Source organism: Croceibacterium sp. TMG7-5b_MA50, from assembly GCF_039830145.1.
Classification (GTDB): Bacteria; Pseudomonadota; Alphaproteobacteria; order Sphingomonadales; family Sphingomonadaceae; genus Croceibacterium.
The window spans coordinates 2,179,588-2,237,258 of the sequence record NZ_CP156082.1; the positions used below are offsets into that span (position 1 = coordinate 2,179,588).

The 57,671-nt window shown below is 68.6% G+C and carries 47 protein-coding genes, 1 tRNA gene and 1 pseudogene (2 of these 49 only partly in view); 14 read left to right on the forward strand and 35 right to left on the reverse strand.

All coding sequences use genetic code 11. The annotated features are described in order from the left end of the window. The 7 genes from V5740_RS10340 to pepN all read right to left on the reverse strand — a co-directional run. Window positions 1-853, reverse strand: partial view of a sodium:proton antiporter gene (locus tag V5740_RS10340; RefSeq protein WP_347302400.1) — the 5' portion only. It extends 1,007 nt beyond the left edge of the window; the window shows 853 of its 1,860 coding nt (coding positions 1-853); the start codon lies at window positions 851-853; its stop codon lies beyond the left edge, outside the window. 61 nt (window positions 854-914) lie between these two features. Beyond that, complete coding sequence (locus tag V5740_RS10345) at window positions 915-1,451, reverse strand: adenine phosphoribosyltransferase (protein ID WP_347302401.1); 537 nt, start codon at window positions 1,449-1,451, stop codon at window positions 915-917. A 7-nt stretch (window positions 1,452-1,458) separates the two neighbouring features. Next, window positions 1,459-2,328, reverse strand: a complete 870-nt coding sequence (locus V5740_RS10350) for a cytochrome c1 (RefSeq protein WP_347302402.1) — start codon at window positions 2,326-2,328, stop codon at window positions 1,459-1,461. 25 nt (window positions 2,329-2,353) lie between these two features. Next, the gene (locus V5740_RS10355; RefSeq protein WP_347302403.1) at window positions 2,354-3,667 is read right to left on the reverse strand and encodes a cytochrome b/b6; all 1,314 of its coding nucleotides are present in this window, start codon (window positions 3,665-3,667) and stop codon (window positions 2,354-2,356) included. Between the two features lie 16 nt (window positions 3,668-3,683). After that, complete coding sequence (gene petA, locus V5740_RS10360; RefSeq protein WP_347304501.1) at window positions 3,684-4,244, reverse strand: ubiquinol-cytochrome c reductase iron-sulfur subunit; 561 nt, start codon at window positions 4,242-4,244, stop codon at window positions 3,684-3,686. A gap of 214 nt (window positions 4,245-4,458) precedes the next feature. Beyond that, window positions 4,459-5,205, reverse strand: coding sequence for a peptidoglycan editing factor PgeF (gene pgeF, locus V5740_RS10365; protein WP_347302404.1), 747 nt, complete (start codon window positions 5,203-5,205; stop codon window positions 4,459-4,461). Further along, window positions 5,198-7,843: an aminopeptidase N gene (pepN, locus tag V5740_RS10370; protein WP_347302405.1), complete on the reverse strand. Its 2,646-nt coding sequence runs from the start codon at window positions 7,841-7,843 to the stop codon at window positions 5,198-5,200. The genes pgeF and pepN overlap by 8 nt, the downstream gene beginning before the upstream one ends. Before the next feature lie 53 nt (window positions 7,844-7,896). Here pepN and V5740_RS10375 point away from each other — a divergent pair, with 53 nt between their 5' ends. Continuing rightward, entirely contained in the window at window positions 7,897-8,769 is an 873-nt protein-coding gene (locus tag V5740_RS10375; RefSeq protein WP_347302406.1) for an SDR family NAD(P)-dependent oxidoreductase, read from the forward strand. On the opposite strand, the pseudogene V5740_RS10380 reads toward V5740_RS10375, so the two are convergent. Together V5740_RS10380 and V5740_RS10385 are read right to left on the reverse strand one after the other, a co-directional pair. Beyond that, window positions 8,763-9,671 (reverse strand): annotated as a pseudogene (locus V5740_RS10380) (EamA family transporter); the annotation flags it as partial. The gene V5740_RS10375 and the pseudogene V5740_RS10380 overlap by 7 nt on opposite strands. Next, window positions 9,614-10,609 carry a beta-eliminating lyase-related protein gene (locus V5740_RS10385; RefSeq protein WP_347302407.1) on the reverse strand — a complete coding sequence of 332 codons (996 nt, stop codon included), beginning with the start codon at window positions 10,607-10,609 and terminating at the stop codon, window positions 9,614-9,616. The gene V5740_RS10385 and the pseudogene V5740_RS10380, both read right to left, overlap by 58 nt. A gap of 49 nt (window positions 10,610-10,658) precedes the next feature. Here V5740_RS10385 and V5740_RS10390 point away from each other — a divergent pair, with 49 nt between their 5' ends. Then, entirely contained in the window at window positions 10,659-10,958 is a 300-nt protein-coding gene (locus V5740_RS10390; protein ID WP_347302408.1) for a GNAT family N-acetyltransferase, read from the forward strand. On the opposite strand, the gene V5740_RS10395 is transcribed toward V5740_RS10390, so the two are convergent. The 8 genes from V5740_RS10395 to V5740_RS10430 all read right to left on the reverse strand — a co-directional run bounded on the left by V5740_RS10395 (window position 10,955) and on the right by V5740_RS10430 (window position 20,469). Then, window positions 10,955-12,511 carry a PH domain-containing protein gene (locus V5740_RS10395; RefSeq protein ID WP_347302409.1) on the reverse strand — a complete coding sequence of 519 codons (1,557 nt, stop codon included), beginning with the start codon at window positions 12,509-12,511 and terminating at the stop codon, window positions 10,955-10,957. The two genes, V5740_RS10390 and V5740_RS10395, sit on opposite strands and share 4 nt — an antisense overlap. Continuing rightward, on the reverse strand, window positions 12,508-13,005 hold the full coding sequence (locus tag V5740_RS10400; RefSeq protein WP_347302410.1) for a PH domain-containing protein: 498 nt from the start codon (window positions 13,003-13,005) through the stop codon (window positions 12,508-12,510). The genes V5740_RS10395 and V5740_RS10400 overlap by 4 nt, the downstream gene beginning before the upstream one ends. Before the next feature lies 1 nt (window position 13,006). Next, the gene (locus tag V5740_RS10405; protein WP_347302411.1) at window positions 13,007-13,516 is read right to left on the reverse strand and encodes a GNAT family N-acetyltransferase; all 510 of its coding nucleotides are present in this window, start codon (window positions 13,514-13,516) and stop codon (window positions 13,007-13,009) included. Further along, window positions 13,513-14,721 carry a DUF445 domain-containing protein gene (locus tag V5740_RS10410; RefSeq protein WP_347304502.1) on the reverse strand — a complete coding sequence of 403 codons (1,209 nt, stop codon included), beginning with the start codon at window positions 14,719-14,721 and terminating at the stop codon, window positions 13,513-13,515. Before V5740_RS10410 ends, V5740_RS10405 begins: the two co-directional genes overlap by 4 nt. A gap of 25 nt (window positions 14,722-14,746) precedes the next feature. Then, entirely contained in the window at window positions 14,747-18,241 is a 3,495-nt protein-coding gene (locus tag V5740_RS10415) for an efflux RND transporter permease subunit (RefSeq protein WP_347302412.1), read from the reverse strand. Between the two features lie 17 nt (window positions 18,242-18,258). Then, a complete protein-coding gene (locus tag V5740_RS10420; RefSeq protein ID WP_347302413.1) occupies window positions 18,259-19,509 on the reverse strand; it encodes an efflux RND transporter periplasmic adaptor subunit in 1,251 nt (416 codons plus the stop codon). Window positions 19,510-19,762: 253 nt separating this feature from the next. Continuing rightward, the gene (locus tag V5740_RS10425; RefSeq protein ID WP_347302414.1) at window positions 19,763-20,029 is read right to left on the reverse strand and encodes a GlsB/YeaQ/YmgE family stress response membrane protein; all 267 of its coding nucleotides are present in this window, start codon (window positions 20,027-20,029) and stop codon (window positions 19,763-19,765) included. Between the two features lie 116 nt (window positions 20,030-20,145). Further along, window positions 20,146-20,469: a DUF1153 domain-containing protein gene (locus V5740_RS10430; protein WP_347304503.1), complete on the reverse strand. Its 324-nt coding sequence runs from the start codon at window positions 20,467-20,469 to the stop codon at window positions 20,146-20,148. 254 nt (window positions 20,470-20,723) lie between these two features. Between V5740_RS10430 and mnmA the strand changes: the two genes are divergently transcribed. Next, window positions 20,724-21,875 (forward strand): tRNA 2-thiouridine(34) synthase MnmA, encoded by a 1,152-nt coding sequence (gene mnmA / locus V5740_RS10435; protein WP_347302415.1) that lies wholly within the window; start codon window positions 20,724-20,726, stop codon window positions 21,873-21,875. Here the strand turns inward: mnmA and V5740_RS10440 are convergent. Continuing rightward, a complete protein-coding gene (locus tag V5740_RS10440) occupies window positions 21,872-22,219 on the reverse strand; it encodes a hypothetical protein (RefSeq protein ID WP_347302416.1) in 348 nt (115 codons plus the stop codon). The two genes, mnmA and V5740_RS10440, sit on opposite strands and share 4 nt — an antisense overlap. Window positions 22,220-22,236: 17 nt before the next feature. Here V5740_RS10440 and V5740_RS10445 point away from each other — a divergent pair, with 17 nt between their 5' ends. After that, on the forward strand, window positions 22,237-23,367 hold the full coding sequence (locus tag V5740_RS10445) for a serine hydrolase (RefSeq protein WP_347302417.1): 1,131 nt from the start codon (window positions 22,237-22,239) through the stop codon (window positions 23,365-23,367). 6 nt (window positions 23,368-23,373) lie between these two features. Here V5740_RS10445 and V5740_RS10450 read toward each other — a convergent pair whose 3' ends face one another. After that, window positions 23,374-25,347, reverse strand: a complete 1,974-nt coding sequence (locus V5740_RS10450; RefSeq protein WP_347302418.1) for a S9 family peptidase — start codon at window positions 25,345-25,347, stop codon at window positions 23,374-23,376. Window positions 25,348-25,604: 257 nt separating this feature from the next. Between V5740_RS10450 and V5740_RS10455 the strand changes: the two genes are divergently transcribed. Next, window positions 25,605-25,678, forward strand: a tRNA-Gly gene (locus V5740_RS10455). After that, a complete protein-coding gene (locus tag V5740_RS10460) occupies window positions 25,678-27,360 on the forward strand; it encodes a hypothetical protein (protein WP_347302419.1) in 1,683 nt (560 codons plus the stop codon). The genes V5740_RS10455 and V5740_RS10460 overlap by 1 nt, the downstream gene beginning before the upstream one ends. A 13-nt stretch (window positions 27,361-27,373) precedes the next feature. Here the strand turns inward: V5740_RS10460 and V5740_RS10465 are convergent, their stop codons facing one another. From V5740_RS10465 to V5740_RS10490, 6 genes are all read right to left on the reverse strand, one after another. Beyond that, a complete protein-coding gene (locus V5740_RS10465; RefSeq protein WP_347302420.1) occupies window positions 27,374-28,309 on the reverse strand; it encodes an FAD-binding protein in 936 nt (311 codons plus the stop codon). Beyond that, window positions 28,306-29,055 (reverse strand): electron transfer flavoprotein subunit beta/FixA family protein, encoded by a 750-nt coding sequence (locus V5740_RS10470; protein ID WP_347302421.1) that lies wholly within the window; start codon window positions 29,053-29,055, stop codon window positions 28,306-28,308. The genes V5740_RS10465 and V5740_RS10470 overlap by 4 nt, the downstream gene beginning before the upstream one ends. A gap of 165 nt (window positions 29,056-29,220) precedes the next feature. Next, entirely contained in the window at window positions 29,221-29,736 is a 516-nt protein-coding gene (locus V5740_RS10475; protein ID WP_347302422.1) for a DUF3035 domain-containing protein, read from the reverse strand. Beyond that, window positions 29,736-30,284 (reverse strand): signal peptidase II, encoded by a 549-nt coding sequence (lspA, locus tag V5740_RS10480; protein ID WP_347302423.1) that lies wholly within the window; start codon window positions 30,282-30,284, stop codon window positions 29,736-29,738. Before lspA ends, V5740_RS10475 begins: the two co-directional genes overlap by 1 nt. After that, window positions 30,281-33,208 (reverse strand): isoleucine--tRNA ligase, encoded by a 2,928-nt coding sequence (gene ileS / locus V5740_RS10485; protein ID WP_347302424.1) that lies wholly within the window; start codon window positions 33,206-33,208, stop codon window positions 30,281-30,283. Before ileS ends, lspA begins: the two co-directional genes overlap by 4 nt. A 12-nt stretch (window positions 33,209-33,220) precedes the next feature. After that, window positions 33,221-34,021, reverse strand: a complete 801-nt coding sequence (locus tag V5740_RS10490; RefSeq protein WP_347302425.1) for a 3'(2'),5'-bisphosphate nucleotidase CysQ — start codon at window positions 34,019-34,021, stop codon at window positions 33,221-33,223. A 103-nt stretch (window positions 34,022-34,124) separates the two neighbouring features. On the opposite strand from V5740_RS10490, the gene sucC reads away from it, so the two are divergent. The 3 genes from sucC (at window position 34,125) to V5740_RS10505 (ending at window position 38,278) form a co-directional block, all read left to right on the forward strand. Next, window positions 34,125-35,324 carry an ADP-forming succinate--CoA ligase subunit beta gene (gene sucC, locus V5740_RS10495; protein ID WP_347302426.1) on the forward strand — a complete coding sequence of 400 codons (1,200 nt, stop codon included), beginning with the start codon at window positions 34,125-34,127 and terminating at the stop codon, window positions 35,322-35,324. A 240-nt stretch (window positions 35,325-35,564) separates the two neighbouring features. Next, window positions 35,565-35,951 (forward strand): PAS domain-containing protein, encoded by a 387-nt coding sequence (locus V5740_RS10500; protein ID WP_347302427.1) that lies wholly within the window; start codon window positions 35,565-35,567, stop codon window positions 35,949-35,951. Next, window positions 35,909-38,278, forward strand: coding sequence for a PAS domain S-box protein (locus V5740_RS10505; protein WP_347302428.1), 2,370 nt, complete (start codon window positions 35,909-35,911; stop codon window positions 38,276-38,278). Before V5740_RS10500 ends, V5740_RS10505 begins: the two co-directional genes overlap by 43 nt. Before the next feature lie 204 nt (window positions 38,279-38,482). On the opposite strand, the gene V5740_RS10510 is transcribed toward V5740_RS10505, so the two are convergent. Continuing rightward, the gene (locus tag V5740_RS10510; protein ID WP_347302429.1) at window positions 38,483-39,781 is read right to left on the reverse strand and encodes a hemolysin family protein; all 1,299 of its coding nucleotides are present in this window, start codon (window positions 39,779-39,781) and stop codon (window positions 38,483-38,485) included. A gap of 168 nt (window positions 39,782-39,949) precedes the next feature. Between V5740_RS10510 and V5740_RS10515 the strand changes: the two genes are divergently transcribed. Continuing rightward, the gene (locus V5740_RS10515) at window positions 39,950-40,672 is read left to right on the forward strand and encodes an OmpA family protein (protein ID WP_347302430.1); all 723 of its coding nucleotides are present in this window, start codon (window positions 39,950-39,952) and stop codon (window positions 40,670-40,672) included. A 64-nt stretch (window positions 40,673-40,736) separates the two neighbouring features. On the opposite strand, the gene purH is transcribed toward V5740_RS10515, so the two are convergent. The 3 genes from purH to rpe form a co-directional block, all read right to left on the reverse strand. Continuing rightward, a complete protein-coding gene (gene purH / locus V5740_RS10520; RefSeq protein ID WP_347302431.1) occupies window positions 40,737-42,326 on the reverse strand; it encodes a bifunctional phosphoribosylaminoimidazolecarboxamide formyltransferase/IMP cyclohydrolase in 1,590 nt (529 codons plus the stop codon). Further along, a complete protein-coding gene (locus V5740_RS10525; RefSeq protein ID WP_347302432.1) occupies window positions 42,327-44,066 on the reverse strand; it encodes a heparinase II/III family protein in 1,740 nt (579 codons plus the stop codon). Between the two features lie 322 nt (window positions 44,067-44,388). Further along, complete coding sequence (gene rpe / locus V5740_RS10530; protein WP_347304504.1) at window positions 44,389-45,057, reverse strand: ribulose-phosphate 3-epimerase; 669 nt, start codon at window positions 45,055-45,057, stop codon at window positions 44,389-44,391. An 86-nt stretch (window positions 45,058-45,143) separates the two neighbouring features. Here rpe and V5740_RS10535 point away from each other — a divergent pair, with 86 nt between their 5' ends. The 4 genes from V5740_RS10535 to V5740_RS10550 all read left to right on the forward strand — a co-directional run bounded on the left by V5740_RS10535 (window position 45,144) and on the right by V5740_RS10550 (window position 51,110). Next, window positions 45,144-46,019, forward strand: coding sequence for a glycosyltransferase (locus V5740_RS10535; RefSeq protein WP_347302433.1), 876 nt, complete (start codon window positions 45,144-45,146; stop codon window positions 46,017-46,019). Continuing rightward, a complete protein-coding gene (locus V5740_RS10540; RefSeq protein WP_347302434.1) occupies window positions 46,016-47,596 on the forward strand; it encodes a glycosyltransferase in 1,581 nt (526 codons plus the stop codon). Before V5740_RS10535 ends, V5740_RS10540 begins: the two co-directional genes overlap by 4 nt. A 44-nt stretch (window positions 47,597-47,640) precedes the next feature. Then, window positions 47,641-48,648: an NAD(P)-dependent alcohol dehydrogenase gene (locus V5740_RS10545; protein ID WP_347302435.1), complete on the forward strand. Its 1,008-nt coding sequence runs from the start codon at window positions 47,641-47,643 to the stop codon at window positions 48,646-48,648. Between the two features lie 101 nt (window positions 48,649-48,749). After that, window positions 48,750-51,110: a glycoside hydrolase family 127 protein gene (locus tag V5740_RS10550; protein WP_347302436.1), complete on the forward strand. Its 2,361-nt coding sequence runs from the start codon at window positions 48,750-48,752 to the stop codon at window positions 51,108-51,110. Window positions 51,111-51,227: 117 nt separating this feature from the next. Here V5740_RS10550 and V5740_RS10555 read toward each other — a convergent pair whose 3' ends face one another. The 6 genes from V5740_RS10555 to pheT form a co-directional block, all read right to left on the reverse strand. Then, window positions 51,228-52,346: an OmpA family protein gene (locus tag V5740_RS10555; protein WP_347302437.1), complete on the reverse strand. Its 1,119-nt coding sequence runs from the start codon at window positions 52,344-52,346 to the stop codon at window positions 51,228-51,230. A gap of 339 nt (window positions 52,347-52,685) precedes the next feature. Beyond that, window positions 52,686-54,053 carry an ammonium transporter gene (locus V5740_RS10560; protein ID WP_347302438.1) on the reverse strand — a complete coding sequence of 456 codons (1,368 nt, stop codon included), beginning with the start codon at window positions 54,051-54,053 and terminating at the stop codon, window positions 52,686-52,688. A gap of 29 nt (window positions 54,054-54,082) precedes the next feature. After that, entirely contained in the window at window positions 54,083-54,421 is a 339-nt protein-coding gene (locus V5740_RS10565) for a P-II family nitrogen regulator (protein WP_347302439.1), read from the reverse strand. A gap of 171 nt (window positions 54,422-54,592) precedes the next feature. After that, window positions 54,593-55,288 (reverse strand): endonuclease/exonuclease/phosphatase family protein, encoded by a 696-nt coding sequence (locus tag V5740_RS10570; protein ID WP_347302440.1) that lies wholly within the window; start codon window positions 55,286-55,288, stop codon window positions 54,593-54,595. 16 nt (window positions 55,289-55,304) lie between these two features. Next, a complete protein-coding gene (locus V5740_RS10575) occupies window positions 55,305-56,822 on the reverse strand; it encodes a peptide chain release factor 3 (protein WP_347302441.1) in 1,518 nt (505 codons plus the stop codon). A gap of 86 nt (window positions 56,823-56,908) precedes the next feature. Then, window positions 56,909-57,671: the final stretch of a phenylalanine--tRNA ligase subunit beta gene (gene pheT, locus V5740_RS10580; RefSeq protein ID WP_347302442.1), read on the reverse strand. The gene runs 1,628 nt beyond the window's last position; the window shows 763 of its 2,391 coding nt (coding positions 1,629-2,391); its start codon lies off the right edge, out of view; the stop codon is at window positions 56,909-56,911.

Consider the following 57,671-nt stretch of genomic DNA (forward strand, 5'->3'; position numbering starts at 1 on the left):
ACAGCAGGATGAACAGGCCCGACACCAGCAGCACGGCGACATTCTGCTTGAATGGGTGGATCGACCGCAAACTGGCCACATCCATGTTGGCGAGCGCGATGCCCATCACCGTCACCGCCACCAGCCCCGCCTCGTGCGCGATCAGGTTGCAGCCGACGAACACGCCGATCACCGTGACCAGCAGCACCGGCACCTTCAGGTATTCGGGCACATGGCCGCGTGGGAAGGCCCAGGCGATCGCCCAGGCCGCGGCATAACCGATAATGCCGGCCAGCACCGCCGCTACCAGCAGCGGGCCAACCACACCCAGCAGCGTGGCGCCGTCCTGCGACAGGCGGAAATATTCGTAGGCGATCACGGCGCACAGCGCGCCGACCGGATCGTTGACGATCGCTTCCCACTTCAGCACGCCCGCCGGACGCTGCTGCACACTCGCCTGCCGCAGCAGGGGGATCACCACGGTCGGCCCGGTCACCACCAGGATGCCGGCGAACAGGATCGCCACCGGCCAGACCAGACCCGCGATGTAATACAGCGCCAGGCTGCCGAACAGCCAGCCCAGCGGCACGCCGAAGATGACCAGCCGCCACAGCGCCTCGCCCACCTTGCGCAATTCCCGATATTCCAGGCTGAGGCCGCCTTCGAACAGGATCAGCGCCACGCCCACGCTGACCAGCGGTTCCAGCAGCGGGCCAAACGCCGCGTGGGGGTCGATCAGGTGCAGGCCAGGGCCGGCGATGAAGCCCGCCGCCAGCATCAGCACGATGGCCGGCCAGCCGGTGCGCCAGGCGATCCACTGAGCGCCGATGCCCAGCACGCCGACCAGCGCGATTACCAGTGCCTGATGTTCCATGACCCCCGGAGTGCAGCAAAAGTCCCTGCACTGCCAATGCCCGCAGGCCGTAAAGGTGCCCTCAACAATCCAGCAAGGCGGTGCTGGCGAGCCCTTCCGCCGCCAGCGCGGCCCGCCCACCGAGCTGCTCCAGAGCGATCACGAACAGCGCCTGCTCCACCTCCGCACCCGCTTCGCGCAGCAGCCGGGCACCGGCAATGGCGGTGCCGCCGGTCGCCAGCAGATCGTCCACCAGCAGCACGCGGGCGCCGGTCGGCACGGTCCCGCAGGCAAGTTCCAGCCGCGCCGTGCCATATTCCAGCTGGTAATCGACGGCATGAACCGGCGGCGGCAGCTTGCCCGCCTTGCGTAAGGGGACAAAGCCGGTGCCAAGCCGTTCCGCCAGCGCGACGCCGAACAGGAAACCGCGCGCCTCCAGCCCGGCGATCAGGTCGGGCGGCGGACCGGCCAACGCTGCGGCGGCCAACATTTCGATAGCCAGTGACAGCCCCGCCGGATCGGCCAGCATGGGCGTCAGGTCACGGAACAGGATGCCCGGTTCCGGGAAGTCCGGCACATTGCGGACCAGCGCCAGCAGCCGGTCCGCCGCCTTCGTCATACCGGCATCAATCCTTGCGCTTCCCCGGCTTCACCGGCGCCCAGACCTGCTTCTTGGCGAACCAGGCCAGCACGGTGGCGAACAGCAGGAAGCCCAGCACCGGCCAGCCCGTCTGCTTGCGCCGGACCAGCGTGGGTTCCGCGGTCCAGGTCAGGAAGGCGGACACATCGGTCGCCATCTGCTCGATCGTGGGATCGGTCCCGTCGGCGAAGGTCACCTGGCCCGCCGCCGTCAGCGGCGGCGCCATGGCGAGGTTGAGGTTAGGGAAGTACGGATTGAAGTGCAGCCCGGCCGGCGTCTCGAAATCCGGGAACTCCTCCTTCAGCCGCGTTCCGTCCACGGAGAAGGTTTCCGGGTTGCGGTAACCGGTCAGCAGCGAACGGACATATTCGGTGCCGTGGTGGCGCGCCTTGGTGATCAGCGACAGGTCGGGCGGGACGGCATTGTTGTTCGCCGCCGCCGCCGCCACGTCGTTGGGATATGGCGAGGGGAAGTAGTCGGTCGCGGTGCCGGGGCGCGTGCTCGCCTCGCCCGTCACCGGGTCGATGCCGGGCACCTGCCAGCTCGCCGCCTCCGCCTTCACCTCGGCCTCGGAATAGCCGAGCTCCGCCAGGTTGCGGAACGCCACCAGCTTCATGGAATGGCAGGCGGAGCAGACCTCCTTGTACACCTGGTACCCGCGCTGCAGCTGCTGGTAGTCCCAGGTGCCGAACGCCCCGTCGAACTGGTAGCTGGCATGGCGCGGGGCCAGGTGGAACTCGTGCTCCGCGGTGGGGGCGACCTCTTCGGTGGCGAAGGTCCAGGCACCGAAGACGAAGGCCAGCAGCACCACGAAGGTGAAGCCCAGGCCAACCAGGATGCCGATCAGGCGCGTCATGTGCGTATTTCCTCTTCGCGCCAGATCAGACGGCCGGCCGGGCGTTTTCGCCCTGGATCATGTGGCCCTTCACAGTGTTGTCGTCCGCCGGCGTGCCCAGCACCGCCTCCGTGATGGAGAAGGGCAGCGGCTCGGGCGTCTCCACCAGGCTGACGATCGGCAGGATCACCAGGAAATGGAGGAAGTAGTACGCCGTCGCGATCTGGCTCAGCATCACATACGGCTCCTCCGCCGGGGCGCCGCCGCAATAGAACAGCACCGCCATACAGGGGATCAGGCCGAACCAGAAGAACTTGCGGAACAGCGGCCGGTAATGGCCGGAGCGGACCGGCGAGCGGTCGAGCCACGGCAGGAAGAACCAGCACAGGATCGCGCTGAACATGGCCAGTACGCCCCACAGCTTCGCGGGCAGCAGGAAGTCCGACGTGAAGGCGCGCAGGATCGCATAGAACGGCCAGAAATACCATTCGGGCACGATATGTGCCGGGGTCGAAAGCGGGTTGGCCGGAATGTAATTGTCCGGGTGCCCCAGTTGGTTGGGCAGGAAGAACACGAACGCGGTGTATACCAGCAGGAACACGCCCAGGCCGAACCCGTCCTTCGCCGTGTAGTACGGGTGGAACGGCACGGTGTCGCTCTCGCTCTTCACCTCCACGCCGGTGGGATTGCTCGATCCGGGGATGTGCAGCGCCCAGATATGCAGGATCACCACGCCCGCGATCACGAAGGGCAGCAGGAAGTGCAGCGAATAGAACCGGTTCAACGCGGCATTGTCAGGCGCATATCCGCCCAGCAGCCAGATCTGCAGCGGCTCGCCCACCAGTGGGATCGCACCGAACAGGCCGGTGATGACCTTCGCACCCCAGAAACTCATCTGCCCCCAGGGCAGGACGTAGCCCATGAAGGCAGTCGCCATCATCAGAAGGAAGATGACCACGCCCAGCAGCCAGATCATCTCCCGCGGGGCCTTGTACGATGAGTAAAACAGGCCGCGGAAGATGTGGATGTAGACCACCACGAAGAAGAACGACGCGCCGTTCGCGTGGGCGTAGCGCAGCATCCAGCCCCAATTGACGTCGCGCATGATGTGCTCGACGGAATTGAACGCGACCAGCGCATTGGCGCTGTAATGCATCGCCAAAATGATGCCGGTGACGATCTGCAGCACCAGGCAGAACCCCGCCAGGATGCCGAAATTCCAGAAGTAGGACAGATTGCGCGGCACGGGGTAGCCCGCGCCCACCGCATTGTAGACGAAGCGGGGCAGCGGCAGCCGCTCGTCCAGGAAGCGCATCAGCGGCGCCTTGGGTTCGTAGGCCTTGGCCCAGGGGAAGCTCATCGTCCGTGTCCTCCCCTCAACCGATCACGACGGTGGTGTCGGTGGTGAATTCGTAGTCGGGCACCAGCAGGTTGCTGGGCGCCGGCCCCTTCCGGATGCGGCCGGCGGTATCGTAGTGAGAGCCGTGGCACGGACAGAAGTAGCCGCCGAACTCGCCCTTGTTCTCGCCCTCGCCCGCGCCCAGCGGCACGCAGCCCAGATGGGTGCAGACGCCCATGGTGATCAGCCAGTTGGTGCGGCCTTCCTTGGTCCGCTCCTCCAGCGTCTGGGGATCGCGCAGCGAACCGACATCCACCGCATCGGCCTGCCCGATTTCCGCCGGAGTCAGGTTGCGCACGAACACAGGCTGTTTGCGGAACACCGCCTTGATCGCCTGCCCCGGCTGGATCGCCGAAAGGTCCAGTTCGGTGGTGGATTCGGCCAGCACGTCCTTCGACGGGGCCATCTGGCTGATCAGCGGGTACAGCACCGCCAAACCGCCAACGCCCGCGGCGGAGACGGCGGCGATGTTGATGAAGTCGCGCCGGCGCACCGGCCCCGTACCGGTCATGCTGCCGGCAGGCCCATCGGGAGTCATCGCGTCATCGGGGGCGGTGCCCGTGGTGCTTGCCATCACTCTACCTTGTTGGTCGCCAACGATGGAGCCCGATCCGCTCGCGACCTGTCCTTGTCCTCCCGCCGCGCCAGCATCGAACTCCACCCGGCTACGGCAATTTTCAATGCGTAGCGTAGGGGTGGGTGAGTGCCAACAGTGATTTTGCCGACACACGTTCTCCTTGCGAACTATCCTGTCACGCCCGAGCGGGTAGGCCGATCAATGACATCTGACGTCCATAATCCGCCTCGCCCCGATGTGTCGCCCGGCGGAAGGAGAAGAACCGCGCCTCTTCCGCATAGGTGTCGTAGGGCAGCACCTCCACCTGCGTCACCCCGCCCTCCGCCAGCGCCCGCGCCACGAAGCCCGGCAGGTCGAACTGCCAGTGCCCCGCTTGCGTACCGGGCCCGAAGAACCGCGCATCGCCAGCGCCGAACCGTTCGCGAAACGGGGCATCCACCTCGTAGCTTGGCTGGCCGATCGTCGGCCCGATCGCGGCGGCGATGCGACCCCGCCGGGCGCCAAGCCGCTCCATGCTGGCCAGCACCGCCTCGACAACCCCGCCGACGGCGCCCTTCCACCCGGCATGGGCCGCGCCGACCACGCCGGCGGCGCAATCCGCCAGCAGCACCGGCGCACAATCGGCCGTCAGGATCGACAGCAGCACGCCCGGCCGGTCCGTCACCAGCGCATCCGCCTGCGGACGGGCATCGTCGCCCCAGTCGCCCGCTTCCACACAGGCAGCGCCATGCACCTGCCACACGCCCGTAAGCCGGGCGCCGGGCAGCACCGTACCTGCCATTCGCGTACGGGCCACCAGCACCGGCGCCAGCGCCGCGTCGTCCGCCGCCATCCCGCGCAGGCCCATGTCGCCCGCCGCAGCGGTGGAGAAGCCGTGCGGGACGCCGGCCAGCACGTCCGCCTGCAACACCTGCTCAGCCAAGCGAGCGGCTCACCTGCTCGAACGTATCGCGCGACAGGCTTGGCGCGGTGGCGATCCGCTCCAGTTCGGCCCGCATCAGGCCAGCGCGCACCGGCTCGATCCGGCGCCAGCGGCCGAGCGGCGGTACGAAGCGGGCGGCGGTCTGCGGATTGATCGGGTCCAGCGCCAGGATGGTGTCGGCCACCATGCGGTATCCTTCGCCTCCCGACGCGTGGAAGGCATGCGGATTGCCGGCAAAGGCCATGAACAGCGATCGGGCGCGGTTGGGATTGCGCAGCGTGAAGTCGGGGTGCTGCGCCAGTGCCTGCACGTGACTCAGGGTGTTGGGATGCAGCGATTGCGCCTGCAGCGCGAACCACTTGTCGATCACCAGCGCATTGTCCCGGTGCCGCTGGTAGAAGTCGAGCAGCTTGCCGGTCCGTTCGGGCGTGTCGAGCCCGGCCAGCACCATCAGCGCGCCCTGCCGGTCGGTCATGGTCACGGCCGCATCATATTGCGCCGCCGCCATGCGCGCGGCCAGCGCCGGGTTGCCTGCGGCCAGGAACACCAGCGCCTGCGTCTTCACCTTGCGCGCGCCCTTCGCGGCCGCCGTGAAGCCGGCATCAGCCCCGCTCGCGCGTGCGTGCAGCGCCACGAACTCCGCCTCCAGCTCGCGCGCCAGCCAACCCTTCAGCGCCTCGCGCGCCTCGTGGATGCGGCCGGGATCGGCCACCGCCAGCTGTTCCGCCAGGTAAGTTTCGCCCGGCAGGATCAGCAACTCGCCGCGCATCAGGTCGTCGATACCCTCATCGGCGAGCACCGCGGCCAGCACCTGCCGGATCGCGGCCCGCCCGCTTTGCTCGCCCGTGTCCCCCTGCACCGCGGCCAGCAGATGCGTGACGACCAAGTCCTGCATCGCCTCGTACCGGGCGAAGGGATCATCGTCCTGCGCGGCCAGAAACACCAGATCCTCCGCCGACAGGGCGCGGCGGATGACGACGGGCGCGGAAAAGCCGCGATTGATCGACAGGACCGGCGCGATGCCCGCATGCGGCAGGGTGAAGCGCTGCTCGCCCTCGGTCAGCAGCAGCAGCGTCTCCGAACCCAGCTCGCCGCTTGCCCGATCGTGCAGCGCCACGCGCAGCGGGATCGGCACCGGTTCCTTCGCGTCCTGCCCCGGCGTCGTGGGGGTCGCCTGTGCCAGCTCCACCTCCACCCCGTTCGCTTGCGCCTTCACCGCTACGCGCACTTCGGGCGTGCCGGCCTGACCGTACCAGCGGCGGAATTGCGTGAGATCGAGGCCGGCACCATCCTCCATCGCCACCACGAAATCCTCACAGGTGGCCGCCTCGCCATCGTGCCGGTCGAAATACAGGTCGCATCCGGCGCGGAACGCGGCGGGGCCGGCCAGCGTGCGCATCATACGGATCACCTCCGCGCCCTTGTTGTACACGGTGGCCGTGTAGAAATTGCTGATCTCGCGGAAGGAATCGGGGCGGATTGGATGCGCCAGCGGTCCGCTGTCCTCCGGGAACTGAACCGATCGCAGCACCCGCACATCCTCGATCCGCTTGACCGCCGCGCTGCCCATGTCCTGGCTGAACAGCTGGTCGCGCAAAACGGTGAAGCCTTCCTTCAGGCTGAGCTGAAACCAGTCGCGGCAGGTGACGCGGTTGCCCGACCAGTTGTGGAAATATTCATGCGCGATCACCCCTTCGACCGCGTCATAATCACCGTCGGTGGCGGTGTCGGGCTCCGCCAGCACGTACTTCGTGTTGAAGACGTTCAGGCCCTTGTTCTCCATCGCGCCCATGTTGAAATCGCTGACGGCGACGATGTTGAAGATGCCGAGGTCGTATTCGCGGCCGAACACCTCCTCGTCCCACTTCATCGACCGCTTGAGCGATTGCATGGCGTGATCCGTGCGCCCTTCGTCCCCCGGACGCACGTAGATCGCCAGCTGCACCTCGCGCCCATTCATCGTGATGAAGCTGTCGCGCTGCGCCACCAGGTCGCCCGCGACCAGCGCGAACAGGTAGGACGGCTTGGGCCAGGGATCGTGCCATTCGGCCCAATGGGTGCCATCCTCGCCCGTTCCCTCGCCCACAAGGTCACCGTTGGACAGCAGCACCGGGAAGTCCGCCTGCGGCCCGCGCATGCGGACGCGATAGATGGACAGCACGTCCGGACGGTCGGGGAAGAAGGTGATCCGGCGGAAGCCTTCTGCCTCGCACTGGGTGCACAGCATGCCGCCGCTGGCATACAGGCCCATCAACTGGCTGTTGGCGCTGGGATCGATGCTGGTGACGATGCTGATTGTGTGCGCATCGCCGGGCAAGGTCACTAGCAGGTCGGGCCCTTCCATGACCCAGCTGTTGAGCGGCTCGCCATCGACCAGCACCTCCAGCGGAGTCAGGCCGTCGCCGTTCAGCCGCAGGACCGGCGTACCCTCCGCCTGTGGGTTGCGCGCGACGTCCAGTTCCGTCCGGACCACCGTTTCCGCCAAGCCGAGCCTGAAATCCATCCGCACCTGCGGCACGGTCCAGGGGAATGGCCGGTAATCCTCCCGCCGGATCACAGGCGGTTGCGTCGGCGGCGGGGGTGCATCCGCCAGATGCGGGTTGCCGTCGGGCGTGGCGGGGGTGCGGGCAATATCCATCGGTAACGCGACTCGCTTGCAGATCGGGGGCCTTATGACGCTACAATGCATCTATGTCGCATCTGTTCATCTGGGGCCTCGGCTATTCGGCCAGCCATGTCCGCACCATCGCCCGTATCGCCGGCTGGCAGGTCACCGCCACGGGCAGCGCCGGGGATCTCCCGTTCGACGATGAGGCCGCGGTGGCGCGGGCGCTGCATGACGCCACCCATGTCCTGTCCAGCGTGCCGCCGGTCGGCGACAGCGACCCGGTGCTGGACCGCTACGCCCCGCTGATGGCGGGCAAGGTGCTGGCCTATCTCTCCTCCGCCGGGGTCTATGGCGATGCGGGCGGCGCCTGGGTGGACGAAAGCGCACCGGTGGGCACCGGCCGCCGCACCGCGCGCAGCGTGGCCGATGCCCGCTGGCTGGCGCTTGGCGCGCGGGTGCTGCGCCTGCCGGGCATCTACGGCCCCGGTCGCAGCGCGCTGGAGCGGGTGGCGGACGAGCGCGCGCACCGCATCGATCTGGCCGATCAGGTGTTCAGCCGGGTGCACGTCCACGACATCGCCAGCGGCGTCATGGCCGCGCTGGGTGGGCCGCCCGGCGCCTACAATCTGGCCGACGACCTGCCCGCCAGCCAGAACGCGGTGATCGAGGAGGCTTGCCGCCTGCTTGGTCGCGCGCCGCCGCCGCTGCAATCGATGGAACAGGCGCAATTGTCGCCGATGGCGCGCGGCTTCTATGCGGAAAACCGCCGGGTGGCGAACGGCCGGGCGAAACGGGTGCTCGGCTGGCTGCCGCGCTACCCCGATTATCGCAGCGGGCTGACCGCCTGCCTTTCCACCGGCGGCTCCTGCATCGGTGCCGCGCGGCCGCGCAGCGCGACCACCAGCCCGACCATCGCCAGCACCGCCCCGGTGCCCGCGACGGTGGACCAGCGATAGCCTTCGAACAGGGTCGACAGCGCCATTGCCACCACCGGCACCATGACCCCGTTATAGGCCGCCCGGCCCGGTCCCAGATCGCGGATCAGCCGGAAATAGAGCGGAAAGGTCACCACCGATCCGACCAGCGCCAGGTAGACTACGCCGCCCCAGTATCGCGGGCTGTCGGGCAGCACGGGCGGCCCGTTCAGCACCCAGGCTAGCGCCACATTGGCGACCGTCCCCCACAGCATCGCCCAGCCCAGCAGCAGGTGCAGCGGCCGTCGCTTCGCCGTATCCGTCGCCTGCAGCACATTGGCGGCGCTCGCCGACAGGATCGCCGCCACGCAGAACGCGACACCCAGCCCCACCTGGCCTGTGGGCGGCGCGCTCGCCGCCTCGTGCACGAGCAACAGCACGATGCCGCAGATGCCGATCAGCGATCCCACCACGAAGCGACGGGTGATCGGCTGCCCCAGCAGCAGCCGTCCGCCAATCGCATTGGGCACCATCAGCAGACCGAACAGCACCGCCACGATGCCGGACGTCAGGTGCACCTCGGCCCGATAGACGAAGTTGAAATTGCCGAAGAACTGGAACAGCCCCAGGAACAGCGCCAGCACATGCCCGCCCCATGTCATGGAGAAGCCGCGCCGGCCGATCCGCCGGTTGCTGATCGCCGCCAGCACGAACATCCCCAATGTGGCAATGGCGAAGCGGTAGGCGACCGACCAGCTCGGCGGCGCCAGCGCCAGCCCATCCTTGATGACGAACCAGGTCGATCCCCAGATCAGGGCGACGGCCAGGAACGGCAGTGCAATCTCCGGCCGCAGCAGCGCGTGGCCGGGGCGGGTGCCCAACGCGCTCACAACGCGGCCAGTGCGCGGGCCAGTGCCGTCGCATCTTCCTGGCGCGTATCCCATGCGGTCACGAAACGGGCGGCATCCGCGCCCCAGTCGTAGAAGCCGAAACCCCGCGACCGCAGCGACTCCCGCTCGCCCGCGTCCAGCCGCATGAACAGTTCGTTTGCCTCCACGGGGTGCAGCAGCCGGTCGCCCGCGCTGCCGGCGATCTCCGCCGCGGCGGCGTTGGCCGCGCGGCCATTGGCGAGCCACAGGTCACCTTCCACCATGGCCAGCAATTGCGCCGCCATGAATCGGCCCTTGCTGGCCAATTGGCCCGCCTGCTTGCGCCGCCGCCGGGCGACCTCCGCCAGGCTGGTGTCGAAGAACACGATCGCCTCCGCCCCCATGCCGCCATTCTTGATGCAGCCGAAGCTCAGCGCATCGACATCGCCGCACGCCGTCGCCGCATCCGCGCCCAGGAACGCCGCGGCATTGGCGAAGCGGGCGCCATCCATGTGCAGGTACAGCCCGCGTGCCCGCGCCAGTGCCGACAACGCCGCCAGTTCCGCGGGCCGGTAGACGCAGCCCAGTTCGCTCGCCTGCGTGATCGTGATCGCATGCGGCTGCACCCAGTGGACGCCGGGCGCGATGACATCCAGCCGCGCCGCCAGCGCCTCGACCGTCAGCTTGGCATCGGCGGCGTCCACCAGCATCAGCTTCGCACCATGCAGGAAGAAGCCGGGCGCACCGCCTTCGTCATTCTCCACATGCGCTTGCGCGTGGCACAACACTGCGCCATGCGGCGGCACCATGGGGCCGAGCGCCAGGCAATTGGCCGCAGTGCCGGTCGCCGTCCACAGCACCGCCACCTCCCGCCCGAACAAGGCGCCGAACGCCTCGTCCAGCCGCCGGCTCAGCGCATCGCCGTCATAGGGTGCATCCGGTGCATCGGCGGCGCGCAGCGCCTCCCACACACGCGGATGCACGGCGGCGGTGTTGTCGGACAGGAACTGCATGGCGCCGCCATGGCTTTGTGACGCAGCAGGCGCAAGCAGGAGGCACCAGATGGCCATTGAAATCACCCATACCGACGAGACCACGCATGGCGCCTACCGCGCAGAGGTCCCCGGTGCCGCCCGCCCGGCCGAACTGACCTGGCGCGCGCGCGGCACCACCCGCATCGCCGACCACACCTTCGTCCCGGCAGAGGCGCGCGGCGGCGGCATCGCCATGCAACTGGTGGAGGCGCTGGTCGCCGATGCGAAGGAGCAGGGCTTCACCATCGAACCCGCCTGCTCCTATGTCGAGGCCGCCTTCCGCCGCCATCCTGAGTGGTCGGACCTGCGGGCGCCGATCCCCAGCTAAGCCGGCAGGTTGGCGGCGCTGAAATCGACCGCCGCCATCTGGGACACGATGATGTCGCGCATGTCGCGGGCGTCCGCCACGGGCAGACCGTGCAGCGCCAGGGTGCCGCCGGCAAGGCCCAGATGCAGATCGGCATAGCCGCCCATCCGCGCCAGCGGCCCTTGCCGCAGCTCCGCCGATTGCAGCTTGATCGGGGTGGCTATAGCCAGCCGAGGCGACAGCCAGCCTTCGCGCGACCACAGCAGCGCCTGCTGCAACGCGTGGTGATTGTGCCGCCACAGATACCATTGGCGGAACACCAGCACGCCCGCCAGCAGCCACAATGCCGCCGCCGGCAACAGCATCGTCAGCCATGTCGCCGGGTCGCGCGCCAGCAGCGGTGCCAGCCCGACCAGCGCCATCCCGGTCGCGGCCGGTAGCGCCGCGGCCAGCACGGCGCGGTGATCGCGCCAGCGAGTGGATGCACGCCGCCACTCCGCCGTCTCGCCCGGCAGCGGCAATCCGATCAGCTCCGCGATCGGCGCGATCTCCGGCGTTTGTGCGAAGGGCACCAGCGTGTGGCTCTTCTCCTCCTTGCTGTCCTGCGCCAGACTGATCGCCTGCAGCTTGTGCCAGCCCCAGCGGTGCCGCACTATACCGGTCGCCGTGACCAGCGCCTGCACCCGTTCCAACGGCATCACCACATCGCTGCGCGTCAGCAAGCCGCGCTGACGGCGCAGCCCGCGTGGCGTCTGCTCCAGCCGGAAATCCCATTCACGCAGCGCCGTTCGCACGATACCGGTGGCAAGGCCCAGCGGTACCAGCAGCAGCAGGCCGAGCAGCGCGGCCACCACCTGCACGGCCAGTCCCAACCCTAGCAGCCAGCGCAGCGGCTCCCCGCCGATCGACACCCAGCTACGCCAATCATACAGGTCAAACAGGAAGTCGAATTGCTGCGCGGCGCCGGCGAGCACCGCGAACACCACCAGCGAGAACTCGAACACGCCCAGCAGCAGCAATCGTGCAGGGGTCAGGCGATAAAGCAGCCGGCTCCCGGTCCCGGCAATCACCGCCTCGGCAGGCGGCGCCGACGCCTCGACCGCCGGCATGCCGCCACGCCGGGCGCGCACCGTATCGCGCAGCCGGGCACCTTCGGCCGCCGTGACAAAGACCAGCCGACCCTCCTCATCCTCGCCCGTGCCCGTGTCGAAGCCGACTTCCACCAGCCCGAACAGACGCGCGGCCAGCGGCTCCCGCAAGGCGACGTCATGGATCCGGTCATAGGGGATCGCGCGCACCTGGCGCGAAAGCAGCCCCTTCTCGATCCTGAGGTCGTCCGGGCCGACCAGGTAACGGTGATGCCGCCAGGCCAGCACCGTGCAGATGCCCGTGACGAGGAGTGCCACGGCCAGCAGCCCCGCCACCACCCAGGGGTTGCCGATCGAGCGGACGCCGACCAGCGCCGCCACGATCGACAGCGCCGCACTGGGCAGGCTGTGCAGCACCCGCGCGATCATGCCGATGGGGGCGGTGCGCCGCCACTCCTGCGCCGCAGGCGCGGCGACGTCGCTCACCGTGCGGCCGCCGCCAGATGCGCGCGAATCGCGTCACGCATGGCCAGCGCCTGCGGCTGCGCCAGTCCGGGCAGCGCCACGCTGCTGTTGTGGTTGCCCGCAGTGTGCAGCACCAGCGTGCCGAGGCCGAACAACCGCTCTGCCGGGCCCTGCGCCACATCGATGTGCTGGACGCGGCTGAACGGCACGATGATGTCCCGCCGCCACCACGCCCCGCGCACCACGCGCAGGCGGTCTGCCGCCATGTCGTATCCGCTCGCCCGATAACGCCGCCGCGGCAGCCGCAGCAGCAGCAGTGCCGCGATGAGCAGCACCGGACCGATCGCCATTCCCGGCAGCGGCAGCCCGGCAAGCTCCACGCCCGCCGCGGCCAGCAACGGCACGACCAGCGTCAGCGCGGTCAGGCAGCGCACCATGGTCAGGTACCGCCGGTCCAGCGGTGTGAGCGGTTCCTCCTCGGAAACGGCGGAAAGCGGCGGAGAATGGTCGGCCATATTATCCCCGCAGCAGCAGCCTGACCGGCGCCGTACCCAATTGCGCATCGCGCAGCGGGACGAAGCCGAAGTGGGCGGCGAGTGCGAGCGACGGCGCATTGTCGGGATCGATCATGCAGAAGATCGGCCGACCGCGATGCACCTCGTCGAACCAGCCAAGCGCGGCGGTCACCGCCTCCCGCGCCAGCCCCTGCCCGACGAACTGACGCCCCAGGATCCAGCCGGCTTCGGGCATGTCGTCCACGTCGGCGCCCAGGCCGCGCCAGGAATGGAACACGCCGACATTGCCGACCGTCGCCCCGCTGGTCCGCAACGTCACGGCGAACCCACCATAGCCGTAGAGCTGCCAGCTGCCGGCATTGCGCGCCATCCGGGTAAAATGGTCCGCCGCGCTCTGCGGACCGCCCAGATAGCGGTGGGTGTCAGGATCATCGGTGATCGCGCGCATTTCAGCAATGTGGCGCGCATCGGGCGGCTCCAGCACCAGGCGTTCTGTCAGCAGGCAGATCATAGCGTTTGCGTCACCGCATGGAGCAGCAGGCCGACCAGCCCGCCCACCAGCGTGCCGTTGATGCGGATGAACTGCAGGTCGCGGCCCACCGCCCCCTCGATCCGGGCGGTCACGGTGTTGGCGTCCCACCGCTTCACGGTATCGGACACCAGCGCCACGATGCCGCCACCATACCGGCTGGCGACACCCACCAGCGTGCGCCGGGCGAAGCGGTTCACCTGCAATTGCAGCCGCGGCTCCGCCGCGAGAGCGCGGCCCAGTTCCGCCAGGCTGTCATCCAGCGATGCGGCGGTGCCACCGTCCCGCAGACTGGCGATCAGGCCCGTCCGCAACCGTTCCCATACCCCCATCCACCATTCGCCGGCGGCGGGATTGGCCAGTACCCGCGCCTTCGCCGCCTCCACCTTCGCGCGCATTTCGGGGTCGTGCACCAGATCGTGCGCCAGCCGCGCCAGGCTCTCGTCCACCTTCCGGCGCAGCGGGTGATCGGGATCGACCAGCAGTTCGGCCAACATGCGGTAAAGGCCGTCCACCACGGTATTGCCCAGCCGTTCGTCCAGCCCTGTCCAGCGCAGCACCGATCCGGCGCGGTCGCTGACCATCCGTCGTACCAGCGCCTCGTTCCCCTCCAGCACCGTACCGAGCCAGCGGATCATCGCGTCCATCAATGGCCGGTGGCGTCCGCCAGCGATGATCGCGGACAGCGTGTGGCCCATCAATGGCGCCAATTCCAACCGCCCCGCCTGACGCGCCAGCAGATGTCGCACCTGTTCGCCCAGCGCGCGGGGATCGAGCGATTCCAGCGCGTCCGCCGCCAAACCCGCAACCCCTGCGCGCAGGCGCGTGCCACGCTCCGCCTGAGGGCGCTGCAGGAACTCGCCCAGCAGGCGCGCGGGATTGGTGGCGTGCAGCCGACGGGCGATCACCGCAGGGGTCAGGAAATTCGCCCGCAGGAATCCCGCCATCGTGTCGGCGATACGGTCCTTGTTGCGTGGAATGATCGCGGTGTGCGGGATCGGCACGCCCAGCGGATGGCGGAACAGCGCGGTCACGGCGAACCAGTCCGCCAGGCCGCCTACCATCGCCGCCTCCGCGAAGGCCGCCAGCCACCCCCATGCCGGATGGCCGCCGCCACGTTCCAGCGCATGGGCCAGCGCCCACAGCAGCGCCATGCCCACCAGCAACGCGGTGGCGACCCGGCGCATCTGCCGGGCGCGATCGACCGTCACGTCATTCGGCAGGGTGCGGCGCACCTGCTCCTGCAGGCACCTCGTCACCTGGGCGGTAGGTCAGGAACCGGCCGCGCATCCACGGGCCCAGCCGCTTCTCCAGCCCGTCGGCCAGGCTGAAGCCGGCGGGTACGATCAGCAGGGTCAGCAGGGTGGACAGGATCAGGCCGCCGATCACAACCGTGCCCATCGGTGCGCGCCAGGCGCCGTCGCCGCCCAGCGACAGGGCGGTGGGGATCATGCCCGCGGTCATCGCGACCGTGGTCATGATGATCGGCTGCGCGCGCTTGTGCCCTGCTTCCATGATCGCAGCACGCTTCTCCGCGCCGGTCGCCATCTCCTCGATCGCGAAGTCGATCAGCAGGATGGAGTTCTTGCCGACGATGCCGAACAGCATCAGCATGCCGATGAACACCGGCAGGCTCATCGGCTGGCCGATCGCGGTCAGCAGCAGCAGCCCGCCCAGCGGCGCCAGCGCCAGCGATGCCATGTTGACCAGCGGCGACACCAGCCGGCGGTACAGCAGCACCAGCACCGCGAACACCAGCAGGATGCCGCTGACCAGCGCCACGGCGAAGTCGCGCACCATGTCCTGCTGCCATTCGTCCTGCCCGACCGGGGCGTTGGACACGCCCGTCGGCAGGTCCAGCATGATCGGCAACTGGTTGATCGCGCTCTTCACGTCGCCGCTGGCGAAGCCGGGCGCGACATCGGCGGTGACGAAGACGCGACGGTTCTGGTTGTAGCGCTCGATCGTGGTGGGGCCCGCACCGAACGAGATGTCGGCGACCCGTTCCAGCGGGACGGAGCCGCCGTTGGCGGTCGGCACCGGCAGGTTGCGGATATTGCTGATGTCGCGGCGGTCACGCTCGTCCAGGCGCACACGGATCGGCACCTGCCGGTCCGACAGGCTGAAACGGGCGGCGTTCTGGTCGATGTCACCCAGCGTGGCGATGCGGATCGCCTGGCTCAGCGCGCTGGTGGTGACGCCCAGGCTGGCGGCCAGATCCTCCCGCGGCAGGATGATGAGCTCGGGCCGTTGCAGGTCCGCCTCCACACGCGGGGCGACCACGCCCGGCACGCCGCGCATCTGTTCGGCCAGCACCGCCGCCGCCTGCTGCAACTGCTCGTTGTCGGAACCCGCCAACATGGAGGTGATCGCCCGGCCACCGCCCGGCCCACCGCCGTTCGGGTCCTGGAAGTTGACGCGCGCGTCCGGGAACTGCTGCAGCACCGGCGCCAGCTCGCGCTCGAACTCCAGGCTGGTGCGCCTGCGATCCTCGCGGAACACCAGCCGGACCGTGCCCTCGCCCTCGCGCACGACGCCCAGCGCCAGCTGCACCTCCTGCTCTTCCCGCATGCGTTCGGCGATGGCGTCGATCACCGCCTCCGTCTGGCGCAAGGTGGTGCCGGGCACCATGGTCACGCTGATGCGCGAGAAATCGCTGTCCGCATTGGGGAAGAACTGCGTGGGCAGATTGTATCCCAGCAGGCCCGTCATCACCAGAGCGGCGGCGCCCGTGCCGATCATCCATACGCGATGATCCTGCATCCGCGCGCCGAAGCGGGCCCGGCGATGGCCGTACCATTCGCGGAAACCGTGGCCGAAGAGGCGCGACAGACCGTTGGTGGCCAGCAGCATCGCGCGCGCCAGCAGCCAGCTAGCCATCCCTGCCGCCGCCAGCAGCAGCAGCAGGCTGGCCAGCAACGCGATGAAGCCCAGCACCCGCGCCAGCAGGTCCGGCAGGAAGCTGAACACGCCCGCCCACGCGCCCATGCTGGCGAGCGCCGGCAGCATGACGTTGACGCCGCCGATCACCGCCAGCGCACCTGCCAGCCAGGCCAGCCCGACCAGGCCGAACAGCAGCACCGCGCCAGCGCCGTACCGGCGCCGGAACGGCTTGCGGGGTCCGATGGCTGCAAGCCTGCGGTCGGCGGAGCGCCGGTCCAGCGACCAGGCCAGCGCCCGCATATAGAGGTCCATCCAGCGTCCGCCGCCATGTTCGGCATGGCCATGCGCCTTCAGGAAATAGGCCGCGATCATCGGCGTGATCATGCGCGCCACCAGCAGGGAGATGAGGACGGACACGACGACGGTCAGGCCAAAATTCTTGAAGAACTGGCCCGCGATGCCCGGCATCAGGCCAACCGGCAGGAACACCGCCACGATCGACATGGTGGTGGCGACCACCGCCAGGCCGATCTCGTCCGCGGCGTCGATCGCGGCCTGGAACGCGGTCTTGCCCATGCGCATGTGACGCACGATGTTCTCGATCTCCACGATCGCATCGTCCACCAGCACGCCCGCCACCAGCCCCAACGCCAGCAGCGACAGGCTGTTGAGCGTGAAGCCCATCATGTCCATGAACCAGAATGTGGGGATCGCCGACAGCGGAATGGCCAGCGCCGCGATCACCGTGGCGCGCCAGTCGCGCAGGAAGATCAGCACCACGATCACCGCCAGCACCGCCCCTTCGATCATGGCGTTGATCGAACTGTCATATTGCTGGCGGGTGTAATCGACTTCCGTGAACAGGCGGGTGAAGCGGATGCCGGGGTTCTCCGCCTCCAGCGCATGCAGCACCTCCACCGCGCCGTCATAGACAGCGACGTCGGATTCGCCGCGGGCGCGGGTCATGCCGAAGGTCACCACCTGCCGCCCGTTGATCTTGGCCAGCGACTGCAATTCGCCATAGGCGTCGCTGACCCGGCCGATGTCGGACAGCTTGACCGTGCGCCCGTCACCCAGCGCGATCTGCGTCTGCGACAGTTCGTACGCGTCCTCCGCATTGCCCAGCACGCGCACCGACTGGCGCGATCCGGCGATTTCGGCCTGGCCCCCGGCGGCGTTGAGGTTCAGCTGGCGCAGCGCCGCGTTGACCTGGCTGGCGGTGACGCCCAGCGCCTGCATGCGCTGCGGATCGAGGATCACCAGGATCTCGCGGTCGACCCCGCCATTGCGGCTGACTTCCGCCAGGCCCGGCACGGTCAGCAACCGCTTCGTCACGGTATCGTCGATGAACCATGACAGCTGCTCGATCGTCATGTCGTCGGCCGCGACGCCGAAGAACACGATCGGTTCGCTGCTGGTCTGCACGCGGTAGATCTGCGGTTCCAGGATGCCGTCGGGAAGTTCGCCGCGGATCTGGTCGATGTTCGCCTTCACCTCGTTCACGGCCTGCGCGACATCGGTGCCGAGGGCGAATTCGATCTGGGTGACGCTGGCGCCTTCTTCCGCGGTGGAATTGATGTTCTCCACCCCTTCCAGCGTCTGCACCGCCGCCTCGACCCGCTGGGTGATCTGGTTCTCGATCTCCGTCGGTGCGGCGCCCGGCTGGCTGATGATGGCGATCACCATCGGCAGCTCGATATCCGGATTGTTCTGCACATCCATCTGCATGAAGCTGACGATGCCCGCCAGCATCAGGCCGATGAACGCCAGGATCGGGACCAGCGGGTTGCGGATCGACCAGGCGGAGATGTTGCGGAAGCCCATGGGGTGCGTGCCGGCGATCAGTTCGGGCGCCGGGCGGCGGCGGACGGCCGCTGCACCACCGGGCGTACAGTGTCGCCGTCGGTCAGGAAGCCGCCGGCGCGCAGGACCACCCGCTCGCTGCCGGTCAGCCCTTCGGCGATGGCGATGCCCTGCGGCGTCACCTGCCCCAGTCGCACCGGACGGCGGGCGACCTTGTTGTCGTTGCCGACCACATAGACGAAGCTGGTGCCGTCCGTCGCCGTCTGGATCGCGCTTTCGGGCAGCATCGGCGCGGTCACCGCGCCCGCATTGATCCGCGCGGTGGCAAAGCCGCCGGGCCGCAATGCGTCGTTGTAGGCGAGCGCGATGCGCGCCGTGCCCTGGCGGTTCTGCTGGTCGATCACCGGCGACACCTGCCACACCTGGCCGGTGAAGGTCTGCTGCGTTCCGACCGGCGTGATCTCCGCCGGCACGCCTGTGCTGATCTGCTGCAATTCGGTTTCGCCGACGCGGGCGAGCAGTTCGATCTCCCCCCCGCGAGCGATGGTGAACAGGGCGGTCGCGCCGCCGCTGACCACCTGACCCACCTCCACATTGCGTTCCAGCACCAGGCCGGCGGCGGGCGCCACGATGTTCAGCCGCGCGTTGCGCGCCTGCGCCTCCCGGTACTGAGCCTGCGCCACGCGCACCCGGGCACGGGCGGCATCGCGGGTCGCGGTCAGCTGATCGATATTGGCCTGACTGATGAAGCCGCGTTCGACCAGCTGGTTGGCGCGCTCCAAATTGGACTGCGCGAGATCGAGATCGGCGCGCGCAACGTCAATCTGCGCCTGCAGGCTGCGCGCCTGCTCGGTCTGGACGGAACGGTCGATGACGGCCAGCACCTGGCCCTGCCGCACCCAGTCGCCCGCATCCACCGGGATGGACACGACATTGCCGCCTTCGCCCACCGCGCCTACCGGCATCGGCCGGCGCGCCGCCAGCGTGCCGGTCGCGGTGATCGTACCCGCGACGGACGATCGGCCCGGCGTCACTACCGATACGGATTGCGCGACTTCCTGCGGGGCGAAGTCAGCCTGCCCGCCGCCATGGCTCAGCAGGAAGGCGAGGCCGGCCAGGGCCACCACGACCACGCCGCCGGTGATCAGCAGCCGCCGGCGCGTGCGCCGGGCACGCTCCTCCTCCGGCTGGTCGAGGTCAGGCGACGCGCCCGCCGCGAAGGCCCGCGAATCACCGGTGCCCGGCGCAGTGCCGGCGGCGAAATCCAGCGACCTTGTTTCGTAATTCATGTGCGCGATCAGCCCTCAACAGCGGCGCTGCCGTGGCCGGCGCATGCGGGGCATGGCTCGGGCGTCACGGGCGACGGTTCCGGGCGGTGGTGTAGTCACCTACGCAACTTGTAGCAATGCACCGTTCCATCAAGACCAGATAGCGGCCGACGAACGGTTATGTGCCGAACGTCCGCCTGTAACGGCCAAAGTAAAGGGGCGGGTCACCATTGATGGTGCCCGCCCCTTTTCTGGCCCGCAAGGGGCGCGGCGGTTACCGCACCCGGCCGCGCTGGACCAGGTTGACGATCGCCAGCAGCACGATGGCGCCGACGATGGCGATGATGAAGCCGGTGATGTTGAACGTCTGGATGGTGCCCTGCACACCGAACAATGCGCCGGCCAGCACATTGCCGATCAGCGCGCCGATGATGCCCACCACGATGTTCCAGAAGATGCCCATGGAGGCGTCACGGTTCATGACCATGCTGGCCAGCCAGCCGGCCACACCGCCAACAATGATTGCCACAATCCAGCCCATTCCCTGTCTCCTTTATGCCCGCCTGGCAAAATGCCCGGCGGATCGTACAGGCGACAAACGGGAGCTTTGTGCATGCGTTCCCCGTTGGGTGGCAAACTGTGCTCAATCGGATCAGATCAGTATTTCATCTGCCGCTGATACCGGTCCCGATATTGCTTGGCATGGGTGACCCGCAGACCCAGCATTCCCGACCGGTCGAAGCCGCGCTGCCAGCCGGCGAACTCCTCCAGCGTCAGGCCGTAGCGGGCCAGAACCTCGTCGATCGTCAGCAACCCGCCATTCACCGCCGCCACCACTTCCGCCTTGCGCCGGATGACCCAGCGCTTGGTATCGGGTGGAGGCAAATCCGCCAGCGTGATCGGCAGCCCCAACGGCCCGATGACGCTGTCCGCGCTCTCCCGTTCCACGATGCGCAGGGCCGGGCCTGCATCCGTCTTCATCATTGCAGCCTTCCCGCCATTCCTGTCAGCTGCCGCATCATCGGGCCGCGGGTGTTCGTGGGCGCTGAAAGGCTTGGGTTAACGGCGCGTTCGCCTTTGCCGCTGGCAGGCGCCGCGCCGCCGTCGGCAGCCAACCGGTATGAAGGGGGAGTCCCGGGATCATGCGGTGCGCTGTAGCCCGGTCATGGCAAACAAGCGGTTAAGCCCCGCCGGCGTGGCCAAGACCCGCCCAATGCTGTAGGGGCGCGGCCAGCATGACCACGCTGCTCGCCCCAGATCCTGCCGCCCTGTTCGACCTGCCGCGCCCGCCCCGCGACTGCCGCATCGTCGTCGCGATGTCGGGCGGGGTGGACAGTTCCGTCGTCGCCGGCATCGCCGCCGCCACGGGGGCGGAGGTGGTTGGCATCACGCTCCAGCTCTACGATTACGGTGCCGCGACCGGGCGCAAGGGCGCCTGTTGCGCCGGCGACGACATCCGCGATGCTCGCAGCGTGGCGGATCGGCTGGGTATCGCGCATTACGTGTTCGACCACGAAAGCGCCTTCCGCGAACAGGTGGTGGACCGCTTCGCCGACGATTACCTGAACGGGCGCACGCCCATCCCCTGCATCCGCTGCAACATGGGGCCCAAGTTCACGGACCTGCTCGCGATGGCGCGCGAACTTGGCGCGGATTGCCTGGCGACCGGCCATTACGTGCGCCGGGTAATGGGCGCCGCCGGGCCGGAACTGCACCGCGCGGCGGATCCGGCGCGCGACCAGTCTTATTTCCTGTACGGCACCACGGCCGATCAACTCGCCTTTCTGCGGTTCCCGCTGGGCGACCTGCCCAAGGGCGATGTGCGGCAGATGGCGGAACAGATGGGCCTCGCCGTCGCGGCCAAGCCCGACAGCCAGGACATCTGCTTCGTACCCGATGGCGATTATGCCCGGATCGTGCGCAAGGTCCGGCCGGAAGGCGTGGCGCCCGGCGCGATCGTCCATGCGGAGACGGGCGAACGGCTCGGCAGCCACCATGGCGTGATCCACTACACGGTCGGCCAGCGCCGCGGGCTGGAGATCGGCGGACAGCCGGAACCGCTTTACGTGGTGGGGATCGATGCCGCGACGGCACAGGTGCGCGTGGGCCCACGCCGGCTGCTGGCCGTGGGCGCCGCGCGGCTGACGGACACGGTGCGGATCGGCCCGCTGCCCGAAGCTGCGCCCGGCGAGCCCTTCCATGCGAAGGTACGCTCGATGGCGAAGCCCGTGCCCGTCACCCTGGAAGGGCCGCTGGGCGATGGCGCCGATGCGACGGTCCGCTTTCAAGCGCCCGAGTACGGCGTCGCGCCGGGGCAGGCGGCGGTGCTGTATGCCGGCACCCGGGTATTGGGCGGCGGCTGGATCGAAGGGACGGAGCCGGCCTAACCCGGTGCCTGCCACCGTTCCGGCACGCAGCCGAACGGGGGCGTGAAGGTGACGGTCTGGCTGGCATAGAACGGCACGCTTGCCGTGACGCTGCGTGCCTCCTCATCCCCGCTCAGGAACACGAGACCCATGCCGGGCTCGAAATCGCGGGTGCAGTCGTCCAGCGGTCGCCCGCCCTGGTAATGGCAGGCACAGGCGGTGCGCGCGCCGAAACCGGCGGCGGTAGTGGCGTAAGCGTTCAGGACCGGGTGCCGCCACCACAGGGCAATGCCGCCGATGGCGAGCAGCACCAGCACCGCCCGCGGCCAGATACGCCGGCGTACCTGACCATTTGCCATTGCCATCAGCCTGCCCCTGCCGGATGAGTCCGCGCGCCATGCCGCGCCGCTTCCCCCCTATCGCCGCCGCCCTGATGCTGCCAGCCCTGCTGGCCACCTGCTCCGGCAATGGGCCGCAGCCTCCTTCGGCCGAGACGCTGGCCGCGATCGCCGCCGATCCGGGCGCCGATCGTGCGCGGCTGGCCCTGGCGGTGGAGGCGCTGTTTGCGCGGGAGGACATCGGGGAGACCCGCGCCCTGCTGCTGATGCATAACGGGCAGGTGGTGGCCGAACGCTACGCCGACGGATTCGGCCCCGCCAGCCGGTTCCAGGGCTGGTCCATGTCGAAGTCCGTCACCGCCATGCTGATCGGCCTGCTGGTGGCGGACGGGAAGCTGGCGCTGGATGCTCCCGCGCCGGTCACCCTGTGGCAGCGCGCCGGCGATCCCCGCGGCGAGATCACCGTCCGCCATCTCCTCCAGATGCGCAGCGGCCTGCGCCATCAGGAGATGGCCGACCCGGTATACGAATCGGCGGAGGTCCGGATGATGTTCGGCGACGGGCGCGACGATACCGCCCGCTTCGCTATCGCTCAGCCGCTGGAACATCCGCCCGGCACCAACTTCGCCTATTCCACCCCGACCAGCACGATCCTGTCAGCCATCGCCGCCGATGTGCTCGCCCCCGACGGCACCTCGGCGGAGCGGCAGGCGGCGGTCGCCGGCTACCTGCAAGCCCGCCTCGCTCGGCCGCTCGGCCTGACGTCGCTGGGTGCGGAATACGACCGGCAGGGCACCATGGTGGGCGGCGCGATGGTGTGGGCCAATGCGCGCGACTGGGCGAAGCTGGGCGAGATGCTGCGCCGCAACGGAGAAACGGTGGACGGCACCGCCGTGCTGCCCACCGGCTGGGTGTCGCTGATGCGGGAGCCGAGCCCCGCTGCGGCCGATTACGGTGGCGCGATCTGGCTCAACCGGCCGAGCGGGGGGACACGGCGCATCCTGTTCCCGGAACGCGGCCCGGCGGACCTGTTCGCCATGGTCGGCCATCTCGGCCAATATGTGCTGGTCGCGCCGGACCAGCGGCTGGTGCTGGTGCGCCTGGGCAAGACCGACGCCGCCGATCGGCCAGCGCTGGTGCAGGCGCTGGCCGACATCGTGGCGGTGTACCGCTAGGCGGCGTTACTCCGCCCCCGTCGCCCCGATATTCTCCGCCCCCGCCAGCACCTGCGCGGTGGAGCTGGTCAGCGTATCGCCCACCGGTTCCGCCCGGCCGCCCAGGCAGGTGGCCAGGAAGTTCTCCGTCACCGCATTGAACGCGATGTTGTTGGTCGGCTTGGCGAAGCCGTGCCCTTCGTCGGGGAACAGCACATAGGTGACGGGCACGCCCGCCGCCTGCATCGCCGTCACGATCTGGTCGCTTTCCGCCTGCTTCACCCGCGGATCGTTGGCACCCTGCCCGATCAGCAGCGGCTTGGTGATCTGGCCCGCCTTGTACAGGGGGCTGCGCTCCTTCAGCAGCGCCAGCCCCTCCGGCGTGTTGGGGTTGCCCATCCGGTCGTGAAACTGCTTCACCATCGGTTCCCAATAGGGCGGAATGGTCGCCAGCAGCGTCTCCAGGTTGGACGGGCCGACGATGTCGACGCCGCAAGCGAAGGTATCGGGGGTGAAGGTCAGCCCGGCCAGCGTGGCGTACCCGCCATAGGAGCCGCCCATGATCGCGACCTTTTCCTGCTGCGCGATCCCGCCGGCCACCGCCCAGCTGACCGCATCCAGCAGGTCATCATGCATCTTGGCGCCCCATTCCAGGTTACCGGCATTGATGAAGCTCTTGCCCAGGCCGGTCGAGCCGCGGAAGTTGACCGACAGCACGGCGTAGCCGCGATTGGCCAGCCATTGATGCGCCCGGTTGAAACCGTACACGTCGCGCGCCCACGGCCCGCCATGGACCAGCAGCACCATCGGCACCGCGGCATCGGGCTTGCCGTCGCCATCGGGATCGCTGCCCGGCGGCAGGGTCAGGTAGCTGACCAGCGGCAGTCCGTCGCGCGCGGGGATCTCCACCGCATGCATCGGCTGCAGCGGGGCGCCCTCCAGCTCCGGACGGCTGTTGTAGAACTCCGTCAGCGTGCCGCCCGCGCGATCATACAGGTACACCTTGGTCGGGGCGGTCAGCGGGTCGTTCCATACCACCCAGGTGGCATCGTCCTCCGTCCGCGACTGGACGCCGAACTCGCCTTCCAGCCGGCTGTCCAGGAAATCGAGGCTGGCCTTCACCTCGGAGTCCAATGCGGTCCATTCGTTGGTCAGGTAATTGACGGAATAGGCCTCCACCTCACCCGTGCGGGGGTTCGCCATGATGCCGCCGATATCGGCCTTGTCGTTTTCCGCGATCACGCGCTTCTCGCCCGTGGCGGTGTCCTCCGCGATCAGCGCCGCCGTGTTGCGGTCGCGCGAATCGATCCAGTACAGCGTGCTGCCGTCGGTGGTGTAGCCGGCGACGCTGGTGGTCAGCGAATCCTCCATGCCCGTGCTTTCGCGCGGGCTTTCCGCGACCTTGCCGTCGACGATCGGGAACATGTCCTGTCCCCCGGCCGCGTTCATCGCGATCGCCCAACGCAGCGTCAGGCTGTCATCGGCCAGGAACCCGACATAGCCGGGGTTCTCCATCACCAGCGTCAGCTCCCCGGTGTTGAGGTCCAGCAGATAGGGGTCGTGCAGCCGCGCATCGCGGTTGTTCAGGCCGACCAGGATCTTGTCACGGATGGTGTCGGACCGGCCGAGCACCTGCACCCGCGTCTTCTCGAACGGGGTCAGCGTCCGCTCCTCCCCGCTGGCGACATTGACCTGGTACAGCAGGAAGTTCTCGTCCCCGCCCTTGTCCTGGACGTACAGGATGCTCTTGCCGTCGCCGGCCCAGAAATATTGCGGAATCGGCCGGTCGGTCGAACTGGTCAGCCGGCGCGCCTGATCGGGCGTGGCCGCAGGCGCGACGAACACGTTCATCACCCCTTCGTGCGGGGCCATCCAGCTCACCCACTGGCCATCCGGGCTGATCTGCCCGCCGGCGCGGCTGGGGTTGCCGTACAGCGCGTCACGCGGGATCAGGGGGGCGGATTGCACCGCGGCGGCGGCGGTGCTGGTGGTGTCGGTCATGGAAGCTCCCTGTTGGGCAAAGGATGGCGGCCCGGCCGCCGCCATGGCAAGCGCGGCAACGGAGGCACCAAATGACAGGCTCTTGTTCATATGCAGGCATCCCCCGGCGCGTTACGAACGGGCATGAGTAGCGCGCAGGGACACAGGGGCAAGCGAACTTGTCGGACGCCATCGGCGGTTCGTCCGACAGCGCCGGGCCGCGCCGCTTTGCCGATTGACGCCGCCCGACCAATCGTGCCAAGCGCGCTTTCGCCTTCGCGGGTGTAGCTCAATGGTAGAGCAGAAGCTTCCCAAGCTTACGACGAGGGTTCGATTCCCTTCACCCGCTCCATGACCAGCCGCCGCGACATCCTCATCGCGCTGCGCAACGCAGCGGCGCTGATGGCGATACCGGCAGGCGCCGTCACCCTGCTGCTCCCGCATGATGGGGCCACGGCCCGGACCGACGGCATGGCGCTGGCGACGTTCGACGCGCTGCCGGCCACGAACATCCCCCGCGGGACTGACCGGGTCCGCACCGGCGCCTTCGGCAATGGCCGGCGCGGCACAGGCGGCGCCACCTATGTCAGCGATGCGCTGGCGACGGCTGCCCTCGCCCGCGCGCATCCGGATGCCTGCCGGGCCAGCGCAAATGGCCGCCTGTTCCGCCTGCTGCCCGCGCCGTCGGGCGCGATCACGCCCGAACAGCTCGGCTGCCCCGCCATCGGCAATGCGCAGCCCGCCTTTGCCGCGACGCTCGCCTACGCTCATGCCGCCGGGATCGAGCGGGTGGAGCTGCCCGCCCAGCGCTACGACCTGTGGGCGCCGCCGCGCCGCCGGGGCGAACATGCCAATACCGGCCTCTCTGGCCATTACCTGCTGGTGCGGGAGAACCTGGCGATCGTCGGCACCGCTCGCGGGCGGACGCTGCTGCGTTGCCTGAACAGCCGGGGCGGCAGCAACGATACGGTGACGCAGCCGAACATGACCTATGCCGCCCCGCAGCCCACCGGCGACATGCTGACGCAGCAGCGCAACTGGATGGGCAGCGGCGTCAACGTGCGGCCAAACACCTCCATGGACTTCCTCCGGCTGGAGAACGTGGAGATCGACGGCACCCGTACCTTCGACCCCGCCGCGCCGCGCGAACCGCAGATCAACCTGACGCACAAGGGCGTGCGCGTGCAGGACGTGAACTGCGCCCGCATCGAACTTGCGAATGTGGCCCTGCGTAACTGGGGCGGGGAGATCTACTACACCGCCGGCGGCACCGGCGTGCGGGAGGAGCTGCTGGAGAACTGCGTGTTCGACGGCTCGCCCCAATGCACGATCAACTCGGGCACCGCCGCGCGCAGTACCTACACCGATGTGGTGACGGGCAATTCCTACCAGGCGGAAATCATCGGCGGCCGGGGGAAGACCGTCCGGCGCTGCCGCTTCCACGACCTCAGGGGCGTGTCGCTGATGGGCGGGGCCGGGGCGGGCCCGGACGGCCCGCTGGGGAACGGCTATCCGTTCTCCTACCCGATCCGGCGGGCCGGGCAGCCGGCGCCATGGATGACGTTCGAGGATGTGACGATGGAACGGTGCGGCACCGTCGCCATCACCTCCTTCGCGCGTGGCGCGCTGCGGCTGATCGATTCGCAGCTCGGCCTCGGCACCGCTGCCGGGCGGCTGACCGATATCGACCTCGACGTGACCGCCGTCATGGACCGGACGCGCATCACGGAACCGCTGTCGTTGTCCGGTCCGGACAATCTGCAGACGCCGGTCGGCCGTACGCGGACGATGGTGGCGCCGCCCGACAATATTCGCGTGGACCTGACCTGCCAGCGCACCGCCGCCGCCCGCGCGGCCGGGCGCAGTTGGCAGCAGGCGGTCAGGGTCTATCCCAAGCTGTTCGATGCCCGCAGCATCACCATCACGGTCCACGGCAACGGTGCGGCCCGGTTGCTCACGGTCACCGGCACGCCGGTGCGCGGCCACGCCATGCCGCGCATCGTGGCCGCGCCGGACTTCACGCCCGCCGCCTGACGGGCGCTCGCCGCTACAGCTTGCTCGTCAGTTCCGGCACCGCTTCGAAGATGTCGGCGACCAGGCCGATATCGGCGACCTGGAAGATAGGCGCATCCGGGTCCTTGTTGATGGCGATGATGGTGTGCGAATCCTTCATGCCCGCCAGATGCTGGATCGCGCCGGAAATGCCGACCGCGATGTAGAGCTGTGGGGCGACGATCTTGCCCGTCTGCCCCACCTGATGATCGTTGCCGACATAGCCGGCATCCACCGCCGCGCGGCTGGCGCCGATCGCGGCGTGCAGCTTGTCCGCCAGCGGCGTGATGATCGCCTCGAACGTCTCGGCATCCTTCAGCGCGCGGCCGCCGCTGACGACGATGCCAGCACTGGTCAGTTCCGGCCGGTCGCTGGCGCTGTCCTCGCACCCGACGAAGCTCGACAGGCCCTGCTCGCCGGCGCCGCCGATCGTCTCGACCGGGGCGCTGCCGCCATCCGCCGCCGCCTTGGCGAAGGCGGTGCCGCGGATTGTCAGCACCAGCTTGGAATCTCCGCTTTCCACCGTGGCGATGGCGTTGCCGGCATAGATCGGGCGGGTGAAGGTCCGCTCTCCCTCGATGCTCAGCACGTCCGACACCTGCATCACGTCCAGCAGGGCGGCGACGCGCGGGGCAACGTTCTTGCCGTTGGACGTGGCGGCGCAGACCAGCGCATCGTACTCGCCCATCAGCGGCACGATCAGCGCGGCGACATTTTCCGCCAGCATCTGCGCGTAGCCGGCATCGTCCGCCAGCAGCACCTTGGCCACGCCCGCAACCTGGCCGGCTGCCTGCGCCGCGGCCTGCGCCTCGGCCCCGCTGCCGGCGACCAGCACGGTAACTTCGCCCAGCTGCCCGGCGGCGGTGATGCTGGAAAGCGTGGCGTCCTTCAGCGTGCCGTTGCCATGTTCGGCGAGAACCAGCGCCTTCATGCGACCACTCCCATATCCTTGATCTTGGCCACGATCTCGTCGACCGACTGCACCAGCACGCCCGCTGCGCGGCTCGGCGGCTCGCTGACCTTCAGCACCTTCAGCCGCGGCGTGATGTCCACCCCGAAATCGGCCGGCGTCTTGGTGTCGATCGGCTTCTTCTTGGCCTTCATGATGTTGGGCAGGCTGGCGTAGCGCGGCTCGTTCAGGCGCAGGTCGGCGGTGACGATCGCGGGCAGCGTCAGCGCCACCGTCTCCAGCCCGCCATCGACCTCGCGCGTGACATGCACGCTGTCGCCGGCGATCTCGACCTTGCTGGCGAAGGTGCCTTGCGGCCGACCAGTCAGCGCGGCCAGCATCTGGCCGGTCTGGTTGGCGTCATCGTCGATCGCCTGCTTGCCCAGGATGGCGAGGCCGGGCTGCTCCGCCTCGAACACCGCCTTCAGGATCTTGGCGACGGCCAGCGGCTCCACCACCTCGTCCGTTTCCACCAGGATCGCGCGGTCTGCGCCCATGGCCATCGCGGAACGCAGCGTATCGGCCGCCTTTGCCGGACCGATGGACACGACCACGATCTCGTCCGCCTGGGCCGCTTCCTTCAGGCGGATCGCCTGCTCGACCGCGATCTCGTCAAACGGGTTCATGCTCATCTTGACGTTGGCGAGGTCGACGCCGCTGCCATCGGGCTTCACCCGTGGGCGGACATTGTAGTCGATCACCCGCTTCACGGGCACCATGATCTTCATGCGCGCAGCATCCTTCTGCCGGGGCCTTGGCCGGCCGAAGAACGGCTGGCACCACCTATGCGCCCGCCTTCGCCAAGGCGCGGGGCAGCGTCAAGGCGGGTCGGCAAGGGAATGCCTGTGGCGCGGATAAGTTCTGCTTGGGGCGGCAGGACCGCCCGCAGGCGATCAGCCCTGCGGAGTGGGGATCGCGGCGGACGGCGGAGCGCCGGACGGCGGAGCCGGGGGCACGGCAGTCGCTGCAGGCGCGTTGTTTGCGGGCGCGCTGGCCGCGGGGATGGCGGCGCTGGCATCCTGCCCGTCGCCTTCCGGCGCGGCCAGGATGGACTGCGTCGCCGCGCCCTTGTCCACGGTGTTGGTGGCCGTATCGCCGACGCTCGACCGGATGCCCGGATCGGCCTGGCCCGCCGCCTGTACCGCGCGGTATTCCACGCCGCTGCGCTGCTGCTGCCCGCCGAACAGCGCGGCCAGCGCCTGTTCGCTGGTGGAGCCTTCGCCCGGGCGCGGGGCGCCGGGGCTGGGCGGGACCAGTGCGAAGTCCGGCGGCACGATCAGCGGTGCCTGCCGCTGCACGGCGAATTCATCCGGCCGCTCCCGATCGAGCGCCAGGCCCTCGCCACCACCGCAACCGGCAAGCATGCCGGCGGTGCAGGCCAGGAGGAGAGTGGAAACAGCAGCGCGCATCAGAAGGTCTCCGCGGAATGGTCAGGATTGCGGTCCGCCGGTCCCGTGCCGTGGCCGGGTTCGCGTTTCTCGCGCATGAACAAGGCGCGGACCAGCAGGATCACGACGCCGATGGTGATGGCGGCGTCGGCCAGGTTGAAGATCAGGAACGGGCGGTAACCCCATACCTGGAAGTCGGCGAAATCGACCACATAGCCATAGGTCATGCGATCACGGATATTGCCCAGCGCACCGCCCAGCACCAGCGCCAGCGCGGCGATATCGCCCAGCAGCCGTTCGCGCATCATCCAGATCACGATGACGAGCGAGATCAGCCCCGTGAGCGCCAGCAGCATCCAGCGCGCCTGCGTGGTGTCGGCACTGAACAGGCCGAGCGAGATGCCCCGGTTCTCCGTCCAGGTGAGGTCGAAGAACGGCAGCAGATCGATATGCCCGCGGGCCTGCAATTGCAGCGGGCCGATCATCAGCCATTTGGTGAACTGGTCGGCCACGAACACCAGCGCCGCCAGCGCCAGCCCGAAGATACGGTTGTAGGCGGGCCGGCTCACAGCACCGCCTCCACCTGCGGCACCGCATCGGCGCAGCGGTGGCACAGTGCGCCATCCTCCACCACCTCGGGCAGCAGGCGCCAGCAGCGGCCGCATTTGGCATCGTCCACCTTCGCCACCAGCACGCCCTCGCCGCCATGGCGCGTCACGGCGCCGGTGATGAACAGTTCTGCCAGCAATGCATCGTCGACACCCGGCGGCACGGCGGCGGCGGGCACCGCGACGGCGGCCTCCAGGCTGGAGCGGACTGTCTTCTCCCGGCGCAGCGGCTCGATCGCCTCCAGCACCTCGTCACGCAGGCTGCGCAATGCGGCCCAGCGCGCGTCGTCCGCCTCCAACACGGGCACCTCCGGCCAGACCAGCAGGTGCACGCTGCCTTGATCGGGGAAGCGGGTGGTCCACGCCTCCTCGCTCGTGAACACCAGCACCGGCGCCAGGTAGCGGACCAGCGCATGGAACAGCGTGTCCATCACCGTGCGGCACGCCCTGCGCCGCGTGTCCGCCGGCGCGTCGCAATACAGGCTGTCCTTGCGGATATCGAAGTAGAAGGCGCTGAGCTCCTCGTTGCAGAACTCGCCGACGCTGCGGACATAGGTGTTGAAGTCGAAGGCATCGACCGCCCCGCGCAGGGTCCGGTCCAGCACGCCCAGCCGCGCGAGCATGTACCGCTCCAGCTCCGGCATCTCAGCCACCGGCAGCCGCTCGGCATCGTCGAACCCATCCAGCGCGCCCAGCAGGTAACGCAGCGTGTTGCGCAGCTTGCGGTAACCGTCGGCCACGCCCTTCAGGATCTCGTCGCCGATGCGGTGATCCTCGGTATAGTCGACGGAAAGCGCCCACAGCCGGATGATGTCCGCGCCGTAATCGCGCATCAGGTCCAGCGGGCTGATCGTATTGCCCTTGGACTTGGACATCTTCTCGCCCTTGCCATCCATGGTGAAGCCATGGGTCAGCACGGCATCGTACGGCGCGCGGCCGCGCGTGGCGCAGCTTTCGAGCAGCGACGACTGGAACCAGCCGCGATGCTGGTCGCTGCCTTCCAGATACAGGTCCGCCGGCCATTGCAGGGCGGGCCAGCGCCCGCTGTCCAGCACGAAGGCATGGGTGCAACCCGAATCGAACCACACGTCCAGGATGTCGGTGATCTTCTCGTAATCGGCCGCGTCGTACTCGCCGGTCAGGAAGTCGCCATTGTACCAAGCATCGACGCCGCCTTGACACACCGCCTCCACGATCGCCGTGTTGACGACCGGGTCTGCCAGATACTCGCCGGTGCCGCGATGGACGTAGAGCGTGATCGGCACGCCCCAGGCCCGCTGGCGGCTGAGCACCCAGTCGGGCCGCCCCTCCACCATGGAGCCGATCCGGTTGCGGCCCTTCTCCGGCACCCAGCGCGTGTCGGCGATCGCCTTCACCGCCGTCTGCCGCAGCGTGGCGTCGGGATGCGCCTCCGTGCCGAGCGCCACCGCCCCGCCGATCCCGTCCAGCGCCGCGACCGGGTAGTCGAACCCGGCCATCTTCTGGTCCATCGGCACGAACCATTGCGGCGTGCAGCGGTAGATCACCTTGGCCTTGGACCGCCAGCTATGCGGGTAGGAATGCTTGTAGTCCGCGCTCGCCGCCAGCAGCGCGCCGGCCTCCCGCAGGTGGGTGCAGATCGGTCCATCGGGCGCGTTGAACTTGGGGTTGATGACCGAGGCCGCCCCGCCCAGCCAAGGCCAGTCCGCGCGGTATCGGCCATCGGCCTCGACCACGAACTTCGGCTGAATGCCGTATTCGCGGCACAGTTCGAAATCGTCCTCGCCATGGTCGGGCGCCATGTGGACAAGGCCGGTGCCGCTGTCGGTGGTGACGAAGTCGCCCGGCAGCATCGGGCGCAGGTCCGCAAAGAAGCCGCCGAGTGCGTGCATCGGGTGGCGAACCTTGGTGCCGGCGAGGTCGGAGCCTTTGAAGCGGCTTACGCCGTTCAAAATGACGGCTGCACCATTAGCCGCATCCAAGCGGGCTTGGAACAGCGGCAACAGAGATCCAGCGATCACGAAACGTTTGCCCATCAGGTGGGCAGTTCGTTGGGCAGCCTCAGCTAAGCTGGCTTCTCGATCGGTACTCCGTCCAGTAGAAGCAGTGCCTGCCACTTCTATCACGACGTATCCAATCTCCGGCCCATAAGCCAAAGCCTGGTTCACCGGGATCGTCCACGGCGTGGTGGTCCAGATCACCGCATGCGCGCCGACCAGTTCCGGGACCGGCGATTCGACGATCTCGAACGTCACGTCGATCTGGGTGGAGGTGATGTCCTCGTACTCCACCTCGGCCTCGGCCAAAGCGGTCTTCTCCACCGGGGACCACATCACCGGCTTGGCGCCGCGATACAGCAGGCCCGCCTCGGCGAACTTCAGCAGCTCGCGCACGATGGTCGCCTCCGCGGCGTAGTCCATCGTCAGGTAGGGATGGTCCCAGTCGCCCATCCCGCCCAGCCGCTTCAGCTGCTCGCGCTGCACGTCCACCCAATGCGCGGCATAGGCGCGGCATTCGGCGCGGAACTCGTCCGCCGGGACCTCGTCCTTGTTCAGCTTCTTCTTTCGGTAGTGCTCCTCCACCTTCCATTCGATGGGCAGGCCATGGCAGTCCCAGCCGGGCACATAGGGCGCGTCCTTGCCCAGCAGCGTCTGGGTGCGGATCACCATGTCCTTCAGCACATGGTTCAGCGCGTGGCCGATATGCATGTCGCCATTGGCGTAGGGCGGGCCATCGTGGAGGATGAACTTCTCGGCGCCGTCACGCGCGGCGCGCAGCTGGCCATGCAGGTCCGCCGCCTGCCACTGGCGGAGGATTTCCGGTTCTTTCTGCGGCAGGCCGGCCTTCATCGGGAAGGCGGTCTTGGGCAGGAAGACGGTGTCTTTATAATCGCGCTGTTCGGTCATCGAACGCGCGCCTTAGCCGCGCGGGGGGCGCGGCGCAATTTCTCCGCTGCCCCAGCGTGCCACGGCGGCACCGTGGAGCGCGGGCGCGCAGGCGAGCACGCCCCAATCCTTGGGATCGCGCTTGTTGAAGCGCAGCGTGCGGCCCCTCGCATCGCTGACCGCCGCGCCCGCCTCCCGCGCGATCAAGGTGGCGGCGGCGATGTCCCATTCGTGGCCCCAGCGCTGCGTCACCAGCAGGTCGGCCCGGTCGTCCGCCACCATGGCGATGCGCAACGCGATGGAATTGGGCTTCTCCACCGCCAGCAGGTCGCCATCGGCGCGCGGCAGCGAATCGGCGGGGATGCGCGCGCTCGCCAGTTCCGTGCGCCGGCTGGCGACCAGCCGCCGACCGTTGAGGAAGGCGCCTGCCCCCGCCGTCGCGCTCCACGTCTCCCCCCGCGCGGGCGCGACCAGCGCGGCGATCAGCGGTCGCCCCGCGCTGACCAGCGCGACCGATACCGCCCAGCCGGCCCGGCCGCGGATGAAGTCGCGCGTGCCGTCGATCGGGTCCACCAGCCAGACGAGGTCGCGTTCCAGCCGCGCCGGATCGTCCACCGTCTCCTCGCTTAGCCACCCGGCGGCGGGCAGCAGCGTGCCCAGTTCCCGCTTCAGGAAGGTGTCGACGGCAAGGTCCGCATCGCTCACCGGGCTGGCGTCGCCCTTGCTCCAATGGCGCAGGGTCGGGCGCACGGTGGCGCCCCCGCCCGGCCACTGGCCGAGCGCCATGGCCCCGGCCTCCCGGCAGATGGCTTCCAGACGCGCGCGATCGATCATGGGTGCGGTGCAGCAATGGGGTGCAACATGGGGGTTTGCAAGCCGCGCCCCCTTGCCTATGCGCTTCGGCAAACGGCAATCCTGACAGAGAAGGTCCGCCCGCATGAACCTCCACGAATACCAGGCCAAGGAACTGCTCGCGAAGTACGGCATCGGCATCCCCAAGGGTGTGCCGGCCATGAGTGTGGAGGAAGCGGTCGAAGGCGCCAAGACGCTGCCCGGCCCGCTCTACGTGGTGAAGGCGCAGATCCATGCCGGCGGCCGCGGCAAGGGCAAGTTCAAGGAACTGGGCGCGGACGCCAAGGGCGGCGTGCGCCTGGCTAAGAGCCTGGACGACGTGAAGAACGACGCGACCGACATGCTCGGCAACACGCTCGTCACCGTGCAGACCGGCGATGCCGGCAAGCAGGTGAACCGCCTCTACGTCACCGACGGCGTTGATATCGCCAAGGAATATTACCTCTCCATGCTGGTGGACCGTGCGTCCGGCCGCGTCGCCATGGTCGTGTCGACCGAAGGCGGCATGGACATCGAGACGGTGGCCCACGACACGCCCGAACTCATCACCACCATCACCATCGACCCGGCCAGCGGCTTCCAGGCTCATCACGGCCGCGCCGTCGCCTTTGCGCTGAAGCTGTCGGGCAACCTTGCCAAGGCCGCGCAGAAGCTGGCGAAGCAGCTCTACGACGCCTTCACCGCGCTCGATTGCGACATGCTGGAGATCAACCCGCTGGTCGAGACCAAGGATGGCGAGCTGCTGGTGCTCGACACCAAGATGAGCTTCGACTCGAACGCCCTCTACCGCCACCCCGATGTCGCCGCCCTGCGCGACGAGACGGAGGAGGACCCGATGGAGGTCGAGGCGTCGAAGTACGACCTCGCCTATATCAAGCTGGACGGCAATATCGGCTGCATGGTCAACGGCGCCGGCCTGGCGATGGCGACGATGGACATCATCAAGCTGAACGGCGCCTTCCCGGCCAACTTCCTCGACGTCGGCGGCGGCGCCAACAAGGAGAAGGTGACCGCGGCGTTCAAGATCATTCTGGCGGACCCGGCGGTCGAGGGGATCCTGGTCAACATCTTCGGCGGCATCATGAAGTGCGACATCATCGCCGAAGGCATCGTCGCCGCTGCGAAGGAAGTGAACCTGTCCGTGCCGCTGGTCGTCCGCCTGGAAGGCACTAACGTGCAGCAGGGCAAGGACATCCTGGCCAATTCCGGCCTGCCGATCGTCCCGGCGGACGATCTGGGCGACGCCGCCAAGAAGATCGTGGCGGAGGTCAAGCAGGCCGCCTGATCCCGGTTGTCACCCGCTGACAATCACGAAGGGGGCCTCGCCGGCATGGCGGGGCCCCTTTTGCTTGCCCGTCTGACCCAGTGGTGAGCCAATAGGTCCCGACGATCGCTCACGCCCCATTGCGGACATTGGCCAAGCAGCGTTGCAGCGGGAAGAATCGGACTGCCCAATCGTTTCGCCGCAACTGGTTTTGCTAATCTAGGTTGGTTTATAATCCATCGTCGCATGCTTTACTAAGCTATGGACAGTGCCGACGAGATCGCTGCCTTAAGGCAGCAATTGGCAGCAACCCAAGGAATCCTGCGCGAAACCAGGGTGCGGGAACGGCTTCTGACGCAGAGTTGGGCACAGGCGGTTTGGGAAACCGATGCCGAAGGCGTGGTCGTCTCCGATAGTCCGAGTTGGCGGGCTTACACCGGTCAGACGCTCGAACAATGGCTCGGCTATGGCTGGCTCGACGCGGTTCATCCCGACGACCGCATTTATGCCGAGCGGCAATGGCAGCACGCAGCCTCGTCAACGCCGAATTTCGCCTTTGTTCCCCCGACGGTGGGTGGCGCTGGACCAACGTCCGCGCCGCGCCTGTGCTCGACACCGATGGCCGCATCGAGAAATGGGCGGGGCTGAACATCGACATCGATGCCACGAGACGCGCGAAAGCGGCGCTGCGCGACGTTGATCAACGCTACCGGCTTTTCTTCGATGCCACGAACGTGGCGTTGGTCATACTCGAGTTCGAATTCGACGAAGCTGGGCACCCGACAGATTTCCGCCACGTCCACATCAACCCGGCATTGGAGAGAATATCCGGGTTCAAGCGGGACGACATCTTGGGGCGGCTGGTGACGGAAATGGCTCCGCATGAAGAAGCGGCCGAATGGATCGCTTTCTATTCACCGGTCCTCACATCCGGTGTTCCAGCGGTTCTGGAGCGCTTCAGCCCGACGATGAAGCGTTGGATCAAGGTCAGCGCAGCGCGGTTCGGACCCAGGCAGGTGGCTGCCGTTTTCGAGAACACGACCGTCCAGAAAGATGCCGAACAGGCGTTGCGCGAAAGCGAAGAAAGACAGGCTTTCCTCCTCCGTTTCAGCGATGCGCTTGGAGCGCTTACCGACCCGGTCGAAGTGAAGGCTATGGCGATGAAACTGCTCGCGGAGCAGTTGGACGTGATGCGCGCCAGCTATTTCGAGTTCGAGGAAGACGAGGATCATTTTCAGGTCACGGAAAGGTCAGAGCGCGACGCCCTGCCGATATCCGACCGGATGCGCATGTCGGACTTCTCGCCGGCGATGCACAAGCTCTTCCAGTCCGGTGGCACGCTGTCGATCGAGGACGCTACAGCGCCTGGAGAGTTCGTGCCGGACCCCGCCGCCTATGCCGCGATCGGCGTCCAGGCGCTTGCGGGGGTCGGGTTGCTGCGCGGCGGACGCCTGGTTGCGTGCATTGGGGTGCATTCGCGAACTCCGCGACAATGGCAGCCCGCCGATCTGCGTTACATCACCGAGGTCGCCGAGCGAACTTGGAGCGCGGTGGAGCAGGCCCGCGCCGAAGCGGCGCTTCGCGAAAGCGAGGAACGATTCCGCCAATTCGCGCAGGCTTCGGCTGCCGGTCTATGGATCAGGAGCGCGGAGACGCTGGACATGGAATTTGCCAGTTCAGCGGTGGCCACGATCTATGGGACCGAGGCGGATGCGCCGGTTCGCGATGCGAAGCGATGGACAGCAATGATTGTCCCCGAAGATCGAGACCTTGCGCAGCAGCATCTCGACCGGGCGCGACACGGCAAGACCGTGATGCATGAGTTTCGCATTCAGCGGCCACTGGACGGCGCCTTCCGATGGATCAGAGACACCGCCTTCCCTTTGCGCAACAATGGCGATGTCGCGCGTGTTGGCGGCATCGCCGAGGACGTGACGGAGGCGAAGCTCGCGGTTGAGCATCAAGTCGTGCTGCTCGCCGAACTGCAGCACCGGGTGCGTAATATCATGGCAATGATCCGCTCGATGGTGCGGCGATCGGCGGACGGAGCGGCGGATGTCGTCGACTACCAGGCCATGCTCGACGGCAGGCTGCTTGCGCTCGCCCGCGTGCAAGCGCTGCTCACTCGGCAAGCCAATACCGGCGGCGCGCTCCGCGACATCGTTGAGAGTGAAGTGAGCGCACAGGCGCAGGGCGGCGGCCAGTATGTCCTGGTTGGCCCGGACGTGCAGTTGTCGCCGAAGGTGGTCGAGGTGCTGACGCTCGCACTCCACGAACTTGCGACCAACGCGCTGAAATACGGTGCGCTCTCCGTGCCGGAAGGCAGGTTGCGGGTCGTGTGGGCTCCATTCGAAAAGCGGGGGCGCACCTGGCTGTCGATAGATTGGACCGAAGCGGGTGCACCGGCGCGCGGTCCGGTGACCCGTCGCGGATTTGGCAGCGACCTGATCGAGGGCAAGGTTCCCTACGAGCTAGGCGGCATTGGCAAGATCAGCATCGAGCCGGGAGGGGCCCGCTGCCGCCTGGAATTCCCGCTTACGGAAGGCGAGAGCATCCTGGAAACGGACGCGCCCTCGGCGGCAACTGTATTCGGAGGAACCCTGGACATGACCGGAGCACCTGACCTGACTGGCCGCTCGGTGCTCGTCGTCGAGGACGACTATTACCTCGCCGGCGACACCGCCGCCGCGTTACGCAGTGCGGGAGCGACGGTGCTCGGGCCATGCCCCAGCGAGGACGCGACGTTCGACCTGATGGACATGGAGACGCCTACCCATGCTGTCCTCGACTTGAACCTGGGCGGTGGCGGTCCCAACTTCGCGATCGCGCATGCGCTCAAGGCGCGAGGCATCCCATTCATTTTCCTCACCGGCTACGATCAGGACGCGATCCCATCTGATCTGATCGACGTAACGAGGTTGCAGAAGCCCGTGACGCTGCGCACCATCGTAGAGTCGGTGGCGCAGCTCGATTGATGCTTCCGTCCTCCCGTCTCGGGTCATGTTGCCGCTGCCGAATGTCCGCTCCCCACCCAGTAGCGGACGATCCTGCGACGAAGGGGCTGTCCTACACCACCACGTCTGACCATGGTGGGTCGATGCCCCGCAACCCGCGGGTCCGACCTTCAGCGAAGCGCCCGGCAGGTGTAAACTTAGTATAAACTTCCGCCGGTCGCCGCCTCAGTCCGGCACCCGGCTGACCAGCAGCTTGTCGATCCGGCGGCCATCCATGTCGACCACCTCGAACCGCCAGCCATCGTCCTCGAACGCCTCGCCTTCCACCGGCAGATGCTTCAGCCGCCACAGGATATAACCGGCGGCGGTGCCGAACTCGCGGTCTTCCGGCAGGGTCATGCCCAGCCGCTCGGCCAGCGCATCGGCCGACAGCGAGCCCGCTACCAGCAGTGACCCGTCGGCGCGCTCGGTCAGCAGCGGCTGGTCCCCTTCGTCCTGGTGGCTGGCGAAGCCGCCCGCCATGGCACTCAAGAGGTCGGCCGGGGTCACGATGCCTTCGAAGTGGCCGTATTCGTCATGCACCAGCAGCATGCCCGTCCCGCTCGCCTGCAGCACGGTCAGCGCGTCCATCGCGTCCAGCTGGTCGGGCACGACCTCCGCCTTGCGCATCAGCTGATCCAGCGCCACCGGCCCGCCGGCCAGCAGCATCGCCAGCACCTCTCGCACGCGGACGACGCCCATCAGCCGGTCGGGCGAACCGTCGGCCACCGGCAGCTTGGAATGCGGCGATTCCTCGATCGTCGCCCGGATCTGCGCCTCGTCCGCGTTGCAGTCGATCCAGTCGAGCTCGGTCCGCGGCGTCATCAGCTCGCGCACCGGCCGCTCGTTCAGGCGCATGACGCCTGACAGGATGGTCCGCTCCTGCTCCCCGATGACGCCCAGATGGCTAGCATCGGTGAAGATCATCTGCAGCTCCTCCGCCGTCAGCGCCGACTCGCCCTTGGACCGCATGCCGAGCAGGCGCAGGAGCAGGGAAGACGACGTATCCAGCAGCCACACGAACGGCGCCGCGATCCGCGCCAGCAGCGCCATGGGCCGGGCCATCAACTTGGCGACCGGCACGCTGGCGCGCAACGCGAACTGCTTGGGCACCAGCTCGCCGATGATGAGATTGAGGTAGGTCGTGACCGCGATCACCAGCACGAAGCCGACATTCTCGGCGAGGTCGGCCGACAGGCCCAGCAGCTCCAGCCGCTCACCCGTCGGTGGGCCCAGCGTGGCGCCGGAATAGGCGCCGGAGATGATGCCGACCAGCGTGATGCCGATCTGCACGGTGGACAGGAACTTGCCCGGATCGGACGCCAGGTCCAGCGCGGCGCGGGCGGCGCTGCTGCCACGCTCCGCCTCCAGCCGCAATTGACCGGTGCGGGCGGAGACGATGGCCAGCTCGCTCATGGCGAAGATCCCGTTCAGCAGGATCAGCAGGAGCAGGATGGCGAGGTCGAACCAGGGGAAAGGTGACATTGCACCTTTGTCGCTAGCAGATAGCCGGGCCGAGTCGAGAGTCCTGCGCCATCCCGCGATGTCGGGCGGAGGACGGAACGCAAGCACAGCAATGTTCGTTCATCTTCCCGCAGGGCCGCGGGTGGCAGCACGCTGGGCGGCACCAACAGGACAAGGATGCACCAACCGATGACCACCGCCAATCACGATCAACCACCCGCCCGCAAGCGCCGCCTCGGCCGCATCGCCATCGCCAGCATGGCGGCCGTGTCGCTGCTGGGCCTGTCGGCCTGCGTGACCGATCCCAATACCGGGCAGCGTTATGCCAGCCGCACCGCGATTGGCGGCGTGGGCGGCGCGGGCCTCGGCTACCTGCTGGGCGGGCTGATCGGCGGGCGCACTGGGCGCATTCTGGGCGCGGGCATCGGCGGCATCGGCGGCGCGGTGATCGGCAACCAGATGGACCAGCAGATCAAGGAGCTGGACGAGGCGACCGCCGGCACCGGAGTCGATGTCACGGAAACGCCAGACGGCACCGGCATCCTGGTCAACCTGCCCGACGTCACCTTCGCGGTGGACAGCACGGACATCAGCCCGGCGTTCCGCAGCGCGCTGGACAGCGTGGCGCAGAGCATGATCCGCTACCCCAACAGCCTGGTCGACGTGATGGGCCACACCGATTCGACCGGCGCCGACACCTACAACCTCGATCTGTCGCGCCGGCGCGCCGAATCGGTCGCCAATTACCTGGTCAGCCGCGGCGTCAGCCGCGCCCGGCTGGAGACGGTCGGCTATGGCGAGCAGTATCCGGTGGCCGACAACAGCACCGCGGAAGGCCGCGCGCAGAACCGCCGGGTGGAGATCCGCATCACGCCGATCAGCACCGAAGAGGTGAACGCGGCCCGCAACTAAGGCCGCCCGACCGGCACATGAACACGGCCCCCATCCTGCATGCCAGGGCGGGGGCCTGTTCGTGTCAGTGGCGGAAATGCCGCATGCCGGTGAACACCATGGCGATGCCCGCCGCGTTCGCCGCCGCGATCACCTCCGCATCGCGGATCGATCCGCCGGGTTGAATGATGGCGGTCGCGCCCGCATCAACCGCCATTTCGATCCCGTCTGCGAACGGCAGGAAGGCGTCGGATGCCATGGCCGATCCGATCGTGCGCGCCTGTGCCCAGCCGGCGATCTCCGCCATTTCCCGTGCGCGCTGCGCGGCGATCCGGCTGGAATCCTTGCGGTTCATCTGCCCCGCGCCGATGCCAGCGGTGATGCCGTCCTTGGCATAGACGATGGCGTTGGACTTCACGTGCCGTGCCACCGTCCAGGCGAACAGGCAGTCGGCGACCTCCTGATTGGTGGGCGCGCGGTCGGTCACGACCTGCAGGTCGGCGGCGGTGATCGCCCCACCGTCGCGGGTCTGCGCCAGCAGCGCGCCGGCGATCGGCTTCACCAGCAGGCCGGCGCGGCGCGGATCGGGCAGTTCATCCACCAGCAGCAGGCGCAGGTTCGGCTTGGCGGCGAAGGCGGCGCGCGCCGCCTCGTCCGCGCCCGGCGCGATCACCACTTCGGTGAAGATGCGGCAGATCGCCTGCGCCGTCGCCTCGTCCAGCGGGCGGTTGACCGCGACGATCCCGCCGAACGCCGACACCGGATCGCAGGCCAGCGCGTCAGCCCATGCCTGCGCCAGCGTGTCCGCCTGCGCCACCCCGCACGGATTGGCGTGCTTGACGATAACCACTGTCGGCGCCTCACCCGCGAATTCCGCCACCAGCTCCAGCGCGGCATCGGCATCGTTGTAATTGTTGTAGGACAGCGCCTTGCCCTGCACCTGCTGCGCCTGCGCCAGGCCGGGAGCCGCTGGCCCCATCGGCAGGTACAGCGCCGCCTGCTGGTGCGGGTTTTCGCCATAACGCAGCTCGGCCTGCTTGCGCGCGGGCATGGCCAGCATGTCGGGGAAGGCCTGCCCCTGATCGGCGAAGGCGAACCACTGGCTGATCATGCCGTCATAGGCGGCGGTGGCGGCGAATGCCTTGGCGGCCATGCGCCGACGGAACGCGAGCGTGGTGGCGCCGTCATGTTCCGCCAGTTCGGCCAGCAGCGCGGAATAGTCGGCGGGATCGGTCACAATTGAGACGAAGGCGTGGTTCTTGGCGGAGGAGCGGACCATGGCGGGCCCGCCGATATCGATGTTCTCGATGATCTCGTCCCGCTCCGCCCCGCGCGCCACCGTCGCTTCAAAGGGGTAGAGATTGACCACCAGGAGGTCGATCGCGGTGATGTCATGCGCGTCCATCGCGGCGGCGTGCGCCGGATCGTCGCGCACCGCCAGCAGGCCACCATGCACCAGGGGGTGCAGCGTCTTGACCCGGCCGTCCATCATCTCGGGAAAGCCGGTCACGTCCGACACGTCCAGCACCGGCAGGCCCGCATCGCGCAGTGCGCGCGCGGTGCCGCCCGTGGACACCAGCTCCACCCCGCCCTTGTTGAGGCGGCTGGCAAGGTCCACCAGCCCGGTCTTGTCGGACACGGACAGCAGCGCCCGCCGGATCGTCACGTCAGTCATTCAATTCCCCATTCGCTCGAATCGCCAGGCGATGGTCAGCGCCTCTCCGGCACCCGGCAGCGTGCCCTCCAGGACCAGTTGCTGAACCGGATGCGGCTGCCCGTCGCCATCGACCCACAGGCTTTCGTCCACCATCACGGCATGGCCGGGTGCGTGGAACGCCCACTCGCTGCTGTCAGGCAGCGGCAGCAAGACGCCATCACCGGCGTCCACCGGAACCGGCTCTATCCCCGGACCCAGGTGGAAGCGCAAGCCGTAGGGCACCTTGGCGCGGCGGCCCCGGCGGCCGACCGGTTCCAGCCGGTCCTCCCCCAGCAGCAGCGCGCCATCGTCGCTCAACGTCACGACCCGCCGGTGGACCAGGCCCAGGCGGCTGCCATAGCCGTCATGGCTTGCCTCCACTTCCGTCGCCTCGCGCCCGTCGGGCAACACGGCGCGGCGGCGATCCACCTCCACCTCGCTGACCCCGGCGCCGAGACGGCCGGCAGGCTTCACCGCCGTGCTGTTGGCATCGTCCAGCACCAGCGTGGAATGCGCTGCGGTGGCGCGCAGCAGCGGCTCCATCCGCGTGGGGACCTGCCCGCCCGCCAGCGACCCGCCGCCGCAATTGACCACAATGCGCTGCGGCCCCGCCGACAGCTCGATCGCCAGGGTGGAGGCACAGCCGGTCTGCGCATGCCGCGCCAGTGGCGGCGGCGCGGCATCGACCAGCAGCACGGTGCGACGGCGATCGTTGATACCGGCGGCGACCCGCTGGTAGCCCCATTGCCGCGCATCGATCAGCGGTCGCGCGCGGACGTCGCTGGCGGCGAGGAGCGACCGCATCCGTGCGGCATCCACCGCCGCCGCCCCCTGCCAGCTGCCGAGCGAGCCATCGGCGTGCAGCACCGTCAGCAACGGCGGGACCAGCAATTGCAGCATGGCGGCGATGTGCGGCGGCAGCGGGCGGCGCGTGGCGCGGTAACAGGCGGCGAGCTCCACCAGCAGCTCGATCGCCTCGATCTGCGCGCACGGGCTGCGCGACAGCACACCGCCATCGCGGCCGACCAGCTCCTCCATCGCCTCACCCAGCCCGCGCTCGCCATACAGGCGGCGCGGCGCACCGTCGGGCAACAGCAGCCCGGCGGCGGTGATCGCGCACCAGCCGGCCAGCGCCTCCAGCGGATTGTCCGCCCGCCCGGCCGCCCGGTCCAGCCAGCCGGCATGGTCGGCAATGGCGGCCAGCACGCGGGCGCGGAACGGCTTGTCGCTGCCACCCAGGATCAGCGGGGCATGGACCAGCCAGGCGAGCAGGCGATGACCGCCATGGCCGACGCGCCACCCCGCACCCTTGCGCGCGGCGCCGCTGCGGCCATTGGCATCCAGCCAGCCGCGCAGCATCCGTTCCGCCACCGCCGCCCCCTGCGCGGTTGTGCCTGCGGCGGCCAAATCGCGCATCCAGCCAAAGCCATGCACCACCCGTTCCAGCGGGGGCGGCAAGGTGGCGGCGGCGGAATAGTCGATGGAGACGAGCGGCGTGCGCACCCCGGCGGCGAGGATGTGCCCGGCCCGCAGTGCGAGACCCGCCGGGCGATGCCCGGGCAGCGGGCTTTCCACCGTCGCCAGCAGGCGCGGGCGCAGCGGACGGCCGAACGGGCGGGACAGCGTGCTGCCCGACAGGCCCAGGCGGTAACCCAGCCGCAGCAACTTCTCCCCCGCACCGACATCCGGCGCGAAGGAGACGGCCGGCAGCGTCTCCACCAGCGGCGCAGGTTCGCCCTCCGGCCGGATCGGGATGGGCCGAGGCGGGGGGGCTGGTGCCGGTGCAGGTGCTGCGGCGGGTGCCGGCGTCGGTGCGGGTGGGGGGCTTGGGGATGGCTTCGGCGCCGGTGTTTCCGGTGCCGGGGTCACAGGCGCTTCAACGGCCTTCTGCCGACGCATGCGCCGGGCGATCCGGGGCGCTGGAGCGGATGGGCGCGCGGGTGCCTCCGCGATCTCCGGCTCGGGTTCGGGGGTGCGCGGGCGCAGGAACCGGTTGCGGTGACCGCCCCCTGCCCCAGCCTCGCCCCCGTCGTTCACCGGATCAGGCCCCCACCGTCCCGCGCAGGGCGGCGATGTTCGCGGCGTAGCGCTCCGGCCCGCCGGCGAAGGCGGCGCTGCCCGCCACCAGCACATCGGCCCCGGCCTCCACGCATTGCCGCGCCGTAATGGGGCTGACCCCGCCATCGACCTCCAACCGGATGTCCCGGCCGCTCTTGTCGATCATCCGGCGGATCGCCTCGATCTTCTTCAGCTGGCTGGTGATGAAGCTCTGCCCGCCGAAGCCGGGATTGACGCTCATCACCAGCACCAGGTCGATCTCCTCCAGCAGGTAGTCGAGCATCTTGGCCGGGGTCGCCGGATTGAGCGAGATGCCCGGCTTCGCCCCCGCCGCGCGGATCGCCTGCACGGTGCGGTGGGTATGCGCGCCGGCCTCCGGATGGACGGTGATGATGTCGGCGCCGGCCTTGGCGAAGGGCTCGATCCACAGATCGACCGGGCTCACCATCAGGTGCACGTCGAACGGCCTGGTCGTCCATGGCCGGATCGCGGCGGTGACCGCCGGGCCGAAGGTCAGGTTCGGCACGAAATGGCCGTCCATCACATCGATATGGATCCAGTCCGCCCCCGCCGCGTCGATCGCGCGCACCTCCTCCCCCAGCCGCGCGAAGTCGGCGGACAGGATGGATGGCGAGATCAGGGGTGTCGGCAGCGTCGTCATGGCCCGCGCGCTTACCATGATGGCGCCACGCAACAAGCGGGTTTGAGCCTCCTGCGACGCCCGCTACACCGGGCCCCGTGCCCGCCGTGTCGATCATCTGCATCTACCTGAACGCGGAGCGTTTCCTGGCGGAGGCGCTGGACAGTGTGCTGGCGCAGGATCGCACCGATTGGGAACTGCTGCTGGTGGATGACGGCTCCACCGATGGCAGCGCCGCGATCGCCGCCGCCTACGCCGCCGGCGACCCGCGCATGCGCTGCCTGGCACATCCGGGTGGCGGCAATCGGGGGATGAGCGCGGCCCGCAATCTTGGGCTGGCAGAGGCGAGCGCCGACTGGATCGCGTTCATCGATGCCGACGATCGCTGGCATCCGCACAAGCTGTCCGCCCAGCTGGCGATCGTCGGTCGAGAGCCGCGCATCGCGTTGCTGGCCGGATGCGTGAACTATTGGGCCAGTTGGCAGGGCGGCGCCGACATGCCGACCCCAACCGGCCATCGCCACGACGTGCTGATCCCGCCGCCGGATGCGGCGCTGGCGCTGTACCCGCTGGGTCCGGCAGGTGCGCCGTGCCCGTCCGATGTGCTGGTGCGACGTGCGACTTTGCATCAGCTTGGCAATTTCGAGAACGAGTTCACAAATTCGTTCGAGGATTGCGCCGCCTTCGGCAAGCTGTTCGCCACGCAGCCGGTCTGGTTCTCCAGTCAGGTCTGGCTGAATTACCGCATCCATCCCGGCAGCTCCGTCGCGGGCATGATCGGCGGTGGCCAGTACCCTGCGCGGCGGCGATTCTTCCTGCGCTGGTATCTCGGCTGGCTGCGACGCAACGGCGTGGCCGAAGTCGCGCGCGCCGTGCGCCGCCGCCTTTGGCTGGACCGGCTGCGGCCCGCGACCTACCGTCACACCGCGCCCGGCCGGCTCGCTTGGCGCCTCCGGCAGGGGCTGCGGCGGTGAGGATCAGCGTCATCATTCCGGCCCACAATGCCGCGCCGTGGCTGGCGGAGGCGGTCGCCAGCATCCACGCGCAGGACGTGTCGGCGGAGGTGATCGTGGTCGATGACGGGTCGGCTGACGCGACAGCGACCATTGCCGCAAGCCTCCCCGGCGTGCGCCTGCTGCGCCATCCGCAGGCGCGCGGGCCATCGGCTGCACGCAATACCGGGGCCGACGCGGCGACCGGCACGGCGGTGCTGTTCCTCGATGCGGACGACCGGCTGCTGCCCGGCGCACTCGCCCATGCAGCCGCGTGCCTGACTGCGACTCCGGATGCGGCCTTCGTCTATGGCGCGCACCGGCGGGTGGATGCGCAGTGGCGCCCGCTGACGCCGCTGGTGCTGGAACGGTGTGAACCCGACGCCCGGCTTGCCTTCCTTGCCACCAATTGCGTGGGCATGATCGCCACCGCCCTGTTCGACCGGGGCAAGCTGCTGGCGGCGGGCGGCTTCGACGAAGGGCTGCGCAATTGCGAGGATTACGACCTGTTCCTGCGGCTGGCGATCCGCTGGCCAGTCGCCAGCCATCCGCACCCGATGGCGGAATACCGCATCCATGGCACCAACGCCTCCGCCGATCCGGCGCGGGTGCTGCACGCGGCCTGGGCGGTGCAGGCCCGGCACGCGCCGGCTGATACTGCCGGGCGCGCCGCGATGGCCGCAGGACATCGGCGATGGGCGCGCGCCTATGCGCTGTCGGCCTGGCGTGACAATGCGGGCCTTCCGCTGCCGCGCATTGCCGGGCAAAGATGGCGCATGGCCCGTCTCGCCCCTGCCGCTTCGCTGTTCGCCGCCGCCATCTGGGCGGCCCGCCGGGTACTGCCGCCCGCCGCCTTCGCCAGTGCCAAGCGTCGGCTGACCGGCACCCCCGCGCCCGGCCACGTCGATTTCGGCGACCTCGATCGCGCCACCCCCGTCTCCCCCAATTTCGGCTATGACCGGGGCACGCCGATCGACCGCTGGTACATCGAACGCTTCCTGGACCGGCACCGCGCCGACATTCGCGGCCGCGTGCTGGAAGTGGGTGATGCCGCCTACAGCCGCCAGTTCGGCGGCGCGGCGATCGCCCGGCAGGACGTGCTGCACGCCCATGCCGACAATCCGGAGGCGACGATCGTCGGCGATCTGGGCCAGCCGGGCCTGCTGCCGGAAGGGGCCTTCGACTGCATCGTGCTGACGCAGACGCTGATGCTGGTGTGGGACATGCCCGCCGCCGCCGCGGAACTCGCGCGCGCGCTGAAGCCGGGCGGCGTGCTGCTGCTGACGGTGCCGGGCACCAGCAGCGTCGATCGCGGCGAATGGGGCGAACGCTGGTACTGGTCGCTGACCGGCGCCTCCGTCACCCGCATGTTCGGCGAACTGTTCGGGCCGGACAACATCGCGGTGACGGTGGAAGGCAATGTCTATGCCGCCACCTGCTTCCTCCACGGCCTGGCGCAGGAGGAGGTCAATGCCGCCTGGCTGGAGCGCGCCGATCCCGCCTATCCCATGGTGGTCACCTTGCGCGCGGTGAAGCCCGGCGCGTCCGCCGGAACTTAAGGCGCCGCCTGCCGTCGGCTGCATATCGCCACAGGAGAGCTGACATGCGTGCCGTCACCATCGCCGCCCCGGGCGGGCTGGACCGCCTGCGGATCATGGATCGGCCGGACCCCGGTGCGCCCGGCCCGAGGGAGATCCGCGTCGCGCTGCACGGCAGCTCGCTCAACTTTCACGATTACCTCGTCTGTTCCGGCCAGTCGCCCGCTGCCGACGGCCGCGTGCCCATGGCGGACGGCGCCGGCGTGGTGGAGGCGATCGGCGAGGGCGTCGCCGAATTCGCCGTGGGTGACAGCGTAGTGTCGTGCTTCTTCCCCGACTGGCAGGACGGGCCACCCACGATCGGTGACTTCGCCCGCACGCCGGGCGACGGGATCGATGGCTTCGCGCAAGGGACCGTCGTGCTGCCCGCCACCGCCTTCACCCGCGCGCCGGCCGGCTACGACGCGGTGGAGGCAGCGACGATCACCACCGCCGGACTCACCGCATGGCGCGCGTTGGTGGTGGAAGGCGGGCTGAAGGCGGGCGACACGGTGCTGGTGCTTGGCACCGGCGGCGTATCCATCTGGGCGCTGCAGATCGCCCGCGCGATGGGGGCGACGGTGATCGCTACCTCCTCCTCCGACGAGAAGCTGGAGCGCGCCCGCCAGCTCGGCGCGGCGCATGGCATCAACTACCGGTCACAGCCCGAATGGGGGCAACAGGCACGCGACTGGACCGGCGGCCGCGGCGTCGATCATGTGATCGAGGTCGGCGGCCCGGCCACCCTGGGCCAGTCGCTGAACGCGGTGCGGGTGGGCGGCCATATCTCCATGATCGGCGTACTGACCGGCCGCGGCGGGGAGGTGCCGACGGGCATGTTCCTGGCACGGCAGGTCCGGATCGGCGGCATCATCGTCGGCAGCCGCCGCCACCAGCAGGACATGGTGCGCGCGATCGACGCGACCGGCATCCGCCCGGTCATCGACCGGCGGTTCAGCCTGGAAGATCTGGCCGAGGCCTTCCGTTACGAGGAGAGCGGTGGACATTTCGGCAAGATCGGCGTCGAATGGTAAGCGGGCGCCGCTGCCGATAGCGGCCTTGCCGCGAGGGTTTGCAACGCCCGTGCGACCGCCCTAATGTCCGACAAAATAGCAGGACAGAGAGGAAGGTCATCATGGACGTGACCCGTCGCGCATTGCTGCGCGGGGCCAGCACCGTGGCGCTGGTGCTGGGATCGGCGGAGCTTACACTGGCCGCGATGGCACAGCCCGCTCCCTCCGGGCGACGCCGGGTGGAGCCGGTGCCGATGCGTCATGTGCGCCTGAGCCGATCCCCCTTCGCCGACGCGTTCCGCGCCAATCGCGACTATCTGCTGGCGCTCGATCCTGAGCGGCTGCTGCACAATTTCTACCTGTCCGCCGGCCTGCCGGCACGCGGACCTGTCTATGGCGGGTGGGAGGCGATGGGGATCGCCGGCCATACGCTCGGCCACTGGCTGTCCGCCTGCGCGCTGACCGTCGCCGGCAGCGGCGACGCCGCGATCGCCGCCCGGCTGGACCATGCCCTGGCGGAGATGGCTCGCATCCAGGCGGCGCATGGCGACGGCTATCTGGGCGGCACCACGGTCGAACGGGACGGGGAGACAGTCGACGGCAAGCTGGTGTTCGAGGAGGTGCGCCGGGGCGATATCCGCAGCAGCGGGTTCGACCTCAATGGCGGCTGGGTGCCGCTCTATACCTGGCACAAGGTGCATGCCGGCCTGATCGACGCGCATGTGCTGGCCGGCAATCCCCGCGCCATGCCGATCATGCTGGCTCTGGCCGGCTATCTCGCCGGCGTGCTCGAACCGCTGAGCGAGGAGCAATTACAGCGCGTGCTGCATGCCGAACATGGCGGCCTCAACGAAACCTACGCCGAAACCTACGCACTGACTGGCGATGCCCGCTGGCTGCGGCTGGCGGAACGGCTGCGCCACCGGGCCGTGCTGGACCCGCTGACGGCGCAGCAGGACCGGTTGCAGGGGCTGCACGCCAACACGCAGATCCCCAAGGTCATCGGCCTCGCCCGCCTGCACGAGCTAACCGGCGACCCCTCCCATGCCGCCACGGCGCGCTTCTTCCACGACACGGTGACGCAGCATCACAGCTACGTCATCGGTGGCAATTCGGAACGCGAGCATTTCGGTGCGCCCGACCAGCTGGCCGGCCGCATCACGGAAGCGACGTGCGAGGCGTGCAACAGCTACAACATGCTGAAGCTGACGCGGCACCTCTATAGCTGGGAGCCGGATGCCCGCTGGTTCGACTTCTACGAGCGGGTGCAGCTGAACCACATCATGGCGCACCAGCGACCCGCCGATGGGCGCTTCGCCTATTTCATGCCGCTGGCCGCCGGCGCGCGCCGCGTATGGTCCAGCCCGGAGGACAGCTTCTGGTGCTGTGTCGGATCGGGCATGGAAAGCCATGCCAAGCACGGCGATAGCATCTGGTGGGCGGACGATGCGACGCTGTACCTGAACCTGTTCATCTCCTCCGAACTCGACTGGCCGGAGCGGGAATTGCGAGTAAACCTCATCACCATCATGCCGACGGAAGGCCACGCCATCGTGGCCGTCGATCGCACACCGCGCATAGGCCAATCCCTTGCGGTGCGCCTGCCCGGCTGGGCGGACGGCGCCACGCTGAAGCTGAACGGTGCCCCGGCGAGCTATGCGTCGCGTAATGGCTATGCCGTGCTGGACCGCCCGGTGCAGGCGGGCGACCAGATCGAGGTGGTGCTGCCGATGCGCCTGCAGGCGGAGCCGCTGCCCGATGATCCGGCACTGGTCGCCTTCCGCCATGGCCCGCTGGTGCTGGGCGCCGATCTCGGCCCGGCGGCGGAGGAGTTCCGCGGGATCGCGCCGGCGCTTGTGGTGGACGGCGCGCCGACAGCCGCGCTGACGCCGCTTGCCCGCGGCCGTCGCTATGCCGCGCGCGGCGCCATGGGCGAGCCGCTCGGCTTCGCCCCCTTCTTCGCGCAGCACGACCGGCGCGCGGCGGTGTATCTGCGCACCTTCACGCCCGCCGGGTGGGAGACCGCCCGCGAGGATTACGTGCGCTCCGCCAAGGAGGCATACGCACTGGCTGCGCGCACGGTGGACGTGCTCTATCTGGGCGAGATGCAGCCGGAACGGGACCATGCCTTCGCCGCGGAGGCGAGCGAGGTCGTGAACTGGAGCGGGCGCTCCGCCCGCCGGCTGCGGCCGGGGCAGTCCTTCACCGCGATGCTCGCCCGCAGGCCCGGTCCCGCCGTGCTGCGGCTGATGGTGACGGAGGCTGACCGCGAGCGGCCGATGATCGTCAGCGTAAACGGGCAGGCGTTGGAACGCGGCGAACCCACCGGCGTGACCGCGGGCAATCTGGTCGCGGTCGATTATCTCGTCCCTTCCGCCGGGGAACAGGGTCGCGACCGGGCGGAGGTGAGCGTCACTGCCGAGCGGGCCGATGCGGTCATCTATGAAATGCGGATGATGAGCGCGACGACCGCCGCCGAATAGCGGTCGCCTGACGGTTACCGCTGGCGCGCACCGTCCAGGAACCTTTGGAGTACCGACGCAAAAAGGGCCGGGGGATCGCTCCCCCGGCCCGATCTGTCTGCCTTGGCAGGTTTGGGCTTAGCGGCCCGAACCCGGACCGTAGCTGATTTCCACGCGGCGGTTCTGCAGCTCGCGGACGCCGTCGGCGGTCGGAACGCGCAGGTTGGCTTCGCCGAACGCTTCGCTGGTGATGCGAGCGGCCGGAATGCCCTTGCCGGTCAGGTACGTACGGACGGCGTCGTTACGACGGCCGGCCAGACCCAGGTTGTACTGGGTGGAACCCGACGTGTCGGTGTAGCCCGCCAGCATGATCGGCACGTTGGCGCAGTTGCCATACGCGGTGACCGCGCTGTCCAGGATCGTCGCAGCCTCAGGCGTGATCGCCGACTTATCCCAGTCGAAGAACACGATGTACGGCCCACGGTTGCACTGCACGACCGGCGGAGGCGGCGGCGGGGGCGGCGGGGGAGGCGGCGGCGGCGGGGGCGGCGGCGGCGGCGGGGGCGGCGGCGGCGGAGCCTCGCCACCCAGGTTCGCCGTCAGCGTCAGCAGCGCGGAGTGCGACTCGATGTCGTAGCTCGCGGCGCGACCCAGGCCGTCTACGGCGTCGAAGTTGTTGGTGTTGAGGTAACGATACTTCAGACCGACATCGACGCTTTCCGTCACCGGCACGCGCAGCTGCGCGATACCCTGGTAAGCCCAGTCATTGTCCGTCTGCGACGGGATCAGGTCAGGGCCACCGGCAGACAGCTGCATCTTCGACCAGGCGCGACCGAAGCCGCCACCGAAGGACAGGCCGACGCCGTCTTCACCACCAATGTCGAACATCGCGTTCAGCATGGCAGCAGCGACACGGACGTGCCCGCGGGCTTCGGCGGTGCCGAAGTCGAGGCCGGGCGTCGCGTTCAGCGGCAGACCAACGGTGGTGTTGGTGGTGACGCTGTCGGGATCGGTCTGCAGCCAGAACCCTTCCAGCTCGGCCCGGACGGGACCGAAATCGTAGCCGACGAAGCCGCCGACATCGAAGCCCTCGTCGCTCTCGACCGAGAACGCGTCATCGGTGGTGCCGCTGTCGACGTCGATGTCGCTCGGCAGGGCGATGCCGCCCTGGATACCGATATACGGCTGGCCATCCTTGGCGGTGGCGGGCACGGCGATCGCCGATGCCAGCAGCAGCCCCAACGCAAATTTCTTCATATGAACAATCCCCTTAATTGCCTGCGCACCCGCTATATAGATGCTTACCTTGCAGGACCGCAACAGTGCCGCGGGTGCCGCAGCCATCCCGGACCGGTGTGACTCTCGTCCCACCGAGCAGCAACCTAAGGAATGACAGGAATTTTCGTTCCGCCGCAGTGCAGCGTTGCCACCAGCTTTTTTGCTCACTGTTGCAGGATTGCAACTCTTTTGCTGCCCTGAATGGACGAAAAAAGGGCCGGAGCGATGCTCCGGCCCGATGAGGTGCGTTCGCAGGAGGAACGTCGTGGAACCGCCCCGCACTGCACCACAGGAGGGTGCGGCGGGGCGGTTGATCCGTCAGTAATTGTAGGCCCGCTCGCCATGCTCGCCGAGGTCGAGGCCTTCGCGCTCCACTTCGGGGGAGACGCGCAGGCCCGTCACCAGCTTGGCGATCGTGAAGGCGATGGCCGCGCCGACCGCTGCCCAGACCATCGCCAGCAGCACCGCGGCGATCTGGATGCCGAGCTGGCCACCCAGGTCGTAATCCTCGGCCCCCGGGCCACCCAGGCCCGGCAGCATGGTGAAGGCGGTGCCGATGGAACCGATGATGCCGCCGATGCCGTGGATGCCGAACGCGTCCAGGCTGTCGTCCAGCTTCAGCTTGGGCTTGATGCTGACTACGAACACCGCGCACAGCACCGCGGCGATCGCGCCCAGCAGGATGGCGCCGAACGGGCCGGAATTGCCCGCCGCCGGCGTCACCGCGACCAGACCCGCGATCGCGCCGGAACAGGCGCCCAGCAGCGATCCCTTGTGGCCCAGCGCCCGCTCCGTCAGCATCCAGAACAGCACGCCCGCCGCCGTCGCGACAAAGGTGTTGATCAGCGCCAGCGCGGCGGAACCGTTGGCTTCCAGCGCGGAACCCGCATTGAAGCCGAACCAGCCGCACCACAGCAGGCCGGTGCCGATCAGCGTCATGGTCAGCGAATGCGGGGCCATGATCTCGGTCTTGTAGCCGAGGCGGGGCCCCAGGATCAGCGCGCCGACCAGTGCGGAGACACCGGCATTGATGTGCACCACCGTGCCGCCGGCGAAGTCCAGCGCACCCCAGCCGAAGATCAGGCCGGTCGTTTCGGGCGTGGCACCGGCGTACCAGACCATGTGCGCGATCGGGAAATAGACGATCAGCAGCCACACCAGCGCGAACACCATCAGGGCGGAGAACTTCATGCGTTCCACCAGGCCGCCCACCACCAGGCTGACGGTGATCGCGGCAAAGGTCATCTGGAACGCGATGAACACGTATTCGGGGATGGAGACGCCTTCGGTGAAGGTCGCCGCCGTGCTGTCCGCCGTGACACCCGCCAGGAAGAACTTGCCGGAGGAGATGAACTGGTTGGCGTCGCCGCCGAAGGCGAGGCCGTAGCCGAACATGACCCACACGATCATGGCGAGGCTCGCCACCGCCAGGATCTGCGTCAGCACGGACAGCATGTTCTTGGTCCGGACCAGGCCGCCGTAGAACAGCGCCAGGCCCGGCACGATCATCGCCATCACCAGCACGGTGGCGATCAGCATCCAGGCGGTGTCGCCCTTGTCGACGGTGGCGGTCACCGGCTCGATCACCTCGTCCGCCTGCAGCGCGGCATCCTGCGCCCACGCGGCAGTGGCGGCGAACAGGCCGGCGCCCAGCGCGCCCGCCCCACTCACAAATTTGCGGATCATGTTGGTCCCCCTCATGGTCGTGCCCCCGCTCACAGCGCGTTCTCGCCCGTCTCGCCCGTGCGGATGCGCGTGGTGGAGGCGAGGTCCAGCACGAAGATCTTGCCGTCGCCGATGCTGTCGGTGCTGGCGGTCTGCTGAATGGTTTCCACCACCTGCGCGGCCAGCGCGTCGCTCGCCGCGATCTCCAGCTTCACCTTGGGCAGCATGTTGGTGGAATATTCCGCGCCGCGGTAGATTTCGGTCTGGCCCTTCTGCCGGCCGAAGCCCTTCACCTCCGACACGGTCATGCCCGCGACCCCGATGGCGCCCAGCGCCTCGCGCACCTCGTCCAGCTTGAATGGTTTGATGATGGCGATGATGAACTTCATGCCCTGCCCCTGATGCCCTTGCCGGACGATCCCCGGCACAGCAGGCAACCAATCAAGGATCGTGCCAAACCCGAAAGGCAGGCGTTTACAAAGTATGTCGCGAGCGCAGCGGTGCACTGCCTAGTTGCAGTGCAACAAAAGTGTAAGCAACTGCCTAAAAAACAGGCAGCGTCAGGTGTCGCCAAGCTCCAGTTCCGCCACCACCGGCAGGTGATCGCTGGCTACCGCGCTCGCCGCGCTGTGGTGGACGCGCACGCCGGTGCAGGTCCAGTGCGGCGAATGGACGATGCGGTCCAGCGCCGCCAACGGCCGCCCGCTGGGGAAGGAACGTCCGCAATCGAGCACCTGCCAATCGCCGCCGAACGCGGTCAGCGCCCCCTTGCGCGGCGACCATTCGTTGAGATCGCCCATCATCACCGCCGGCAGGGCACAGCCATCTGCCGCAACGCAGGCAGCGGCGATCTGGCGGCGGCGGAGCAGCCCGGACAGATCGAGATGCATGCCGAAGACGGCGAAGCTCCGCCCCTCATGCGCCAGCCGACCCATGACGCAGCCGCGCGGCTCCAGCGTGGGCAGGGTGATAGCCTCGCCGCCCAGCACCTCGATCCCGCGCCGCGCCAGCAGGGCATTGCCGTGCCAGCCCATGGACAGCGGCCGCATCGCGACCGGCACCACCTGCCAGTGATGCTCGTCCAGCAGCGCGCGATCCAGCACCGTCTCCCGCTGGCCGTAACGGCGATCCGCCTCCTGCAACGCGACCACGTCGGCGCCGATCTCGTGCAGCACGGTCAGGATGCGTTCGGGATCGCGCCGCCGGTCGCGGCCCACGCCCTTGTGGATGTTGTAGCTGGCGAAGGTCAGGCGCATCGCCGCACCAACGCTCCTACCGCTCCTTGGTGGCGCTGAACGTCAGGTCGGGATGCTTTTCCTGCTGGTAGCCGATGTCCCACGGGCTCTTGGCCATGAACACCATGTCGCCATCGCGGTCCCGCGCCAGGTTGGCGCGGTTGAAGCTGGCGAACTGCTCCTGCGCCGCGGCCGGCCCCTTGATCCAGCGCGCGGTCGCGAAGGGCGATGGCTCCAGCATCGCGGCCACCTTGTATTCCGCCTCCAGCCGGCTGACGAGCACCTCCAGCTGCAGCTGCCCGACAACGCCGACGATCCATTGCGCGCCGATCTCCGGGTAGAATACCTGGATCACGCCCTCTTCGCTGAGGTCGTCCAGCGCATTGCGCAACTGCTTGGTCTTGGTCGGATCGACCAGCGCCACGCGGCGCAGGATCTCCGGCGCGAAGTTCGGCAGGCCGGTGAAGCGAACATCGTTCCGCTCGCTCAAGCTGTCGCCGACCCGCAGCGTGCCGTGATTGGGGATGCCGATGATGTCGCCCGCCTCCGCCGTGTCGGCGATCTCGCGGTCCTGCGCGAAGAACAGGATCGGCGAATGGACCGCGATCGGCTTGCCCAGGCCACTCGGCACCAGCTTCATACCGCGCTTGAAGGTGCCCGATACCATCCGCATGAAGGCGATCCGGTCGCGATGCTGCGGGTCCATGTTGGCCTGCACCTTGAACACGAAGCCGGTCACCTCCTCGCGCTCCGGCCCGACGCTGCCGCCATCGGCGGGCTGCGGACGCGGCGGAGGGGCGTGCGCGGCGATGGCGCCGATCAGCTCCTCCACCCCGAAATTCTTCAGCGCGGACCCGAAATAGACCGGCGTCAGGTCGCCGTTGCGATAGGCCTCGCCATCGAACTCGGGATAGCCCGCTTGCGCCAGCTCGATCTCCTCAGCCAACTCGTCCGGCACCGGTTCGCTGTCGCGCCCGCCCAGCCATTCGCGGCTTGGCCCTTCCGGGCGGCTGATCGTGCCGCTGGCGAAATCGAGTACGCCCTGGAATGTGCCGCCCATGCCGACCGGCCAGCTCTGCGGGCTGACGTCCAGCGCCAGCGCATCCGCCACCTCGTCCAGCAGCTCGAACCCGCTGCGCCCTTCGCGGTCGACCTTGTTGATGAAGGTGATGATCGGGACGGACCGCAGGCGGCACACCTCGAACAGCTTGCGGGTCTGCGGCTCGATGCCCTTTGCGGCGTCGATCACCATCACCGCGGAATCGACCGCCGTCAGCGTGCGGTAGGTATCCTCGCTGAAATCCTCGTGCCCCGGCGTGTCCAGCAGGTTGAAGGTAATCCCGTCCCGCTCGAACGTCATCACGCTGGACGTGACGGAGATGCCGCGCTGCTGCTCGATCTTCATCCAATCGGACCGGGCGCGCCGCGCCTGGCCACGGGCCTTCACCTCGCCCGCCAGGTGGATGGCGCCGCCGCTCAGCAGCAGCTTTTCCGTCAGCGTGGTCTTGCCGGCGTCGGGGTGGGAGATGATGGCAAAGGTGCGGCGATTGGACATGGCCGGCGCCAGTAGCGGGGCACGGGGGCGGCGTCCACTTGCACACCTTCGATCCTCCCCATCACCGATGGGGAGGACAGGCTGCCTCAGCCCCGCAGCACAGCGCCCAGCTTGGTCGCGGCGGCCACCACCTTGTCGCTGATGCCGCTCAGCACCCCTTCCGTGTAGCTTTCGCCCTGCGGTTGCAGCACCACCTCGATCGCCAGCGACTTCTGCCCTTCCGGCACGCCGGCGCCGCTGAACTGGTCGAACAGCCGCGCTTCCACGATGTTGGCCTTATCCGCACCCTTCACCGCACGCAGCAGGTCGCCTGCCGGCAGCGCGGCGGGCACCAGGAAGGCGAAGTCGCGCAGCACCGGCTGCAGCGCCGGCGGGCTGTAGGCAGAGCGGGCGAAGCCGGCCGACTTGCGCAGCGGGATCGCATCCAGGAACAGCTCGACCGCGACGACGGGCCCGTTGAGGTCGAACTGCTTCAGGGTGGCCGGATGCAGCGCACCGAAGCGGGCCAGCACCACCTTGGGTCCCAGCCGCAACGTGCCCGACTGGCCGGGGTGGAACTGCGGACCCGCATCCCCCATCACCTGCAGCTTGTCGACCGGCGCGCCGGCCTCCGCCAGCAGGGCCAGCGCCTCCGCCTTGGCACCAAAGGGGTCGAAGCCGGTCGCCTTGCCATTGGCCCAGCCGCGCGCGCGGCTCTCGCCCGCCAGCACCACGCCCAGCGTCGGCCGCTCCGCGCTGGCGCCATCGGGGCTGCGGCCATAGCGGCGGCCGATCTCGAACAGGCGCAGGCTGGACGCGCCGCGTGCCTGGTTGCGTGCCGCCGCCAGCAGCAGGCCGGGCAGCAACGAC

Bases quoted from the DNA above. Each gene is read 5' to 3' on its own strand.
- V5740_RS10345 (WP_347302401.1), bottom strand. From the start codon at position 1,451: ATGACGAAGGCGGCGGACCGGCTGCTGGCGCTGGTCCGCAATGTGCCG.
- V5740_RS10350 (WP_347302402.1), bottom strand. From the start codon at position 2,328: ATGACGCGCCTGATCGGCATCCTGGTTGGCCTGGGCTTCACCTTCGTG.
- V5740_RS10355 (WP_347302403.1), bottom strand. From the start codon at position 3,667: ATGAGCTTCCCCTGGGCCAAGGCCTACGAACCCAAGGCGCCGCTGATG.
- petA (WP_347304501.1), bottom strand. From the start codon at position 4,244: ATGACTCCCGATGGGCCTGCCGGCAGCATGACCGGTACGGGGCCGGTG.
- pepN (WP_347302405.1), bottom strand. From the start codon at position 7,843: ATGGATATTGCCCGCACCCCCGCCACGCCCGACGGCAACCCGCATCTG.
- V5740_RS10375 (WP_347302406.1), top strand. From the start codon at position 7,897: ATGTCGCATCTGTTCATCTGGGGCCTCGGCTATTCGGCCAGCCATGTC.
- V5740_RS10385 (WP_347302407.1), bottom strand. From the start codon at position 10,609: ATGCAGTTCCTGTCCGACAACACCGCCGCCGTGCATCCGCGTGTGTGG.
- V5740_RS10390 (WP_347302408.1), top strand. From the start codon at position 10,659: ATGGCCATTGAAATCACCCATACCGACGAGACCACGCATGGCGCCTAC.
- V5740_RS10400 (WP_347302410.1), bottom strand. From the start codon at position 13,005: ATGGCCGACCATTCTCCGCCGCTTTCCGCCGTTTCCGAGGAGGAACCG.
- V5740_RS10405 (WP_347302411.1), bottom strand. From the start codon at position 13,516: ATGATCTGCCTGCTGACAGAACGCCTGGTGCTGGAGCCGCCCGATGCG.
- V5740_RS10410 (WP_347304502.1), bottom strand. From the start codon at position 14,721: ATGCGCCGGGTCGCCACCGCGTTGCTGGTGGGCATGGCGCTGCTGTGG.
- V5740_RS10415 (WP_347302412.1), bottom strand. From the start codon at position 18,241: ATGGGCTTCCGCAACATCTCCGCCTGGTCGATCCGCAACCCGCTGGTC.
- V5740_RS10420 (WP_347302413.1), bottom strand. From the start codon at position 19,509: ATGAATTACGAAACAAGGTCGCTGGATTTCGCCGCCGGCACTGCGCCG.
- V5740_RS10425 (WP_347302414.1), bottom strand. From the start codon at position 20,029: ATGGGCTGGATTGTGGCAATCATTGTTGGCGGTGTGGCCGGCTGGCTG.
- V5740_RS10430 (WP_347304503.1), bottom strand. From the start codon at position 20,469: ATGAAGACGGATGCAGGCCCGGCCCTGCGCATCGTGGAACGGGAGAGC.
- mnmA (WP_347302415.1), top strand. From the start codon at position 20,724: ATGACCACGCTGCTCGCCCCAGATCCTGCCGCCCTGTTCGACCTGCCG.
- V5740_RS10440 (WP_347302416.1), bottom strand. From the start codon at position 22,219: ATGGCAATGGCAAATGGTCAGGTACGCCGGCGTATCTGGCCGCGGGCG.
- V5740_RS10445 (WP_347302417.1), top strand. From the start codon at position 22,237: ATGAGTCCGCGCGCCATGCCGCGCCGCTTCCCCCCTATCGCCGCCGCC.
- V5740_RS10450 (WP_347302418.1), bottom strand. From the start codon at position 25,347: ATGACCGACACCACCAGCACCGCCGCCGCCGCGGTGCAATCCGCCCCC.
- V5740_RS10460 (WP_347302419.1), top strand. From the start codon at position 25,678: ATGACCAGCCGCCGCGACATCCTCATCGCGCTGCGCAACGCAGCGGCG.
- V5740_RS10465 (WP_347302420.1), bottom strand. From the start codon at position 28,309: ATGAAGGCGCTGGTTCTCGCCGAACATGGCAACGGCACGCTGAAGGAC.
- V5740_RS10470 (WP_347302421.1), bottom strand. From the start codon at position 29,055: ATGAAGATCATGGTGCCCGTGAAGCGGGTGATCGACTACAATGTCCGC.
- V5740_RS10475 (WP_347302422.1), bottom strand. From the start codon at position 29,736: ATGCGCGCTGCTGTTTCCACTCTCCTCCTGGCCTGCACCGCCGGCATG.
- ileS (WP_347302424.1), bottom strand. From the start codon at position 33,208: ATGACCGAACAGCGCGATTATAAAGACACCGTCTTCCTGCCCAAGACC.
- V5740_RS10490 (WP_347302425.1), bottom strand. From the start codon at position 34,021: ATGATCGATCGCGCGCGTCTGGAAGCCATCTGCCGGGAGGCCGGGGCC.
- sucC (WP_347302426.1), top strand. From the start codon at position 34,125: ATGAACCTCCACGAATACCAGGCCAAGGAACTGCTCGCGAAGTACGGC.
- V5740_RS10500 (WP_347302427.1), top strand. From the start codon at position 35,565: ATGGACAGTGCCGACGAGATCGCTGCCTTAAGGCAGCAATTGGCAGCA.
- V5740_RS10510 (WP_347302429.1), bottom strand. From the start codon at position 39,781: ATGTCACCTTTCCCCTGGTTCGACCTCGCCATCCTGCTCCTGCTGATC.
- V5740_RS10515 (WP_347302430.1), top strand. From the start codon at position 39,950: ATGACCACCGCCAATCACGATCAACCACCCGCCCGCAAGCGCCGCCTC.
- purH (WP_347302431.1), bottom strand. From the start codon at position 42,326: ATGACTGACGTGACGATCCGGCGGGCGCTGCTGTCCGTGTCCGACAAG.
- V5740_RS10545 (WP_347302435.1), top strand. From the start codon at position 47,641: ATGCGTGCCGTCACCATCGCCGCCCCGGGCGGGCTGGACCGCCTGCGG.
- V5740_RS10550 (WP_347302436.1), top strand. From the start codon at position 48,750: ATGGACGTGACCCGTCGCGCATTGCTGCGCGGGGCCAGCACCGTGGCG.
- V5740_RS10555 (WP_347302437.1), bottom strand. From the start codon at position 52,346: ATGAAGAAATTTGCGTTGGGGCTGCTGCTGGCATCGGCGATCGCCGTG.
- V5740_RS10560 (WP_347302438.1), bottom strand. From the start codon at position 54,053: ATGATCCGCAAATTTGTGAGTGGGGCGGGCGCGCTGGGCGCCGGCCTG.
- V5740_RS10565 (WP_347302439.1), bottom strand. From the start codon at position 54,421: ATGAAGTTCATCATCGCCATCATCAAACCATTCAAGCTGGACGAGGTG.
- V5740_RS10570 (WP_347302440.1), bottom strand. From the start codon at position 55,288: ATGCGCCTGACCTTCGCCAGCTACAACATCCACAAGGGCGTGGGCCGC.
- V5740_RS10575 (WP_347302441.1), bottom strand. From the start codon at position 56,822: ATGTCCAATCGCCGCACCTTTGCCATCATCTCCCACCCCGACGCCGGC.